We start from the raw sequence: 57,671 nt of genomic DNA on the forward strand, positions 1-57,671 counted from the left end.
CATTTCCTCAGTGGCTGACAAACGGAATAACATCCCACGGAAGTCGCTGGATTATCGCACACCCTTGGAGGCATTTTTGAGTCACCTGAATGGAATGGGTCTGTCTAGCTTAAATTGACAAACGGAATATTATTAAAGGGGGATATAAAAATGGCGATGATTGGAACGGTAATAGTTTATATTATTATGATTTGTGCAGTATTAGGAGCTTTTGCAGCAATTAAAAACCCGGACGAAGGTATTGGAAGAGAGTTTATGTCAGGTTTACAAACAATCGGTCACATTTTTGTGCCGGCAGCAGGTATTATGGCCTCTATACCTTATTTAACTTGGTTTATTAACAAGTTCATTAGTCCAGCATTTCAAGCAATTGGTGCAGATCCCGCCATTGCAGCGACGTCTATCCTTGCGACAGATATGGGTGGGTATCAGTTAGCCGAAGCATTAAAAGTAACTAACGAAGGCTGGATCATGGCAATGATTGTTGGGTATATGGCGGGAGCGACAATCGTCTTCTCTATTCCAATGGGATTAGCTATGCTTGATAAACGAGACCATAAGTATATGGCACTGGGTATTATGTCTGGCGTATTAACGATTCCAATCGGAGCATTCCTTGCTTCGGTAATGGTCGTTCTATTCAATACAGAAATCCGTGATGTCATTAGTACAACAGCAGCATCGCCATATGAATTTGCTATAAGTTATGCACAAATTTTTGTCAATCTAACGCCACTTTTATTGTTTGTTATCTTAATCGCAGCAGGCTTGAAGTTCTTCCCACGAGCAATGGTCAGCGGATTTATGATTTTTGGGCGCGTGATGGATGCAGCAATCAAAATTGTTTTGGTCTTTTCTATTGTTGAAATTTTCACGGGCTTCTTTTCGATGGTATTTGGAGCTTGGGGATTTCATCCAATCATGGCAGACAAAGAAGATCAGTTCCGAGCACTTGAAACAGCTGGTTATATTGGAATTATGTTGGCCGGAGCATTTCCGATGGTTTACTTGTTGCGAAAATATGCATCTAAGCCACTTGAAGCCGCAGGACAAAAAATTGGGTTATCGTCTATTGGGAGTGCAGGCATCTTAGCAACAATGGCAAATATTTTAGCGATGTTTGCATTGGTAAGAGAAATGCCACCAAAAGACAAAGTAATTAATATCTCGTTCGCAGTTTGTGCTGCTTTTATGTTAGGTGATCATTTGTCTTTTACAGCGAATTTCCAACCCAACATTATTTTGCCGGTCATCATCGGTAAACTTGCAGCAGGCGTCATCGCTATCGGGTTTGCCTATTGGCTGTCTGTTCCTACTGCGCTTAAACTTGAAGCAAAAGATCGAGCTGATGGCGTCATTAGACCAGGAGAGTATTTAACAGTCGAAGAGAAAAAGAATGATAAACATGCTAAAAAAGTAGTGGAGAAGGAAGCTCCTGCTGAAATTTAATCATATATGTGTTAAGTAGGGAGGAGAATTTAAATGACAGAAGAAAAGAAAAGGTTCATCCAAGAGTTTGTACCAGGTAAACAATTAACGTTGAGTCACTTAATAGCTAATCCTGATCCGGATATGTTTGTGAAGCTCGGTATTCCCATTTCAGGTGCTTTGGGAATTATGACGTGCACGCCAAGTGAAACAGTTATTATTGCAGGAGACTTAGCAACAAAAGCGGCAAATGTCTCAATTGGTTTTTTAGATCGATTTACAGGAAGTCTTGTAATAGTAGGAAGTGTCTCTGAGGTCGATATGGCTATGCATGAAATCAATCGATTTTTGTCAGAAAGACTAGGCTATACTCCAGCGGCTATTACTAAATCGTAAGGACGTGTTAACCATTATGAAAAATAGAGCAATGCTTATTGGTTCAATCGGAGCAGGTAAATCTACTTTGACAAACGCGTTACTAGGGCGAGAAGTTGAAGCTTATAAGACTCAAACCTTAACTTATTACGATTGGATTGTAGATACTCCTGGAGAGTATACGGAAAATCCGCTCTTTTATAAGAGCATAATGGCTACAGCTCTAGAAGTTACACATGTCTTTTATCTGCAGGACGCGACGAATGGGAAGATGATTTTTCCACACGGTTTCAGTTCTGGAATTTCAAAACTGCCAGTAGGTGTTATTACGAAAAGTGATCATGTGGATGCCAATCTTCCTCGTTCTTTAGAGATGTTGCGTCAAGTGGTCACACATGGCCCTATTGTTATTTCTTCAGCGATTCAAAAAAAAGGTGTAAACCATTTGCAGAAAATTGTACAAATCAATAGCATGGAATTGATTGAGGAATATGTTGAAAACCATGTGGGAGATGACCTGCTGTTCAATAAAGTCCTTTACAAGTAACAAACAATTTGTTATATTCAAATTATTAAAATAATAGAAACGGCAAAGGCGCCTATACGACCCGAAGAATCTTAATCGGGTCTGTATGGGCGCCTTTATTTGTTTTCAAGCGAGGTGTGAGTGTGGCAGGTTTTTCTCCTAAAACGGAAAAAATCATTAGTGCAGGAATTGATATTGGCACGAGCACAACGAAACTAGTTATTAGTGAATTCTCATTAACAAACGTCGCAGGGAGCATGCATGTTCCAAGAATTGAAATAGTAGATAAGCAAGTTTTGTATAAAAGCCCGATTTTCAGTACGCCGTTAAAAGATCACGTTACGATCGACGTCGCAAAAGTAGTCGGTATCGTAAAGAGTGAGTATGAGCAGGCAGGAATTGTTCCTTCTCAAATTGAAACAGGCGCCGTCATCATCACAGGAGAAACGGCAACGAAAGACAACGCACGTGAAATGATCGATTATTTATCCAACGAAGCTGGAGAATTTTTAGTAGCAACAGCAGGTCCGGACCTAGAAGGAATTATCGCAGCTAAAGGTTCGGGAGCTTATGAATTTTCAGGAACTAACGACAAAGTAACCGCTAACATCGATATCGGTGGAGGAACCGCCAATATTGCCGTTTACAAATCCCAAGAACTTTTAGGAACCTGTACCTTACATATAGGAGGCAGACTTTTAGAGTTTCAGAATGGTCAGGTTAGTTCGATTTCGCCACCCATTCAAAAGCTCTTAACTGCCCATAACCAGCAATTGAGCATCGGGGATGATTGGCAGTCTCCGGCTGTCGATTTTGTTCTTACATTTATGGCCCAATACTTGAGTTCAATTCTTACTAGAGAAGCGACAGATGAAGAGGCATCCTTACTATTAGGGCATTTGCCAAACTGGCAAGAAGAAGTGGAAGTCATTTCATTTTCGGGTGGTATTTCGGAATGCATGTACCAGCATGAGTCGGTTCATAATGCACAAACCGAATACAGTGACATGGGTATGCAGTTGGCTGAAGTGCTGCAGAACGATGAGAGATTACAAGGGTTTACTTGGCTAGAACCTATTGAAACGGTTAGAGCAACCGTTTTAGGGGCGGGGATGCAAACGACTGAAATCAGTGGCGCGACGATTCAGGTTTCGCCAACAGATCTCCCCATGAAAAACGTCCCTGTTTATCATTTTTCATTCGATCAAAGTTTCCAAATCGGGGCAGAGCGTTTGGAAAAAAAGATAACTGAAGCTATTAATATGTTTGATGCTTATCACGAAGGGCAAAATTTCGCATTATACATTTCACAACTGCCGCACATGAGTTTTCGAGCAATCCAACAATTAGCGGCCGACATTATTCAAATGATGGAACGTCGTCCAAATCCAGATCTCCCAATAGTGCTGATTTTGCAAACCGATCACGCCAGAGTGTTAGGTCAAACCTTGATGGCTCTGAACGTCAGGCAAAGTGTTATTTGCATAGATCAAATTGTTGTTGAACACGGGGATTATATAGACATTGGAAGAGTTCTTGAATCCGGTGTCGTTCCAGTAGTAGTGAAAACTTTAACATTTCATTCGTCGTAAAGGAGGTACTGAACTTTGAACTTACAAGCAACTTTAGGTGGCATCAATTACACATTCCAAAATTTAAAAGAAGTTATGGCAAAGGCAAATGAAGAAAAGTCTGGTGACCGTTTAGCTGGTATTGCGGCTGAGACGGTACAAGAAAGAATTGCGGCCAAAACAGTAATTAGCAATCTACTAGTCAGCGACATTCGAAACAATCCATTAATTCCGATAGAAGAAGATGAAGTTTCCCGAATTATCGAAGGTGATATCAACGAAAGAATATATGCCGAGATCAAAAATTGGAGTATTGCTGAACTTCGAGAATATATTTTAAGCAACAAAGTAGGAGATCGTGAATTAAAACGAGTCAGCAGAGGCATGAATTCCGAAACAATAGCGGCAGTAACAAAACTGATGTCTAACTTGGATTTGGTTCAAGCTGCTGGCAAAGTGGAAATTTTAACGACCTGCAATATCACTATCGGGCAAAAAGGAACACTTTCTTCTCGATTACAGCCCAACCACCCAACAGACAGCGTGGGTGGGATGCTTGCCTCTTTAAAAGACGGCTTGTCATACGGTATAGGAGACGCTGTAATTGGCATTAACCCAGTCGACGACTCAGTCGAAAGCGTCAAACGCCTCTTGCACGCAACAAGTGATTTTATTAACGACTGGGAAATACCGACTCAAAACTGTGTACTGGCACACGTCACGACTCAGATGAAAGCAATTGAACAAGGAGCTCCTGCCGATATGATTTTCCAAAGTATTGCAGGAACTGAACAAGCAAACCGTTCTTTTGGGATATCAGCCGACTTGATTGCAGAGGCCAAAGATTTAGCGTTAAAACAGGGAACAAGTAGAGGGCCACAAGTCATGTATTTTGAAACAGGACAAGGTTCAGAACTATCAGCAGAAGCCCATTACGGCATTGACCAAGTGACGTTAGAAGCTCGAAACTACGGTTTTGCAAAACATTTTGATCCGTTTATCGTAAACACGGTAGTTGGTTTTATCGGGCCGGAATATTTATACAACAACAAACAAGTTATACGTGCAGGCCTAGAAGATCACTTTATGGGGAAAATGCACGGCATTCCAATGGGTGTAGATATTTGTTACACCAATCATATTAAAGCAGACCAAAATGACATTGAAGATTTGGGTGTGTTGTTATCAGCAGCAGGAGTAAACTTCATCATTGCGGCGCCAATGGGCGATGATGTCATGTTAAATTACCAGTCCATGAGCTTTCATGACGTCGCAACTTTGTTGCAAACATTCCAGAAAACACCGGCAAAAGAATATTTGAAATGGCTTGAAAAAATGGGGATCTATGAAAACGGTCGCTTGAGCGAACGTGCTGGTGATCCTACTATATTCATGCGTTAGGAGGTTAAATCTGTGAATGAACAACTTGTAGAACAAATCACAAAGATGGTCATTGAAAAGCTACAAACTACTAAAACAACTGCAGCTAAACCCACAAATAACAACGAAGAGATGCCCGTTAAATTATTTCAAAATGCTCCAACAGGTAGTTTGGTGTCAGAAAAAGAACCTGCAACAACAACTGTAGATGTGAAATTTGTTCAAACAGTCACTGAAAGCAAACAGCCAGTAGTAGAAAACGCAAAAAAGAAAGCGACTACAAATGATGAGACTCCAAGTGACGCTAAAAAAGAGGGGATATTAGAAGGTCTTCGTAAACAAACACCTGCACGAATCGTTGTTGGCAGAGCAGGAACGAGAGCAAAAACAGACACATGGTTGAAGTTTCGATTCGATCACGCAGCAGCTGTTGACGCAGTTTACGGAGAAGTGCCAAGTGAACTATTGGAACGACTAGGTTTTCTTCAATTACATTCGAAAGTTTTAGATAAAGAAGAATACATCAGAAGACCGGATCTTGGCAGAAGGCTATCAGATGAATCGATCGCCACGATAAAAGAAAAATGTAAACCTTCCGCTACGGTTCAAATTGTAGCTTCTAACGGATTGAGTGCTAAAGCAATTGAAGAAAATATGGAAGATGTTTACTTGTCGTTTGACCAATCATTGAAAAACGCAGGGATTGAAACGGGAACAACTTTTTATGTGGAAAATGGACGAGTTGCTTTGATGGATGAAATAGGAGAAATTCTACAACCGGATGTCGTCGTGATTCTAATTGGAGAACGGCCAGGGCTTGTTTCTGCCGAATCATTAAGCGCCTACATTTGTTATAAGCCCCGTCTGGGAACGATTGAAGCAGAGCGTATGGTCGTGTCGAATATCCATAAAGGTGGGATTCCACCTGTTGAAGCAGGTGCCTATTTGGCTACGGTTATTCAAAAAATACTGAAATACGAAGCAAGCGGGGTTTCATTAGTTAAAAAAGAAGGATGAGAGGTGTATAGATTTAGTGAAAAAAATTCATGCGGAAATTTTATCTATGCAACTAATTTCAAATGTGGATCCAACGCTTGCTGAGAAATTCAACTTGCAACCGCATCATCGCAGTCTAGGTTTGTTTACAGCAACCATCGATGACATCGGCTATACAGCAGCTGACGAAGCGACAAAAGCATCGAACGTTGAAGTGGTCTACGCTAAAAGTTTTTATGCCGGAGCAGCTCATGCTTCAGGCCCCCTTTCTGGCGAGTTTATCGGAATTATTGCCGGTCCTTCTCCAGAAGAAGTGAAAAGTGGTCTCGATTCGATCAAGATAACGATTGAAACTAATGCTTATTTTGAAGCTGTACATGATAATCCTGACCATGCATTTTATGCACATACAATTTCCAGCTGTGGAAGTTACTTGGCTGAATTAGCAAAGGTATCACCAGGAACGTCATTGGCTTACTTGATCGCCTCACCTATAGAGGCAATCACTGGTTTGGATGCTGCTTTAAAAGCAGCCGATGTACAAATATGCGAGTTATTCAGCCCACCATCTGAAACGAATTTTGGAGGCGCATTGTTGAGTGGCAGTCATTCTTCTTGTCAGGCAGCAGCAGATGCCTTCAGAAGATCGGTGCAGAAAACAGCTGGAAAACCGATGGATTACTGAGAAAGGAGAAATTATAATGACTGTAACTTTAGATGCCGATTTACTGGCTCTTCAAGAAATGCGCACTGCTGTAACAAATGCAAAAGAAGCACAATTACGATTTATGGACTTTACGCAAGAACAAGTGGATCGCATTGTTAAAGCAGTAGCGGACGCCGCATACGAAAAATCTGGGGAGCTTGGCGAGTTAGCTGTAAAAGAAACCGGTATGGGCATCGCCGCTCATAAAAAGATAAAAAATGAAGTGGGATCAAAAGCCGTTTATGAAAGCATAAAAGACTTGAAAACAGTCGGAATTGTCGGCGAAGACAAGGTCAATAAAGTAGTTGAAATTGCTGCACCTTTTGGCGTTATTGCCGCAATCATTCCAACAACAAATCCAACATCTACAGCTTTTTTCAAAACATTAATTGCTTTGAAAACGCGTAACGCGATTGTGGTCAGTCCGCATCCTTATGCGATCCAATGCACAAATGAGGCATTAAAGGTATGTAACAAAGCTGCAGTAGCGGCGGGTGCTCCTGAAGGACTGATTCAATGTTTGACAATGTCTTCTATGGAAGCAACACAACAATTAATGAAACATCATGACATTGATTTGATTGTGGCAACTGGTGGTGGTGGGTTGGTCAAAGCTGCGTACAGCTCAGGAAAACCTGCTTACGGAGTAGGACCAGGAAATGTGCCTGTGTATATTGAACGAACTGCGAAAATTGAAAAGGCTGTTGAAAATATCATCAATAGCAAGTCCTTCGATTACGGAACCATTTGTGCAACTGAACAAGCTATGGTCGTAGATCGAAATGTACTCGAGCTAGTAAAAAGAGAACTCAAAAAAAATGATGCTTATATTTTAAACGATGAAGAAAAAGCATTGATGGAAAAAGTAATATCACCCATTCCTGGCAAGGTCAATCCTAAAATTGTTGGGAAAAGCCCTCAATTGATTGCGCAATTAGCGGGTATTCATTTACCCGAAGGAACACGGGTGATTATTGGTCTCGAAATCGAAGTCGGCAAAAATGTACCGTTCTCACTTGAAAAATTGTCACCAATCTTTGCTATGTATGTAGCTTCTGATGTAGCGCATGCAAAAGAGTTGTGTCTATCTTTACTAAATCTTGGAGGCAGAGGTCATTCGTTATCGATTCATACCGAAACCGATGCAATTGCCCGGGAGTTTGCACTTGAAATGCCTGTATCTCGTATTTTAGTCAATACGATGTCATCTATTGGAGCAGTTGGTGGAACGACTGGCTTAATGCCTTCGATGACGTTAGGCTGTGGAACGTTTGGAGGCAATATCACTTCAGATAACTTGACCGCTAAACATTTGCTGAATAGTAAACGAATGGCTTACGGGATTAAAGAAGTGCTGCTTCCAAAGCATACGGAAACACCAAAACAAACCGAAGAAGCTCAAGTTGTATCGAACGTTATTCAAAAAATGGGTTCAAATGATGAAGTCGATCCTGAAATGGTGAAAGACTTAGTCAGTGAAATAATAAAGCAATTATCTAAATAAATTTACTAGGAGGAATTGGATATGAATAGAGAAGGTACAGCATTAGGAATGGTAGAAACAAAAGGGTTAGTAGGAGCTATAGAAGCAGCAGATGCGATGGTTAAAGCAGCAAGTGTAAATCTTGTCGGCAAAGTTCACGTCGGTGGCGGAATCGTTACCGTGTTGGTACGCGGAGATGTAGGAGCAGTGAAAGCAGCAACAGATGCAGGAGCAGCAGCGGCACAGCGAGTAGGAGAACTATTGTCTGTACACGTAATCCCAAGACCACACAACGAATTAGAAATGATTTTACCTAAGTCAGAAAACTAAGAAGATGCTGGTTAAAGGAAAGGAGGTTTTACTGTGAATCAGCAATTGATTGAAAGAATTGTAGGGGAAATTCTAGCGAAATTAAATTTATCAGAAACGGAGTCAGCGACGACTCTTCCTACCAATGCGTTTCCAATAGATGTTTCGGCTCGCCATATCCATTTGTCTCAAGAACATCTGGAAGTATTGTTTGGCAAAGGATATGAATTAACAAAAAAAATCGACTTATCCCAGCCGAATCAATTCGCTGCTAATGAAACAGTAGTAATTGCTGGACCAAAAGGAAGTATTGAACGCGTACGCGTGTTAGGTCCTGCACGTGCATTAACTCAAGTAGAAGTTAGTTTCACAGACGCATTTAAATTAGGTGTTAAAGCGCCTATTCGAGAATCAGGTGATGTTGCAGGTTCCGCTGCATTTACAGTCATTGGACCAAAAGGCAGCCTCAATTTGGAAGAAGGTTTGATTGTTGCTCAAGCTCATATTCATATGGAACCCAAAGATGCTGCGCGTTTGAATGTTTCTAATAATGAGTTCGTCAATGTTGAAGTGGATGGTAACAGACCTATCACCTTTAGAAAAGTAAAAATCCGCGTGTCAGATCGTTATCGTTTAGAAATGCATATTGATACCGATGAAGCCAATGCAGGTTTTATTGGGAAAGGTGTAATCGGTCGAATTATCCGATCTGGAGAAGAGTCTTCACCGACAGATGCGAGAGAAGAAATTCGCGAAATACTGGTCAATAAACAGTATTTGTTTAAAAAAAAACTCCTCTCGAAGGATGACCTTAGAGAAATAGAGGAATCTGAGATATTAATTGAAAAAGGGACAATCGTAACGGCACTTGCGTATGATGTTGCGAGAGAACTTGGCAAATCTATTCTTGTTAGACAATAGAAAAAGGTGATTAGCTATGCGGATAGGAAAAGTGATTGGAAATGTTTGGGCCACCCGAAAAGAGGACGGACTACAAGGTCTTCGGTTGCTCGTCATTCAGCCAATAGATACAAAAGGCAACTCCATCAGAACAGAATTTGTAGCTGCTGACCGACTTGGCGCAGGCGTTGGAGATCACGTTTTAGTAACAAGTGGTGGATCATCTCGTTATATTGATAAAGATAACCCAATACCGATAGACGCAGTCATTATCGGTATTATCGATTCAACTGAGGTAAAGAGAGGTGAATATGATGAGTCAAGCAATAGGAATGATTGAAACAAAAGGTCTGATTGGTGCAATTGAAGCTGCAGACGCAATGATCAAAGCAGCAAATGTAAAATTGATTAAACAAGAGTTTATTGATGGTGGAATTGTAACCATTATTGTTCAAGGGGATGTAGGCGCAATTCAGGCTGCAGTAGATGCTGGACGAGAAGCTGCAAAACGAGTAGGCGAATTATTGGGAGCACATGTCATTCCAAGACCGGATGAATCAGTTTACACGATGATTGATCCCCTTGATTATGACGCATACCAAGAGCAACAGACACAACAAGCAAAGCCTGTCCCACCGCCCAAAATAGAAAGAGCAAAGAAAACCGATTCTTAATGGTTGTGAAAGGGTGATTAGACATGGCTTTTCGAAGAAATAAGATTGCGATTATTGGTGCTGGATTTACAGGTGCAACAGCAGCACTGATGATGGCTCAAAAATCTTTGGGAGATATCGTCTTGCTGGATATTCCGGAACAGGAAAATCCAGTTAAAGGAAAAGCACTTGATTTACTTCAAACAGGACCTGTACAAGGATTCAATTCGAAAATTTCAGGCACTGTCGATTATCAAGACATTAAAGATGCGGATTTGGTCATCATCACTGCCGGCATCGCTAGAAAACCTGGGATGAGTAGAGATGATTTGGTAAATACCAATGCGAAAATCATGAGAACGGTGTCGGAAAATGTGAAGCGATATGCTCCAGAAAGCACAATTTTAATTTTGAGTAATCCTGTTGATGCGATGACCTATGTCTGCTATAAAGCGACAGGATTCCCTAAAAATAGAATAATAGGACAATCAGGAGTACTCGATACAGCAAGATTCAATACCTTCGTAGCAGAGGAATTAAACATTTCTGTCGAGGATATCACAGGCTTTGTTTTAGGTGGGCATGGTGATGACATGGTTCCGCTTATTCGGTATTCATATGCCGGTGGTATTCCGTTAGAAAAAATTATTTCTGCTGAGCGTTTAGCTGCCATTGTAGAGAGAACGCGAAAAGGTGGCGGCGAAATTGTAGGGTTGCTTGGAACGGGTAGTGCTTATTACGCGCCTGCAGCGTCTTTAGTAGAGATGGCTGAGTCTATTATTCGCGATAAGAAAAGGATTTTGCCATCCATTGCTTATTTAGAAGGAGAGTATGGCTACCAGGAATTGTGCTTGGGCGTACCAACCATTATTGGAGGCAATGGGATAGAAAGTATTATAGAAATCCCATTAACAACTGAAGAAAAAGATGCACTGGAGAAGTCAGCAGCGTCTGTTCGTAAAGTTATAAAAAACCTATAATGCGCCTAATGGTCTTTTGTAAGAGTATGAAGTAGAATCCTATTCTCCGTACATAGAGATAGTTGTGAGAATAATTTTTCGAATAAAAACGACTCCTAGAATTTACTAGATTCTAGGAGTCGTTTTTTAATTTTCTTTTATCGCGAGTAGTGGTTTTGCTACAAGCTTATGATTTTAGCGGTACAGAAGAACTGGCATAGTTGGAGGGGAACCGAGTGTCTACTAACATTTTGGGTGATATTGTAATTGATGTTTTAAGTTTTTGCGGGTAATTATAGAAAGAAAATTACTGAAATCACAATGTGAGGAATTATTTATGTGTTGTGAGGACTTATGTAAAGGTTTTGGAATTCCAGTGAGATAACAATTCAAAAAATTTAACAACAGAAAAAAGCTGAACTTGTCTCATAGATGAATGACCGCCCAAGTAGGAGTTCAGCTTTTTAGAGAAATCGCTTATGCCGTTTTCTTCTGATTTCTACCGAAGAGCACCAGTCCGCCCATCAACGCCATCAGTACTCCAATCATCGTGTAAAGCGGTCCGTTTGTAGCGGTTGTCGGCATTTCGTCTCCAGCCATTTCAACTTGACCGCGAATTTCGCCATCCGGATATTCTTCTGTATGAAGATTGACATAAATGTCACCCGCGACCATCGCTTTCGTAAAGTCTTCCCAACTCATATCTCCGGCAAGATCAGCTTCGGTCAACGTACCCGTCGCGACTTCTCCGTTATAATCCATAGGCGCGTCATTTTGAAACAGCATGATTTCTACAGGTCCGTCTTCTCCCGTAGCGCCACTGTGGAAATGCCCTGCCATCGCGTCGTCCAACTCATTGGCATTGACCGTGAAATCCAAGGACATGCCATCTTCGCTAAACACGATGCTCGCGTCTCCCGTAGCATCGCTTTCGACTTCCATGGTTTCTTGCTCAGGCGTCAATTCCGCCATGAATTCCTGCCCTTCATGAGCCGCAAAAACCGATCCCGCAAATCCTCCGACGGCCAATACTGAAACTAACGGTAAAGCTATGCGTTTTTTCATACATCAGTCTCCTTCTTGCAAATTTCGCCAGTAGGCGATAACATATTATACAATAAAAAAATCTTAATTGATTGAATTTTCTGAACAAAAGATTACGAGCTACTGGAATAAAACCTTAATTTACCAATTGGGAAGCAATTAAACAAGCCAGAAGTGCAAGAAGCTTTTCTGCGTTTATCATTTCTTTTATTGATAAAAGACTTTGGATCTTGTTAATCAACACAAATGAATAGTGTTCGAGTAAGTGAATAGGAGTGAAAAAATGAGAAGGAGAATAGGCGTCATACTCATAGTGATGGGCTTGCTGTTCGCTGTTTGGAATGGCTATAAGTGGCTTTTTGACACGTCTTCTGGCCAGCGAGTAATCGGTGACAACGATATCGCACAAGCTGATAAATTCGATAGCGTCGATGTTCCGGCAAAAGTTCTTGTTGAAAAAGAAGCTTCGGAACAGCTTAAAAAATCGGTAGAGCCCAAACAACGAACGTATGAAGAATACGATCGCGGTGATGACATCGGTTGGTTGCTGATTCCTTCTCTTGGTAAAAAGTACCCGGTCTATTGGGGAACAGATGACGACACCCTAACGCAAGGAGTCGGATACCATGTGGGCAACTTTACTGTGCCGCCGGATGGTCAGCGCCACACCGTTTTATCCGGTCACAGAGACACGGTTTTTCGCGAACTTGGTGATTTAAAAGAGGGCGACAGCCTGTTTGTGCAATTTGAAGGCATGCAATACGAATACAAAATAACGCAGAGTTGGATCACGGCTGCAGAAGACCGCACAGTGATTGTGACAAAAGATGAACCGGTACTAACACTGACCACTTGTTATCCGTTTAATTTCCTAGGGGCGGCTCCTGATCGTTATATTATCGAAGCACCACTTGTGAATATAACGGAGATGGATTGATAGAGAAATACTCTTTAGAAAAGGGAAGTTGTTTTATTCCTTTTTTTTGTTTTGAAGAAGTATTAAGCGCATATTTGGGTTAAAAAGGTGAACACCCGGATTAACAATACAAGCTCTTTAACCAACAAGCCAATCGACTGTCGATAGCGTTTACACGGAAAGTTCAACCCAAAAAGCGTCTCGGGAGATCAACTAAATCTCCCGAGACGCTTTTTGATTATTTTTTCTCGATTCCAAGTGCAAAGCCGAGATACATCAATGCATTGCGCGCTTTAAACGCCGTCGTCATCGACAGGCGTTCGAGTTCAGCTTGCGTCATTTGATGTTTACGCAATTCACCCGTTTGTGCGACTTCTTCTTTTTTAGTAATAACGTCAACAAAGCTACGTTCCATTTGGTCGCGTAACAACAGGGCACGAACGGTCGCAATGTTTTGAACCTTGGATTGCTCGTAGCCAAATAGTTCCTTGCTGTGCCAGAATAACGCTTTTAGTGCACCGTTTTTAGTGTCGCGAATAAACGGCTTGAGCGGATTTTTTGGGTCTTCATCTTCAAACCATATGCGTTGCATACCCGCACGCGAATTTTTCATGTCGAGCTCGTAGTACGAACTGATAAACTGCGCCATTTTTGAAAACAGTGAAAAAGCCTGACGGTAGACGGTTTTTAATTGTTCGTTGCGTTCTGAACTTGGCTCTTGCTCGAGTGCTTCGAATAGATTCCAGCGCAGCACGGTAAATTCCGAAACCATGGAGTCCATAAATGTTTCAAGGAACAGTCCACGTTCTTTGTCATCGGCTTTTTTATGACGGTAGTTTAAGGTATCGACTTTCATGGTGCCTTTCGGATCGATTTCATTGTTATCATTCAGCAGCAACCGGTGTTCTGCACACCAATCACGGTACTCCCGCTCACGGCCGTCAAAAAAGTTCGGCTTGTAATTGCCGGTTAAGTCGATCGGTCCGATGTCCTCTAGCATTTTGACAGCCAGTTTCAATCGGTCTGCGTATAACGCACGGCCGTTAACATTGGTGATTTTCTCCAGGCCGTCACGCAGCAAGTCGCGCGACAGGTGAAGCGCCTCGGCTTTTTGTTCTTTGCCCCGTAGAAAAGTGGAATAAAACAATAACCCCCAGCCGCGCTCCGCATCTTGACGTTCGTAAGACGCATCATTCTCTGCCTCAGTCATTTGTTCGAGTACATGGAGCCCGTCAAGTGAGCGGCCGATGTAAATCAAGGCTTCTGCGTAATTCAAGCAGATTTGATTCCATATGGTGGGGGGGACTTTGCCACGGAACTGGGCATAGACACTTTCAAATAAAAACAACTGACGCTGTTTCATCGGGCTGTTCCAGTCTTTTTGCAGCTGGTGTTGAACACCGAGCTGACTTGTTTCCAGTAAAATGGCAAGCGGATAAGCAGCTTGTCCATCTAAACGTTTTTTCAAATGATCGATGACGTTTTGCAGTTTTTCCGGTTCGTTACGTGATTTTTGAAATTCCTGCAGCAAGTGTTGAGCCGCTTGGTACACTTCTTTCAATTCAAACTGCCCGTAATCATCTGACTGGGCAATCTCATGTAATGTCGACATAGAAATTCCTCCTTGGATCGGTGCTTCTGTTCTTATTGTATCGAAGAGCGGGCGCCTGGTCACCCATTTGTCCGAATTTTTGGGGATTGCGTTTAACGAAGTCGCATTAGTGGAGATTCCGCACGGTCGTGGGAAATATGCGCGGTCGGATGGGGCTTATGCACGCTCACAGAGAAATACGCACGCTCATGGAAAAATATGCACGCTCACGGAAAAATACGCACGCTCAAGAAGAAGTACGTACACTCACAGAGAAATACGCACGCTCACGGAAAAATACGCACGCTCACAGAGAAATACGCACGCTCAAGAAGAAATATGCACGCTCACGGAAAAATACGCACGCTCAGGAAGAAATACGCACGCACAAGAAGAAATACGCACGCACAAGAAGAAGTACGCACGCTCAAGAAGAAATATGCACGCTCAAGAAGAAGTGCGTACGCTCAAAAAGAAATACGCACGCTCAAGAAGAAGTACGTATACTCACAGAGAAATACGCACGCTCACAGAGAAATACGCACGTTCACCAAAAAAAGCCTGCGTCAGAAAGAATCTGTCGCAGGCTTACTGTTTTCAAGCAAGAGCTGATAATGCATATAATCGAAAAAATGAGCTGTTATTGAAATTCCCATTTTAAGACCTTGTGGTGGCATAATTATAGCACCTTGTCTGTCTATTTTAAGGGACTGACTACTGGCACCCACACAATACCCAAACAACTCCCCAAAAAATACCCGCATCAAAGCCAGGCGGTTCAAAGTAGTTGCAAATCTCTTTTTTTCGTATTATATTAAATGAGGAGTCAAACGTTGAGGAGTCAATCATTGATGCATCATACAATAATACACACGAAAAAGGAGCACGTCTAACATGCAAACTACGCAAACGTATCAAAAAACAAATGATTTTAATGACATTTTATCGAATCGTCGTTCGATTAAACAATACGACCCATCGGTGAAAATCAGCCGTGAAGAAATGAGCCAAATCATTGAACAGGCATCAACAGCACCGTCATCTATTAATATGCAGCCTTGGCGTTTTGTGGTCATTGACAGCGAAGAAGGAAAAGCGAAAATCGCACCACTGGCTTCATTTAACTTGGATAAAGTAATGAGCTCATCTGCTGTAATCGCTGTTTTTGCAGACCGCAAAAATATTGAATACGCGGAAGACATTTATGGCAAAGCGGTTGAACTGGGCTATATGCCTGAAGAAGTTAAACAAGCACAACTGGATTATTTCAAACCGGCTTACGAAAACGCACCTGACGATCAAATGAAAGACATTATTATGCTTGATGCAGGTCTTGTGTCCATGCAATTGATGTTAGTGGCACGTGCTCACGGATATGGTACGAACCCAATTGGTGGCTATGACAAAGAAAACATCGCAGAAGCTTTGGATATGGATAAAGATCGCTATGTTCCGGTAATGTTGATAACAATCGGGAAAGCATTAAATGAAGGATTCCCATCGTACCGTTTGCCTGTTGACACGACTACGCAATGGAAATAAGTTGAAAACCGATTGATTTTAGCTTATGTTTGAGAATAGGTCAATGAATAGTGGACACTGCTATAAATTGATCTTGGAAATTACGTAGGAGGTCAATTTATGCCATGTTCGTTTTCAAAACAAGAGCAAGTTTTACAGTTAGTTAAAGGCCTCAACAATCAAATCAGTCCTAAATTTGAACGCTGTACAGGCATTAGTGCATCGCGCTATGAATTGCTTTATCAGCTTTATAAAACAGCAGAAATCAACCAGTCCACATTGCAAAAAGCCGTGAACATCGACGGTGCTGCCATTACGCGTCACTTAAAACAGCTTGAAGCAGACGGCATGGTAACAAGACGTAGAAATCCTGCGGACAATCGCGTGATTTTTGTCAGTTTGACTCAACAAGGACGCGAGCAAATTGTCGGCTACCGAAAAGAAAATGTCGGCTTTGTCACGCAAATGCTGAACGACTTCACAACGGAAGAAGTCGACACACTGTCAGACATGCTGACGCGCATGCAACACAACATTATCGACTACTGATTTTTTTCAGTAACTACACTTAAAAAGGATGGATCCCATTGATTATTATTCACGCGAACTTACAAGTAAGAGCAGACCAAGAACAAGCATTTCTAGAAGCCAGCAAAGCACTGGTTCAAGCTTCAAGAACAGAAGAAGGCAACATCAGCTACGAATTAAAAAAATCAACTGAACAAGACCAGCACTACACAATGGTTGAAGTTTGGAAAGATCTACAAGCAACTGAAGTTCATAACAAGAGTGAACATTTCACAGCCTTTACGCAACAAGCACCAGGCTTCATGGCTGCACCAATGGACCTACACGTATTCAGCGGCGAGGCTGTAAAAGCGTAAGAATTTTGAAAATGAATAAGCAATTTCAGAAAAAGAGCAGCCTCGGCTGCTCTTTTTTTTTTAAGAACACGATAGTGGCTCATATGAGCAAAAAGATTTATAATAGATTAAATGTTCAGTTTATTTCGGAGGGGAAATAGCATCAAGTAATAAAACTGACTAACAATCGTGTAGTCTTTAGTCGTTTGAATAGAAGGGAAAGCCTAGTGGCTGCTCAAAGACTTCAAGCTACTTGAAAAAAGTTAATGTTGCTTCAAAATAGAGTGAAAGGATGGATACTCATGATTATTAATTATGTCCATTTGCACCTACAGCCAGACCAAGAACACGTATTTCTAAAAGCGAGCAAGCTACTTATTCAAGCATCAAGAGCTGAAGCTGGCAACGTAAGCTACGATTTATTGAAATCTACTGAGCAAGATTTTCGCTACCACGTAGTCGAAATTTGGAGAGATGCACAAACTTTTGAAACGCATATTGCTACCGAGCATTTGGCGACTTTCCTTCAACAAGCACCCAGCTTTCTTGCTGCACCAATGGACATGCATGCTTTCGATGGACAACCTTTAAATCTACAATAAAACTTAGTTCTCGTTCTTTAAACGACTACACGCGATGGGTAGACATCTCAAAAAGTGGCTCTGGCCACTTTTTTACATATCCACAAACTTGCACTAGTTATTTAAAATCAACCGACATATAATAAGCTTAGAGAATCTGCAGGAATTTTTATGTCATATATAGTGAACCGCTAGTCTACACAAAAAAGGGGTTCGAAGGGAAGAATGTTTTGAAAACTAAGTACATACCGGTTGTCCTGTGGGGCTTTTGCATCCTGTTGGCTACCAATAACTACAACTTCCAAGCCTTGTTGTTCGCACAAGAAATAGACTTCCATATTCGTTTACTTCCCGATTTCTCGGATTTGTTCATCACGAGCGACATCCAGTTAGACAGTAAAACGTATGTGTTTCAAAAAATAGGCCATGCGTTGTCTTTCGGTATTCTTTTTCTTTTGCTAGCCAAAACAATTGGAAGCAATGCGAAAGCCATCGTGTTCTGTAGCTTGTTCGCTTATTTCACGGAATTCCTGCAGTTGTTTTTCCTGCGAAGTGGAAGAATCTCCGACGTTTTGATCGACATCGGCGGTATTTATTTGGCTTATCGTTTGACTGGTTATGTCGAATCACAAGGAGGGCTATCTGCTGTTTTCGGAAAAATAGCAGATAGTTTTATAGATGACAAGTCACGCTAAAACGAGATATCTCTTAAAAAAAGAGAATCATTGAAACCTATCCGCTGTGTCGCTTCTTAAAATCTTCCACATGTTAAGCCTGATTCAATAAATCGAAAAAAGCTCCTTCACAAGGGCTTTTTTTCTTTAGCTATGGAGAAACGAACAAACCCTCGTTACTCGAGTTTATTCAATTGCCAAACAATGGTTGAAAACTGTCGAACTGTGCTACATAATAAAAAATAGGAGTATAGTCACGACCGGAACAAATAAGGAATAGAGTAAGGAGTTGCAAAAAATGAAATTAATTTTGAAAACAATCGCAGTAAGCGTCGCGGTATTGGCATTAGTAGCAGCTGGAGGGTATTACTTTATCACGCAGCAGTCCTCTGGCGGCAAAGAAATTCAGCAAGTCGCTGAGAAAATCGAGAAGCGCCAAAGTCAATCGACTGAAAAAGCGGGCAGTAAAGACAGCCAAGCGGACATGGAAGAAAGAGAAGTGCAGATTCACCTCCATCAAATGACGCATCAAAAAGTCGTCGATAAGGAAAAAAACGGTGCTGTCGAAATGACACCTGAAAATATTGAAGGCCTACTAACAATCATAAACGCCAATAAACACTATTATGAGAATGGCGATTACTACGAACAAACCTTAATTTCTTGGCAGCAAGATGATTTTTCCACTATTGTGAGTGCTCATAATACGGTTTGGAGTTGGTACAGTGGCACCGCGGGTAGAGCAACAGGGCGACTGAGTGCAGAGGAAGAACAACAGTTTATTGAGAAGAATTTTAGGTAATCGGAATTTACAACCATACCTCTAAAAATAATCGCAATCAATTGGAGAGGAACTTACCTATACGAAGAAAATGCTGTTCCTTAATTATATTGGGGACAGCATTTTTTTCAACACGATGACGAATCAAGAGATAGCGATTATTTGACTTGAAATAGTTTTTGCTATTATGATTCAATATTCTTATAATATAGGTAGAAGTTGTAAAATCGAGGAGGTAGTGTTGTGAAGCTGAATATGGAACAACGTCGCATTGTTGAACTAGAACCATCAGGACCCATGCTCGTAAAAGGGGTAGCGGGATCAGGCAAGACGACCGTTGCGATTCGAAGAATCCATTTTTTGATGGATCATTATTGTCACGAAGAAAATGATAAAATTCTACTAGTTACTTACAACAAAACCTTACTTTATTATATTAAGCATCAGTATGAGCGTATGGCTGAAAAAGAACTGCAAGAAGCCGAACGTTTTTTCTCATCCGATGCAGAAGTAGAAATAACAACGATTGATCGCTTGATGTATAAAGAGTTTAGGAAATATCAAAAACGTATGGGCAAAAAGCTTGAAATCGCTCCTAATGATCAAATTCACAAACTAATGGTGCAAGCCATACATGAAGTGAAAAAAGCGTACCCTGAAGTTAAACTACTGTTGCCAAAAAACAGTAAATTCCTATTAGACGAAATAGAATGGATCCATTCTTGCTCAATGGTGAATCTTGAGACGTATCAATCGGTAGATCGAATTGGCCGTGCTTCAGGAAACAGTGGAACGCCGCAAAAATTATTGAAAAATTCGCAAACACGTGAAGCTATTTATGAGGTCATGACAGTGTTTGGTCAATTGCTTGAAAGAGCAGGACTGACAACATTCAAACAAATGAACCTCTATGCGTTAGCAGAATTACGCTTGGGTGCTGCTGGACGATACACGCATATTATTATTGACGAAAGTCAGGATTTAACGCGTGTTCAGCTGGAGTTTCTAAAAGAGTTATACAAAGAAAAGGAATATTCTTCGCTCATGTTTGTTGCAGATAACACGCAAAGCATTTATCCACAGTCTTGGCTCGGGAAAGGACGTCCGTTTACGACCATTGGCTTTGATATGAGCGGGAAATCACGTACATTGAGCAAGAATTACCGAACGACAACGGAAATTTCGACAGCGGCTTTCAATTTGATTGAAGCGGATGAAAGCATCCAGTCGAATGTCGATTTTGTGAAACCGGCATTGATTGATCGCCACGGGCATCCGCCGATTTATCGATTCTTTTTAACGCCTCAACAGCAGGTCCATTTTCTAGCAGAGGAAATCGCATTGCTAAAAAATGATTACGCCTTATCCGAGATATGCATTGTGGCGCGAGGAAAGCGAAATATTGAAAGTGCAGCTATCGATTTAGAGCAGGTTGGCATCCCATGTGAAATTTTGCAAAGTAACGATCCAGATTTTGAATCCGATAAAGTAAAACTCGTAACAATGCATTCGATTAAAGGGTTGGAATTCAAGGTGATTTTCCTAATCGATTTAAACAGTGGATTGATTCCACAGGATTTGTATGCAGATGCTGAAGATCAAAAAACAGTCGAATCAGATGAGCGAAAATTGCTGTATGTGGGCATGACACGAGCAAACGAGCTTCTGTATATGTCTTCAGTAAAAAAACCATCTAGCTTTGTTAAAGAAATTCAACGAAATCATTTACGAATGAAAAAAGATGCGTCTCTCCGGCCATTTGAATCAATCAGTATGACAGAATACCAGATGACGGATCGACTTGTTGATATCCATGCGAAAGAAGAAATTACTCGTCAATGGCTCATCCGAGAGTTGCACGAGACGTATGGCTATCCGTATGAACTGATGGAACTGGAATTTCCTGTTCAGCAGTTTTCCAGAAAAGGGTATTGTGACATTGCGGTACAGGTTTACACAGGAGAAGAAGCAAGGCCTTATATTCTTGCAGAAGTCAAACGTTTTGGCAGCGGAATCGAAGACGCCATCAAGCAGCTGACAAGTTATATGGAAGCCGATAGTCGCGCTTTTTACGGCATTGCGACCGATGGGCTCGAAGTCAAAATAATCGATCGAAAAGGTGAAGAAGTACAAGATTTGCCGAAATGCCGTGCCCAATTCTTACCAGATACGAAAAGTCGGCGTATCTATAAGAATCTTAAAAATGGCAGACAATACAATTATGCAGAAGATCATGATTCGCCAGGACAAATTGAAGTAAGTGAAGCTGGGCAAGAAGTGCTCACGCAAGTACATGAAACTGTGGCAGTCCCACTGATTGGGAACGTTGCGGCTGGCTTGCCAATTTTAGCGACTGAATCCTACGAAACATTTCATACGTTGCCACGTGAATGGCTAGTATCTCCAACTGAAACGTTTTCATTAACGGTGACAGGAGACAGCATGAACGGCGCTGGCATCGACAAAGGAGACGTCGTCTTTGTTCATCAGCAAAATAATGCTGCTAACGGCGACATCGTTATAGCCGTTATCGATGGCGAAGCGACCATGAAAAAATACATGCCAATGGGCAGTGAAATCATCCTGGTGTCCGAAAATCCAAGCTATGAACCAATTATTATGCGAAGTGAAGATGTCTTCATTAACGGCAGAGTGATCGGTGTACTAAAACAATAAGCAGCAAGCATAAAAAAAGCCGCCTCTTCAATCGCTGAAGAGGCGGCTTTCTAGTTAACGGCTATTCATTTCATTGGGATGCGGACCATTGCGACGTTCTTTGTTTAACGCGTCGATCGCCGCCATTTCGTCTTCTGTTAATTCGAAATCAAACACATCAAAGTTTTCTTCAATGCGCGATGGAGTAACAGATTTCGGAATGGCGATGGTGTTGTTCTGCAAATGCCAGCGCAACACAACTTGAGCGGGTGATTTGTCTTTTGACTCCGCAATGTTGACTACGGTAGGATCCTTCAGCACATCGCCCCCTTGTTCAAGCGGACTCCAAGCTTCTAAGAAAATATCATGCTTGGCACAAAATTCTTTTAAGTCCTTTTGCGCCAAGTAGGGATGACACTCCACTTGGTTCAACACGGGTGGAACGTCGCACTCGTCCAGCAGTCGCTGCAAATGCTCAATTTCAAAATTACAAACGCCAATTGCTTTTACACGGCCATCGTTATACAACTTTTCTAATGCTTTATACGTTTCAACATAATGATCAAACTCCGGAGTCGGCCAGTGAATCAAGTATAAATCCACATAATCAAGACCCAGACGCTCTAAACTTTCATCGAATGCACGCAAGGTATTGTCGTATCCTTGATCGCTGTTCCACACTTTGGTCGTGATAAACAAGTCTTCGCGCGGCACCTTGGTGTCTTTTAAGGCGTTCCCCACACCGATTTCATTTGTATAAATCATGGCAGTATCAATTGACGTATAACCCGTCTCTAATGCTTTCGCAACAACTTTTGTTGCCTCGTCATTTTCTACTTGCCAAACACCAAAGCCTAGCTGTGGCATTTTCAATCCATTATTCAATGTAATAAAATCCATTGTGCATAGCCCCTTTTTATGTAGATTCCGTTGCAGTAACTACATACCCGAAGCTTCGGAAAGCTAAGCATCCCAGTTAACAGAAAGCGCCCTGGCGCTTTCCTGAACTTGGGCATTCTAAAGGTTTTTATGGGAGGAATTGGTCATACTGTCGGATTGAGAGCAAATACTGTCCAAATTAGAAAAATACTGTCCAAAAAGCGCCCTATACTGTCCGTATCGCCAAAATACTGTCCGCTCAACGATACAAGCAATCCAGCAACAAGCAAGTCTAGCATCTCAGCTAGCGGAAAGCGCGAACGCGCGCTTTCCATGGGCTTGCATCGCTAATTCTTTCGTTTTTTTGGGGTAATCTGGGAATACTGTCCGGATCAGTTGAAATACTGTCGGATTTGACGCGAATACTGTCCGTTCAAGCCGGAATACTGTCCAAATCTAAAAATACTGTCCAACCCCAAATCTAACACCTCAATTCCACTTTCTCTAAAAAAGAGTATCTCTTTGCACACCGGGTAAAGTACAAGCAACTACACATTCAGGAGGAATGCACGATGACAAATAATTCACAACACAAGAAAGACGATCACGACTCCACGTTTGATAAAATCGTCGAGAAAACAAGCGAGATGCTGAGTGGTAGCGATGAAGGCTGGGAGTCTGACGGTCAGAACGGCAGCCGTGAAGTCGGCGAAGAACATCAACCGACGCCGGACGAAAGCACAGGAGATGTTCCGACAGAAGACAAAGTGGTTCGTGATTCGAAAACGGGTGAGAAGACTGTGATTAAGAATGACAATAAAAAATGGACACGTTAACTAGACTTGAAAACCCGCTCCATCCAATGGAACGGGTTTTCTCTATTCACATGTGATAAACTTTTTATAAAGTAAAATAATAGAATATTTAATTTTATTTAGAAAATAGAACTAGTAAGCACAAATCATAATTTCTTTAGGAATCGGAAGGAGCTGGAGGAAGATGACTGACAAAATGGAAAAAATTCAACAAGAAGCGTTGCAACGCTATTTGAAATTCGAAAAAGAGCGGGAAACAGCAAGCTTTGCTGCGGCGTCGACAGAGAAAATGATGACGCGGTCGAGTATTATCAATCATCACGACAATTTGGCGATTGAACGCATTATCAACAAAAGCGACTTGTTTCCGATTGCGCATTTACAGGCGGGACTCGACGTTAGTAAAGCAGTATGCCGCATCGCCATTCGTGGCAAAAACGGACAGCTTGAAGGCTACGGTACGGGATTTCTTGTGTCGCCGAATTTATTGCTGACAAACAATCATGTACTGGAAACGGCAGAATCAGCGATGTATGCAGTGGCTGAATTTAATTATCAAGACGATGTCCATTTTATGCCGCTTGAAATCATTAGTTTTAGACTGGATCCTCGCCTGTTTTTCATCACTAATGAAGCGCTTGATTTTACGCTGGTTGCAGTGGAACCGAATAATTCAAACGCGGTACCGTTGTCGAATTTCGGCTATTTGCCGCTGCTGCCAAAGCCAGGGAAAATTCTTGAAGGTGAGTACGTCACCATCATCCAACATCCAAACGGGGGGCCAAAAGCAATTACCATTCGTGAAAACGAAGTCAAGTTCATTTCTTCTGATTTTGTTCAGTATGTCAGCGACACAGAACCCGGTTCGTCTGGCTCACCTGTTTTTAATGATCAGTGGATGGTCGTCTCGCTGCACCACGCCGGAATTCCCGACCCGAACGACAACAACGTCTGGATTGCCAATGAAGGCATTCGCATCAGTTCGATTATTCAACATCTCAGTGACAAGCGGGGCGGAATAGAAAACGAGGAGTCGCGTAAACTACTAGATCAGTTGCTTTCAGTGGTTATGCCGGGATCAACGGCCACACCGATGGAAGTAGGGGTGTTGGACGCCGATTGGTACGCTGGTGCAACAGGTTATAACCCCGCATTTTTAGGCGAAAGATTCACTGTAGCGTTGCCTGGTCTAAGTGACGCCATGCTAGCAGACGTAGCAAAAACGACAGATGGTAAGCTCGAACTGGATTATACGCATTTCTCGATTGCGATGAGTCAGTCGCGGCGTCTTGCTTTTTTCACAGCCGTTAACATCGATGGCAATCAACTCGTAGACGTCAAACGAAGCAGCGACCGCTGGTATTTTGATCCACGTATTGATGAATCGTATCAACTCGGCAATAATTTTTACCAATCAAATGATATTGACCGTGGCCATTTGGTGCGTCGACGCGATCCAAACTGGGGCATTGATGCCGTAAAAGCCAATGAGCACACGTTCCATTTTACCAATAGCTCTCCGCAGCATAAAAATTTCAATCAAAAAGTATGGCTTGATTTAGAAGATTACCTGCTCGATAATGCGCGCGATCACGACATGAAAGTGTCGATTTTTACAGGACCGGTGTTCCGTGACAGCGACCGGATTTACCGCGGTGCAAAAATTCCAAGCCAGTTTTGGAAAGTGGCTGTAATAGTGAAAGACGATACAGAGCTATCAGCAACGGCTTATGTGCAAACACAAGAAGATTTGATTGGCGGTAATTTGGAATTTGTCTACGGAAAATTCGAAACGTATCAAGTGCCGATCGAACAAATTGAAAAGCTGACTGGACTGAATTTTGGTGAGCTGCAAAAAGCTGATCCACTAGCAGCGGGGCAAGTAGCTTTAGTCCAGAGCCGTGAGGACATTCGTTTATGAAAATGATGGTGGAACTCGAAGGCGTAACGCGTCGCAGAGATGACAAACTGCTGTTGGACGGAGTAGATTGGCAAGTCCAACAAGGCGAGCACTGGGTGTTATACGGCTTGAACGGTGCCGGTAAAACCTCGCTATTGGATTTAATCAATGCCTATTTTTTCCCGACACAAGGAAAAGTCACCGTGCTCGGCCTAGAGTTCGGTAAGACTTATCTGGCGGAAAAATTGCGCAGCCGAATTGGTTTTGTGTCAGCGTCTGTTCAGCAAAAGTTGCCGACTCATGATAATGCTTACGAAGTGGTGTTGAGCGGAGCGTTTGCTTCACTTGGTCTTTACCAGGAAACGACAGAAGCAATCGATCAACAAGGTGTCGATATTCTCCACGAACTCGGCTGCCTTGAGTATGCCAATCGACATTATCACTCGCTGTCGCAAGGTGAAAAGCAACGCGTGCTAATTGGTCGCGCGTTAATGGCGAATCCTGAGTTACTCATTCTCGATGAGCCAACTGCCGGACTCGGTTTTATCGCACGTGAAGAACTGCTTGAGTCGATCGCGGCCATCGCTAAAAAACCAAATGGCCCGACCATCATTTACGTTACGCATCATATAGAAGAAATTTTACCGGAATTTAATAAAATCCTGTTGCTTAAAGCGGGCCGCGTCTTCGCTTCTGGAGATACCCAAAAACTCGTCACCAGTGAACAACTTAGCGCATTTTTTGAACTGCCGGTAAACGTCATGTGGAATGATGGACGTCCTTTGCTATCAAAAGCCAGAAGTAACAACGACTGAATGGCTAAGGGCAGGGTTCCAAGCCAAACTGCTTGGAACCGACCAATACATGCGTTCGGCGTCAAGATTTTAGCGGAAAGCGCAGTGCGCTTTCCTTTTTTTAGGTAATATGGATGGGGTTTGAGGCTTTGGACAGTAATGCACTCGATCTGGACAGTATTTTCGTTTATTGGACAGTATTTGGAGCGAATCGGACAGTATTTTACTCGAATCGGACAGTATATCCATTTAACTGGGGAAAAACGATCAACATGAAAAAAATGTTCGAAATCATAACGTCTAACTAGGTAAATGGCAATTCCTTCTTGCCATGGTGAACATATCGAGTTTGCTAGACGCTACCCGTTATAAAGACCTTGTCGGCGAAAAGAACATTCTAGCTAGCAAGGTTTTCATTTTGCGAATCGCTCCAAAAAGACTGAACTATCTGTGAACTGTGTTAAACTTTCGGTAGGCAGCTAAGATTCTCAGACGTTTTAAAATCAGTCAAATGGGGGGACTTTCGATGGTAGAGGGCATTCACAAGATTTTAGAAGAGCGGGGAATTCGAGTACCGGAGGAACATCAGGAAATGCTGGTGCAGCAGATGCAAGCTGTACAAAAGTTACGGGAAACAGTAGACAGCTCGAAGTTAAAAGGTTTTGATATGGCACTGACACATGTACCAGGAGGTGAGCGTCCATGAATAACGAGTTAGCCGCACAATCGATTGGAGAACTGGCACCTAAATTGCGCGACAAGCAGCTATCACCTGTTGAATTAACGGAAGCAGTCTTAGCGAATGTGGATGCTCGTAACAAAGACATCAATGCTTTTATTGTTGTTCAAAAAGAGCAAGCACTGGAATCTGCGAGACAAGCAGAACAAGAAATCCAAAGCGGTAATTACCGCGGTTTTTTGCATGGCATTCCAATGGCATTGAAAGACATTCTGTATTTTAAAGATGAACCGGCGACGATGGGTTCAAAAATTCACGAAGGGTTTGTTGCTGATTTTGATGCGACCGTGGTTTCAAAACTCAAGATGTCCGGTGTAACGTTTCATGGCAAACTTAATATGCATGAGTATGCGTGGGGCGCAACGACGACCAATCCGCATTATGGTGCTTGTCGAAATCCTTGGGATCTCAACCAAATTCCAGGCGGCTCGAGTGGTGGCTCAGGTGCTGCGGTGGCTGCAGACATGGCCATTGCCTCACTCGGAACCGATACCGGTGGATCGATTCGGATTCCGGCGGCGAGTTGCGGCATCATTGGCTTAAAGCCGACCCATGGCCGCATTAGCAAGTATGGTTGTTTTCCACTAGCTTGGAGCCTTGATCACATTGGCCCCATGACAAAAACTGTTTTTGATGCGGCGCTGTTACTAGAAGTGCTCGGTGGTTACGACCCGAAAGATCCCACTTCGGTTGACCGACCAACGCAAAATTATTCTGGTTTATTGAATGAAGACGTCAACGGATTAGTCATCGGTATTGAAGAAGGTTATTTTTTCAAAAATGTCGATAGCCGTGTTGATGAAGCTGTCCGAAATGCGTTGCAACAGCTAGAAAAGCTAGGCGCACGGATCGAAATTGTTCAAATTCCGTCATTGGCACAAGCAGAATTCGCGGAACTGGTGACCATTACAACCGAAGCGAGCGCCGTCCATCATGACAATCTCGTCAAACAGCCGGAGAAATTCGGGGAGGATGTTCGCTTTTTGTTAGAAGTAGGCGAGCTCATGTCGGGTGTTGACTACGTACAGTCCCAGCAAATTCGCCGCAAGCTAAATCTCGACTTTGCCGCGGCATTTGAAAAAGTGGATGTGCTCATTTCACCGACTTTGCCTTTTTTGCCACCGTCGATTGGTGACAGCACGGTCAATATTAACGGTCAGTCATTGAGTTTCTTGGATGAAGTGATTCGTTTTACGGGACCAGGCAATTTGACAGGATTACCCGCACTCAGTATTCCTTGCGGTGTTCGTGACGGATTGCCAATTGGCCTGCAAATTATGGGTCCTGCCTTCCAAGAAGAAAAAGTTCTCAACGTCGCCTATGCCCTCGAGAAGCTGGAGCTGATGAAAGGCCAGAAGCCAAATTTAACGTAATTCAGTGAGTGCGAAACAAGGGGATCAACCAATTTCCTAGCTATGAAATAAAAGTCATTATACACAAAAGTAGTTTAGCCTCCAGCAAATTTGTGGGAAAGCGCAAACTTCTGCTTTCCATTTTATAGGTAATCAAACGGATTTTAGAGCGTTGGACAGTATTTCACTCGATTTGGACAGTATTTTCATTTATCGGACAGTATTTGGAGCGATTCGGACAGTATTTCACTCCTATCGGACAGTATATCCATTTAACTGGGAAATCTAGTAGAGAATACACGCGCTATAGCAGCTCCAAATACAACTTTGACCAAAGAAAGGATATCCTATATGACCACTACCCATCAATTTCCAGAAAACCGCGTTCATTATACATGGGACAAAGACCCGCAGCCCGTACTCACGATCAACAGCGGCGATCAAGTGGAATTTTCCACACGCGAAGTGGCTGATGATCAATTCAATAAAGACTCTGTGACAGAAGACATTGCTAGACTCGACTGGGCGAGAGTGTATCCACTCGCGGGACCCGTCGAAATTCGAGATGCCGAACCCGGAGATACGCTGGAAATTGAGATCGTCAAGTTGGTTCCCGGAAGCTGGGGCTGGATGTCGATTCTGCCGGGACTTGGTTTATTGCCTGAAGAGTTTCCGGAGGCCTACTTACGAACTTTTGATTTGAGTGACGGGCAATTCATCCATTTTAGCGACAACATTAAAGTACCCATTACACCATTTCTCGGCACGATGGGTGTTGGTCCCCAAAATGCGGAAGGGCAAGCCATTATGCCGCCTGGCACATTTGGTGGCAATATGGACACGCGGCATTTAACTGTGGGCACGAAATTGTATTTGCCTGTGCAAGTAGCGGGGGCGATGTTCAGCTGTGGGGACGCTCATGCGGCACAAGGAGACGGTGAAGTTTGCGTCAGTGCTGTGGAATGTCCGATGCAGGCATCGTTAAAATTCCGATTGATTAAAGGCAAGACAATTCCAGCACCGCAGTTTCAAACAGCTGGCGCATTAACGCCAAAAGTCGACCACAAAGGATTTTATGGCACAACAGGTGTGGGACCTGATTTGATGGAAGCTTCGCGCGACGCTATCCGTGCGATGGTGGAACACATTTCTGAAAATTACAAAATGGATCTCAAAGATGCCTACTTGCTGTCAAGCGCCTGTGTCGACCTCAAAATCTCCGAAATCGTCGATGCGGGGCAATACATCGTTAGTGCGCTATTGCCACTCGCTGTGTTTACAGAGGAATAGCCTAAAACGCTGCCAAATTCGGTGGCGTTTTTTAATGCACGAATTTAAAAAGATTTCTTAATTATCTGTATTGTTAGTTAACTAGGTGGTAAAATAGGAACAGCATCCTTAGTAACTGGGAAAATGAAATAAATTCCAGAAACAATTTTCAGTGAGAAAGAGGGCCTCTAAATGAACGATATTTATTTTAACAAAGAGTATGGCCGTTTATATGAAAAAATTGAAAAAGGTGAATGCCAAGAGTTTGTTTTTGAGCATACGTTAGGAAGGATACAGCATTTGTTTATCAAGTGTGAAATTCCACAAAAATTAACTGGTCAGGTGTTTTATGATTTGGTGACACCTTATGGCTATGGAGGTCCTCGAATTGTTAGCGGCGAAAATAGCAACAAGGTAGCATTGGTAAGTGCTTTTGAAGAAGAATTTGGAAAGTATTGCGCTAACCACCACATTGTTTCCGAATCGGTTCGTTTTCATCCGGTTATCAAGAATCATGTAGACTTTGAATCGTGCTACGAACTGAACTTCAGGCGTCAGACGATTCAAACGAGATTGGCAGGCATCGATGATCCGATTCTTACAGAATACTCGGCTTCTTGTAGAAGGGATATTCGTCACGGTTTAAAAGCTGGCGTCACGTATCGCATCATCGAACATCCGGAAAATTTAGAGGATTTCAAGAAACTTTATTATTCTACGATGCAGCGCAATGCTGCAAAGATGATCTATTATTTTAATGATGAGTACTTTCAGCAATGCCTCGATCGGTTGAGTGATTATTTGGTAGTTGTTGAGGTGACGTACGGAGAACAAATTATCGGCATGAGCTTAAATTTTGTCGGTGACGCGTTTATTCACGTTCATCTCACAGGCACATGTCAGAAATTTCACCAGCTGGCACCGGCTTATATTCTCCAATATGCTCTTGCGTTGTGGGGAAAAGAGCAAGGCAAGGAATTAATCCATCACGGCGGTGGTCGGACGAAAGAAGTGGATGACAAGTTATATCTTTTTAAAAAGAAATTTGGACGGCGCTCAGAATTGACGTATTTTATAGGTCGCAAAATCTGGAATAGAGCGGTTTATGAACAACTGTGCTACATGAATAATGCATCAACGGGCAGCGACCAGTTTCCTGCATACCGTAGCTCGGGATCACCAGTACCTGTCTATTAGTTCAAAAAAAACGCAAGTCGATTTAGGAGGAGAGCATATGGCCACTGTCATGCCAGATATTTATTTTTTGCCTGAATGGGGCAAATTTTTCGAAACAAAAGAACAAGATGGCAAAGTCCATTTTTTTGAAATAAACAATGAATTAGGCCATATTTTTTATCAATTTATCGTTCGTCCAACACCGGTACAAATAGAAGAAGAGACGTATTACGATATCATTACGCCGTATGGTTTTAGCGGACCCATCATTCTATCAGGTGACCTAGAAAATAAACCCCAGCTTATAAATCTTTTTGAGAAAGAATTTGGCGACTATTGTGACGAACACCGAATCGTTACGGAATATGTTCGCTTTAGTCCATGGTTAAAAAACCGATTGGATTTCGAATCGCTTTACGAATTTCGAGACAATGGACATGTGTTGTATATCGATTTAAGGGAAGAAGATTTTTTTATGCAACAATTTGCTTCTGTTACAAGAGGACAAGTCAGAAAAGCTTTAAAAAATGATGTAGAAATTGAATTCGATTTTACTGGTGAACATGTTGAAGAATTTCACCGTTTGTACATGCTGACAGTTAAAAAAAATCAAATCGAACCGTATTATTTATTTTCAATAGAATCTCTTCGCAGCTCTTTTGAAAAATTTGGAGGGAGCCAATTCCTGTTGTTTGCGAAGCACCAAGGACAGTATATTTCGGCTACATTTGTACTTCACCACGGAGATTACGCACATTATCATTTAACAGCGAATGACCCGGAATATTCATCGCTGTCCGGCAATAGTCTCATCGTATATGAACTTTGCCGCTGGGCAGTCGAGCATGACAAGAAGGAAGTTCATCTTGGAGGGGCGCCTAACGAAAATCTCTACCGTTTTAAGCGGAATTTCACCAAAGCAGAGCCACTCGAATTATTGATGGGAAAGAAAATCCATAACCAGCAAGCTTATGATCAATTGGTCGAAGCCAAGCGTCAAAATGGCGGCATCGAACTTCCCGGTTATTTTCCGTTATACCGAGGATGATATGCGAGGTGCGGTTTAGTGGCTGAGGTGCGGAAAATACGCTGCGAGGTGCGGAAATGAATGATTGAGGTGCGGTGTTGACCATTTGAGGTGCGGAAACTAGCATAAAAGGTGCGGTCAGACATAAATGCAGAAGATGAAAGGGCGATCTAATATGAGAGAACTAGGCGGATACTTTGGCATGGAGAAGTTAATCCATGATGAATTTTATAGCGAATTGTTGGCGTTAAATAGCGGCAGTAACGCATTGTTGTATTTATTGAAAGCACGTGACATGAAAAAACTCTACATCCCCTATTATTTATGCGACTCGGTTAGTAATCTGTTGACTAAATACGGCTATGAATATGAGTATTATTCTGTTGACGCGCAGTTTCAACCGATTTTTGACAAGCCGTTGCTGCAAGGGGAGTATTTGTATGTCGTTAATTTGTATGGCCAAGTCACACAAGAAAAAACGCGTGCGCTAAAAACACGCTATGACCAACTCATTTTAGATCATAGTCAGGCTTTTTTTCAGAAGCCCCTAAAAGGCGTCGACACCATTTACTCTTGCCGCAAATACTTTGGCGTGCCGGACGGTGCTTATTTAGCGACGGACGTCGTACTAGCAGAAACACTCCAGCAGGACGTTTCAAAAGACCGCATGACACACGTACTTGGTCGCCTTGAGGGAACAGCTAGCGACTATTACGCAGATTTTCGCAGCAGTAACGACGAACTTTCTGAAGCACCGCTTCGGACGATGTCAAAACTCACAGGCAACATTATGGGCGCTGTCGATTATGAACAGGCCAATCGACTACGAAATGAAAACTATGCCTACCTAGACAAACAATTGGGACAAGAAAATTTGCTGAAACTAACAATGCCAGAAGGTGCTTTTGCGTATCCACTCTTAGTAGAAGATGGTGTCGCCAGTAGAAGTAGACTTGCCAAGCAGAAAATTTACATTCCGTTGCTGTGGCCAAATGTTCTCGATGACTGTCCAGAAGGGAGTACCGAATACCAATACGCTGCCAACATCCTGCCACTGCCTTGTGATCAGCGCTATACTGTAGAGGATATGGCGTATTTGGTGGACATGATGAAAAAACAATTGGTTTAACTAATCGAAAGAACATGCAAATAGTTTAAAGATAATTAGTTTAGTGTTAAACTAGTTGCGATAAACTAATTAAGGAGCTGTTCAGATTGAATAAATTACAAGATAAAGTAGTCATTATCACCGGTGGAGCTGGAGGAATTGGTGGAGGAATGGCAAAAGCGATGGTTAAAGAAGGCGCAATTGTCGTTGTTGTCGATTTAAACGAAGAAACAGGTAAAGCGATGGAGCAAGAGTTGCAGGCAATTTCTCCAAAATCCATGTTCTTAAAAGCCAACTTGATGGAACGTGACAAACTAAGTGGCATTATTGATACTGTAATTGAGAAATACGGTCAGCTAAATGTCTTAGTGAACAATGCGCATGCCTCTAAACAAAAGTTAATTGAAGACACCACGCAAGAAGATATTGATTTGTCATTTGGTACTGGCTTTTACCCGACATTTTATTTGATGCAAGCAGCACTTCCTTACTTAAAAGAAACGAAAGGAAGTATTATTAACTTCGCCTCAGGAGCTGGGTTAGAAGGTCATGCAACACAAGTGGCTTATGTAGCTGCGAAAGAAGCCATACGGGGTATTTCGCGCGTCGCTGCAAACGAGTGGGGTCAGTTTGGCATTAACGTCAATGTGATTAGCCCAGTAGCTGACTCACCGGGTGTACGTGAATGGGCCAAAGCGCAACCTGAATACTATGAAAGAGTGAAAAACAACATTCCACTCGGCCGTTTTGGCGATTTGGAACATGACATTGGACCGATCGCTGTATTCTTAGCTTCGGAAGATTCGAAATACATGACGGGACAAACATTGATGGCTGATGGTGGTTCCATTATGTTACATTAATCAAGCATACTAGAGCGTTGAAACCTTGTTGGTTTTCAACGCTTTTTATATGAAATCGAATAAAAAAGAACAACCAAGGGCTAGAAAATAACGGTCTTTACGGTAGTTACTTTGCGTCGCGGATCAACTGTGAACACGTTTGATCTTTATTTTTAATTCGTGTTACACAATACTTATAATGTTCCCGAAATATGGTATGATGCTGAGTAGGTCAGCTTTACGGAAATGATACAAGTATACAAAGTTGCTCGGCAATTTTTGACTATTGTCCGGGCACTTCTATATGAACTGTCGATTATTTGCAGATCAGTATTTACTTTATTTCATCAATTGGAGGTTTTCTTATTACTACTATAGGATTTGTTATTAGTCATAAAAACAACGAAAAACGAAGAGCGCTTTTACCGAAGGACATGCCGAACATCAAAAATATCGAGCAATTGTTTTTTGAAGTGGGCTACGGTGACGCACTTGGTTATGCAGATGCGGAATATGCGGTTTCTGGTGCACAATTTGTATCGCGTGAAGAAGTACTAAAATGTGACGCCATTGTCGACGTAAAATTAGGCAACGCAGATTATTTTGATCAATTATCACCTGGGAAATTATTGATTGGCTGGGCTCATGCAGTTCAAGATATCGCTTTTACAGATTCTGTACTTGCGGGAGACCACACCGTCATTGCTTGGGAAGAAATGTTCGAAGACGGACGTTATATTTTCTACCGCAACCGTGAAGTGGCAGGAGAAGCGGCTATTTTACAAGCGTACCAATATTGCGGCAAAATGCCGTACGAAACGAAAGTAGCGGTTCTTGGTAACGGTCACACGACCAAAGGCGTACTGCGCATTCTTCATGGTTTAGGTGCCGATGTCGATGTATATGGCCGTAAGCTTGAATCGTTGTTCATGAAAAATATGGGCAATTACGACGTTCTTGTTAACTGCGTGATGTGGGATACCAATCGTACCGATCGCATTATTTACAAAGAAGATTTAGTGCGTCTTAAAAAAGGCGCAATGATCGTGGACGTTAGCTGTGATCCAAATATGGAGATCGAGACATCGCGTCCATCGACGATTGATGATCCCGTTTATACAGTGGATGGCATCATCCATTACACAGTAGACAACACACCAGCGATGTTCCCACACACCGTTACTAAAGTATTGAGCGAAGGATTTTCGCCGATGGTGGACAACTTTATCGAAGGCAACTGGACAGAAATGATTCAAAAATCGATGGTGATTGAAAAAGGTCATATTCTTGATCGCCACATTCGAGAGTTTAGAGAAGCCAGAAATCTATTAGTGAAGTAAACAAAAAAGAGTCTCAACCGACAATTGTCGATTGAGACTCTTTTTTAGATGAATAATTTACTGGTTAATGAACGCTGTCGTCAAATAGTTTTTGAATTCACCAAACAAATAAGCTTGTCCTTTTGTGTTTGGGTACAACTTATTTTGTATCAAATCGGTTTGTGCGATTTTCTTCGTATGAACGTCATTTGACATCACTTGATAAAAATCAAATAAATAAACTTGGTCTTGTGAAGCGAGTTTGCTGCTTGCTCGCATATAAGGCAGCATTTTTAAGTTGTCTTTAAAGGAAGTTGTTGGATTAGGTGTTCGAATTAGCACTTCCGTTTCACCATTCGCGATAATTTCTTCCACAATCAGTCGGTAATTTTTGGCGTATTCCTCAACAGGAATTTTCCAATCACCCAGTGCATCGTTTAGTCCAGCGGAAATAATGACCAAATCAGGAGCATGAGTTAAAACGTCACTAGCGATTCGCTCTTTCATATGAGAAACGGTATTGGCGTTCATGCCTGCGTTGATGACGGTTATTTGCTCCGGGTATTTTTCATCCAACCATTTAGTCAACAGAGATACGTGATTGGGGTGGCCATCCGGCAATGAGTCAGCAGACGTCACGTAGTCACCTAAAAAGACAATCGTCACAGGATTCCCCGCAGCCAACTTTTCCGAAAAGCCAATAGGCTCTGCTTGTACTTTTTCTATTGTAGGAAGGAATGCCACTTCTTCTGATAGCTTGACGCTATATAAATTTTTTTCTCCAGCTACAACAATAAAAATAAGAGCAATAATTAACAAATAGATTAATTTTTTTAGCATCTTAATGCCTACCTTTCTTTTTTGAAATTAACTCTATTTTACCACAATTGTGCATTAAATTAGTTGAAATTTCAGAATATTTATGAGTAATTTGTAGTTAAAACCGTGATAAAGCTGTTTTAGCAGTTTTAATGCAAGTAGAAAGGGGATAATAGACCGACAATATAACTCTTATCGCAACAATAGGGGGTATTTTAAATGAAGCAAATTGGCGGTAAATTAAAGCAAATGAGAGAACAAAATCAATTGAGCGTGGAAGACTTGGCGAATGCGGTAGGATTTGCCAAAACCGTCATCTGGGGATATGAAAGTGGTAAAAAGCAAGTAAGCGTTGCTCATTTAGAAATACTAGCTGATTACTATAAAGTATCAGTAGATTTTTTACTAGAACGCAACCAAGCAGTTACTGAGCTCGACTTTCTAAAAGTGTTGGATTTAGAATCCATCAAGTTAGTAGTAGATGACCGACCGGTAAACGATGAAGAACTGACAGAAGTTGCTTCTTACTTGCAGATTAAACGCCGCTTGCAACAAGAAGACTCGTAGACCGAAAAAACAGTCTGCAACATAAACGTTAATGGATTGTTCACTCAAAAGAAGCTATCTGTGAAAACACAGATAGCCTCTTTTGAGTGAACAAATACTGTATAGTTCCTGTGCTTAGCTAGTTTAAAAAGCTATGTTTCAGGGAAATCTTTGACTTATGGATGCTTTAAATTTTGGAGGAGATGGCAATGTCAGCTGCACTCGTAACCCTACTGTTAGGTATCGGTTATTTGGTATTTACAATTGATAAAAAACAAGAAAACTTTCCTGTACCGGTAGTGCTCGTATTAATTGGGATCGGCTTGTCATTTGTTCCTTATTTTAATCAAGTAGAAGTAACAGAAAATTTAATTTACGATGTCTTTTTACCCGGCTTATTGTTTGTATCGGCTTATCAATTTTCAACAAAAGCGCTACGAGAAAATGCTGGGATGATCGGTTTGTTGAGTACAGTTGGCCTTGGGCTGACAATTATACTTGTGGGACTGGCGATCTTTTGGATTGGCGGCTGGTTTTTCTCGATTTCACTGGCTGGTGCATTCGTAGTTGCAGCGATTTTAGCACCTACTGACCCCGCGTCGGTCGTTTCCATTTTGAAAAAATCAGCGCCTGATAAAAGTATTGCGGATATTGTCGACGGTGAGTCTATGATTAACGATGGCACCAGTATTGTCTTATTCACTGTTTTGTCGAGTATGTATCTGCAATCACAATCGCTCGATATAATCACTGTTTTTGGTGATTTTCTTTACGTTTCACTGGGAGGAATCCTACTGGGAGTTGCTGTAGGCTGGGTGATGAGTAAAGCGGTTCACATTACGCATCACCGTGATTATCAAGTCATGCTTAGTATCGTGCTCGCTTATGGTGTGTTTCAATTGGCTGAGAGCTTTGGATTTTCAGGCGTATTAGCAACCGTTTTTGCCGGCATTATGTTATCTTGGGAATTTTCACATACGAATAAAGAAGATCATTACCGAGAAGCGCTTTCAGGCTTTTGGGAAGTCGTTGAACCATCGCTGTTGTCGCTGTTATTTTTACTAATTGGCATCGAAGCAACCAAATATTTATCATGGGATAATTGGCTACTGGCAATCCTCATCTTGTTTGTGAGCATTGCGATTCGATTTCTTGTTGTCGGTAGTACATTTAAGGTAGTAGCTGGCAAAAAACACAAATCCATTTGGAAAAAGTCTCTCGTCATTTCGTGGTCTGGCATCCGTGGTTCGATGTCTGTATTCTTACTCCTACAGCTGGAAACGCTAGCGACTGGGGAAGCGGCAGCAGAATTGATTTCGTTAGGTTTTTCAGTGGTCATCTTGTCCTTGATTATTCAGAGTCTTGGCATACATCCGTTATCAAAGCTGCTCGCTAGCAAATAAAATAGCGCATGCCAAGAAACTGAACTTCTGGCAGACGCTATTTTTAACGATTTATCTAGTTTTTACTTTCAAATACAATTCCTCTATTTTTTCAGGCAATAAAGGCTTTTGAAAATAATAGCCTTGAGCTTGATTGCATCGTCGAGCTTTTAAAAATGTTAGCTGTTCCAAAGTTTCCACGCCTTCAGCGATTACATTCAATCCTAGATTACGAGCCATTTGGATGATTGTGTCGACCAAAGCTGCATCTTTTGAATCAATGAGAATATTGCGTGTGAAATGTTGGTCAATTTTTAATGTATCAATCGGGAACAATTTTAAATAGCTTAAAGAAGAGTAGCCAGTACCAAAATCATCAATTGATAAATGAATGCCCATCGCTTTGAGTTGTTGCATTTTTGAAATGGCGGATGTAGCGCCTTGAATGATGCTTTCAGTTAATTCGAGTTCAAGAAATTCAGGTGCGAGTCCCGCATCGTCTAAAGCTAACGTGATGACTTCGGCAATATTCCCTTGTGAAAACTGCCTCGCTGAAATATTGACAGCTACGCGAAACGGCTCTACTCCTGCATCTTGCCAATCTTTTGTTTGTTGACAAGCAGTTCGAAGAACAAATTCACCGATACGCAGAATCATGCCACTTTCTTCTGCAATTGGAATAAATTCAGCAGGAGAAATGGTTCCAAGCTTCGCATGATGCCAGCGAACCAACGCTTCAACACCAATGATTTTTTCGGTTTCAAGATCAAATTGTGGCTGATAATGAACCGAAAATTCGTTCAGCTCTAAGCCTTTTCGGATACTCATAGCAATTTTTGATTTCCGAGCAATCAGTTCACTCATCTCAGAAGTAAAAAATTGAAAGTTGTTTTTGCCTTCTTCTTTCACGCGGTACATCGCAAGATCGGCATTTTTCACTAAAGTTTCAGCATCTGTGCTATCCGCTGGAAATAAACTAGCACCGATAGAAGGCGTAATAAAAACAGCTTCATTGTTTAATTGGAAGGGGTTACTTAACATCTCTAAAATTTTCTGTGCGGTAGTTTGAGTTTTTTCATCGTCCGTGTTGGGCAGCAGTAAAACAAATTCATCACTGCCAATTCTCGCTAACGTATCATTTTTGTGGATACAGGATTTAATGCGATCGGCCACTTTCACTAACAGTTGATCCCCTAGTTGATGACCATACGTGTCGTTGACCATCTTGAAATGGTCTAAGTCAAGGTAAAGTACAGATAAAACCATCTTACTTTCTAGTGCTTGATTGATTGTCGAACGAAGGCGATCATTGAACAATCGGCGATTTGGCAAGCTCGTTAACGAATCCAGGTAGACCAGGTTGCTGATTTTCTCCTCGTTCGTTCTCCGGTCAGTGATGTCTCGAATAATCAGGCTGTAGTAGTTGCCCTTGACTGTTTCCCAAGATCCTATGGATAATTCAACTGGAAACTGGCTGCCATCTTTTTTTGAGCCAATTAACTCAAGCGTTTTTTGAGTGATTGATGCTTCGACGTATTGACTCGGATCCGGGCGTGCTTCAGGAAAAATTAAACGAACATCTTCGTAAACAATTTCCTTTTTGTTGTAGCCAAAAAGAGACTGTGCGCCTCCATTCCACTGGATGATTGTGCCTTTCGCATCTGTTACGACAATCCCATCTGTTGCGGATTCGATAATCGATTGAAATTGACGATTGTATTCATCAAGTAATGATTTTACTTTGTTGTCGCTGCGAATGCTCAGTACAGCAATCAGCAAAATTAATGCCATGCCAATCCCAACAGTATAAGCAAGATAACTACTGTTCATTGAAGGAGCTGTTGTTACGTGATGAGTAGACGCTTCAAATCGTGCAGCTAACATGCCGATGTAATGCATGCCTGAAACACCGATCGTGATCAGCGCAGCGCTGGCTATTTTTGACCAAGAAAATCCGTGCCGGTCTCTCGAATAATGCAGTAAAAACATGGCTAATAGAGCAGCGACTAACGCGACCACTACTGACAATATCCACAGTACGGCATCATAGTAGACAATCGCCTGCGTTTGCATCGCGGCCATCCCAGTGTAATGCATGGCAACAATGCCGGTTGCAATTAAAACAGCACCAGCGATTACCTCGAATTTTTGGACGACGGGTTTACTGATAATGCTGAAAGCAAGTCCGCTTGCGAAAAGAGCCGGTAAGATTGAAATAACAACCAACGCTGTATTATAGGTTACTTCCATCGAGAGATGAAAAGCCAGCATACCGATAAAATGCATAGACCAAATGCCAAGTCCCATGACGAGAGCTCCGAACAAGATCCATTTTATTCGTGCTTTTCCAACGGTCTCGTGCAACATTCCGCTGATGTTCAAGGCGATAAAAGAAGAAACGAAAACGACAGCGACCGAAAGAAAGATTAATCGTGGATCGTAAGACAATGGTAAAACGTTCAAGTAATTTACACTTCCTTTATTTAGTAGAGAGTAAAAAGATAGAGTTATTTATAAAAAAATAGAAATTATTGAATGTAATTAAGGACGTATGACTTATTTATCTTAGCACAGCTATCAATAAAATTGATTTATTTTCAAAATTTATTAATAAAATATTTTCATGTTAAAAGGGATTCGTCGTGCTAAGGCTGAAACGGTTTTATAACAATAGCTTTATAATAGAGAACTGTTATTATTAAACAATAAAGGCTTAGAAAATAAGAATGAGAAGGTGAAAAGATGCAAGTTAAAAAAGCAATAATTCCAGCTGCTGGTCTTGGAACACGATTTCTTCCGGCAACTAAAGCAATGCCAAAAGAAATGCTACCTATCGTCGATAAGCCAACAATTCAGTACATAGTGGAGGAAGCAATTGCTTCTGGAATTGAAGACATTATCATTGTTACTGGTAAAGGAAAGCGTGCCATTGAAGATCATTTCGACCACGCCTTTGAATTGGAAGACACCTTATTAAAAAAAGGCAAGATTGACATGCTTGATTCGGTTCTAGAAACTTCCAATGTGGAAATCCATTACATTCGTCAAAAAGAACCACTTGGACTTGGTCATGCCATTTGGTCCGCGCGCCGCTTTATTGGCAATGAACCATTTGCCGTATTGCTAGGCGATGATATTGTAGAAAACGACGAGCCTTGTCTTGCTCAGTTGATGAAGCAAAACGAGTTGACTGGTAAAAGTGTCATCGGCGTTCAGCAAGTTCCAGAAGACGAAACGCATCGTTATGGCATTATTAATCCCGTTTCAATTGACGGAAAGCTAATCAAAGTTGATAACTTTGTGGAGAAGCCAGAAGCGGGAACTGCTCCATCCAATTATGCCATTATGGGCCGTTACATTTTGACACCTGAAATTTTCGATTTTTTAGGACAGCATCAGCTTGGTGCAGGCGGCGAAATTCAATTAACCGATGCTATCCAACAGCTCAACGAAGTACAGTCTGTCTATGCTTATGAATTTGAAGGACAGCGCTTTGATGTCGGTGAAAAATTTGGCTTTATTGAAACGACTATTGAATTTGCTTTAAAACGCCCTGAACTTAAAGATCGATTGTTAAAGCTTTTTGAGGAAAAGTTAAAACAGTCATACATTAGCGAGAAATAAGCAGAAGGCCATAAAAATCGTTTTATCCAATCGGGTGAAACGATTTTTATTTGTGTCTACTGATCAACGGTATCTTTGTATGAATAGCTTAAAAGGTGAATAATCTCAAAAATCTGATTTCTTTAGTGAATAAACAAAAAAACTGTGGTAGACTATTTGATGAAGAGTGGAAAATCTTAACAGCTAGCTTTTATGATCAATCTGTCAGTGTTTTTTAAATCCAGGTGAAGGAGGCATCTTTGAGGTGAATGATATTTACTTTGAACCAAATTATGGTCGACTCTATGAAAAAATTGAACAAGGAACGTGCGAGGTTTTTGAATTTCATCATGATTTAGGAACAGTCAATCATATGTTCATTAAAAGAGCTGTTCCCATAAGCATCAATGAAGAACCCTATTTTGATATTACGACACCTTATGGCTATGGCGGTCCTCGTATTACGAAATGTGAAGAAGTCCATAAGCGTGAGCTAGTTCAAGCTTTTCAGCTTGCTTTTAAAGCGTATTGTCAAAAAGAAAATATTGTTTGTGAGTTTGTACGTTTTCATCCTTTGTTTACGAATGCGCAAGATTTTGAAAGTTGCTATGACTTAACATTTCGCAGGTATACGACAGGAACCAATTTGAAAGATTATGATGACCCCATCAAATCAGAATTTTCCAAGTCAAAGCAAAAAAGTATTCAAAAAGCTTTACAAGCAGGTGTGGAATACCGAGTAACAGTCAATCCTCCAGATTTAGAGGAATTTAAACGTCTTTACTATTCAACGATGAAAAGAAAAGACGCGGATGCTGTCTACTATTTCGATGATGCCTATTTCAGTAAACTGCTGGATACTTTAGGAGAACACATCGTTCTTGTAGAAGTATTGTACGAAGAAAAGGTCATTGCAGTTGGCTTAAACTTGATTCACGAAAAATTTATTCACATTCACTTATCTGGAACACTCAAAGAATACCAACACCTGTCTTCTGCTTTTATTATGCGATATGCACTCGTTAAGTGGGGGAAAGAGAATGGCATGGAGCTGACTCACGAAGGTGGCGGTGTAACAGGAAGCGCGGACGATCCTTTGTATCTATTCAAAAAGCAATTCGGTAAAAACACAGAATTCAAGTACTACATTAGCAATAAAATCTGGAATCAAAAAATTTACGATTTACTGTGCACAACAGCATGGGTGGACAAAAAAACAACATCCTTCCCAGCTTATCGCTCAAAAGTAACACAAGCAGTACATAAATAAACTGCTTCTACTAATTATTTACGCATAAAAACGAGAGGTCTGCTTTGGAGCAGACCTCTTTTTGGGTTGTCTAAAAGCTTCAGGGATTCAGAAACGACTCTTCCTATCGATAGGGCTGGTTTTCGCTTTTTAAACTACCTGTTATAATAGACTTTATTGAATATGAACTAATTTCAACAGAAAAGGACTTATCATATGACTACTTATAAATTTTTTTCATGGATAGCAGCGTTGTTCTGGATGGCGGTTATTTTTTATCTGTCTCATCAACCAGGTTCTGCATCGAGTAATTTAAGTTCGGGCGTTGTAACGGCATTGTTAGACCTCATTAATCTAATAGCACCGCAAGTAGAATTAAATGTGGAAACATTTCATACCTTTATTCGAAAAAACGCTCACTTTTTCGCTTATTTTCTGTTGGGTCTGTTAAGTTTGAATGCCTGGAGAAGCAGTGGAATTACTGGACTCAAACAACTAATTCTTGGATTTGGCATGTGTATATTGTTCGCAACAACTGATGAGATCCATCAATTGTTTATTGAAGGACGAAGCGGAGAAGTTAGAGATGTCATGATTGATAGTGCTGGGGCAGTTTTAGGCGTTTTAATCTACGGCTTGTTTGGTTATTTATGGGGTTCGATGAAAGAAAAGACGTTAAAAAGAAAGTAAAGATGTAAAAATGACAACTTTATGACTGGATTAGGTTCAAAAGTCATAGATAATTCCGATGCGCTAATAGATATGAGACTAGTAAATGTTGAAAATTTAGCGTAAGATAGTATCAATTAGCAATAATAATGGAAATTATAAGGAGTAATGCAATCATGTCAGCAATTAGTTTGCCAAAAGAGAGGTGGAGTCCATGTGGGCTTTACTAACAGGTGGTTTTGTATTCGTTACGGCCATCATTTTTTCGTTGGGAAAAGCAAGCTCAAAACGAGAAGATGCTAGCCATCGCCATCGCGAAGAACTATTGGCACGTAACAAAGACACTGTCGCAAAAGAAACGGTTGTCACTATTTTAGAACCACAACCAGCAGAACAACAAAAATCACATAGAGAAAACAAGACACGGCATCCTTCAGAGCAACTATGAGGCTGTCGTGTTTTTTAGTTCTTAATGACTAATTCTTATTTTTATTTGAATTTTCAGTTTTTTAATTGTTATTTCCAGTCAACTATCTGTATGATAAGAAGTGAAGACATTTTATGCTGTGAGAGGTGATTGGGTTGAACATAAGGAAAATTGGTTTTGTGCTGCTATTGCTTCTAGGCATCGCGGGGGTTAGTTATTTCTTTTTAATAATGGAAAAGCTGCCGCAAGAAGTTGAAGTTGAAAACGGAAGTGAAGGCAATCGTACAGCTTTAGACGAAGCAGTCGATAAAACAACAGAAATTCAAAAATCCATCGATGAAACACCAGCTGGAGGAACGTTGGAAATTCCACCGGGCGTTTACAAGCTTAGCAAAAACCCAGATCTGAAAGCGGTCACTGGATATGGTGACAGTTATTTTGCATTAAAAATTTCAAAGCCAATCACTATTGTAATGGAAGAAGTTATCTTCCAAACAGATACAGATGACGAATACGGTGTGTTTTGGGTGAATGAAACAGAAGATGTTCATTTAAAAGGTGGTTTTCTTATGGGAGAACGTTTACCAGAAGAAGGCTCTTTAACCTCTCATATCGCAATTTTGTTTTTGTATACGAACAATAGTTCAATTGAAGACACTTACATGAAAAATTATTCTCAAGGCGTGCATCTCAACCATTCAGATCATAATGTTGTTCGAAAAGTAACCTCCGAATTCAATTATGGATCAGGAATTATCAACTTTGACTCTGATCAAAATGTCATTGATTCATGCGTCGTGCGAAATTCGGGTGATGGCCACATCTCTCTTTATGGAGGTGGCAGTGACAACCGTGTAATTAACTGCATGGTTACTGAAGATCGGCCAGGTTATGAGGATCAACAAGGAATTACTGTGGAAAGTGAAAAGGCTAGCACGATTGAAAACAATACAGTAAGCGGATTTTACTATGGCATTGATGTTAAAAATGCTTCAGAGTCAAACATCATTGAATCGAACATCGCCTTTAACAACGAATACAATATCGCTGTAAGAGGTGGAGATGGTGGTGAAAACTTAGAGTTGCCAAGCTACAATACACAGATTCTTAACAATATGGTTGTGGACCCGCGAGGTAAATCCTCCTATGGAATTTATGTTGGTGCAGGTGACGGCCATGTCGTGATTGGAAATACGTTAAATGTCGACAATCTCATCATTCCAGAAAAAGATTTAGAAGTTTATGAAAGCCAAAACTTTTTTGTAGAAGAATAAAATCAAACACGTTTCCCTTTAGAGCGGATAAAGGCTCTGGGAAACGTGTTTTTTACTGCCTGCTGTAAAGTGAGGTGCGGTTATAGACGTTTGGGGTGCGCTTCTAGCCATTTGAGGTGCGGTTTAGTCGAATGGAGGTGCGGCTTTACTCGTTTCAAGTGCGGTCAGTTCTCATCAATAAAATAAACGCTCTTACAAATTTTCTACAAATGATATAATTGGCAATAAGACAATGTTAAACAGCTAAAGGAGGAAAATAATCTATGGTAATTTTAGTTTGTGGGGGCGCAGGATATATTGGCAGTCACACTGTTAAAGAGTTGGTAACTACATACGAGGTAGTCGTGCTCGATAATTTGACGACTGGCTTTGAAAGCTTAGTCGATGAGCGAGCAACTTTCGTCAAAGGTGATTTGGGCGATCCGGAAGTAGTAGACACAATCTTCAAAACGTATAGCATTGACGCAGTCTTTCATTTTGCGGCGAACAGCTTAGTGGGGGAATCAGTGGAAAATCCGCTAAAATACTACCGCAATAATGTCGGTGCCACTTTGGTGCTTTTGGAGAAAATGATTGAGTATAACGTCAACCGCTTTATCTTTTCATCAACAGCGGCGACTTATGGCATACCTAATTCAGAACTGATTACCGAAGAAACCGCCACCAATCCGATCAATCCCTATGGACGCTCAAAACTGATGATTGAGCAAATTTTGGCTGATATGGCTCGCGTTCACGATTTTCAATATGTCGTGCTGCGTTATTTTAATGCTGCAGGTGCGCATCATTCGGGAGAAATCGGTGAGAGCCATGATCCGGAATCGCATTTGATTCCAATTGTGCTTCAGCATCTTCTTGGAGAGCGTGAGCAAATTTCAGTGTTTGGTACGGATTATGAAACAAGTGATGGTACATGTGTCCGTGACTATATTCATGTAACTGATTTAGCGCGTGCGCATATTCTTTCTTACGAAGGAATGACCGGTGGGAAAATCGCGAATCAAACCTATAATCTTGGTAACGGTGCAGGTTACTCGGTCAATGAAATTATCGAAACGTGTCAACAAATTTCAGGCAAGCAAGCAACGATTAACTATGCGCCGAGACGTGCAGGAGATCCAGCAGCTTTAGTTGCCTCATCCGATAAAATTAGCAAAGAATTAGGATGGCAACCAACATTCGATTTGACTGCTATTATATCGAGCGCGTGGGCATGGCATTCGAAATGAAAAAATCCTTTGAGCCTATAGATGGCTCAAAGGATTTTTTTGAATTCTGCGTGAATGGTTTAGGTCGAGATTTTAAAAGCATTATGAGGTAATTGTGTTTCTGAAAAATTAGAATGTTTTGTCTTTATTTTTTATTGTGTGCTAAAATAAAAAAGGTACTAGCTATAAGTATAAAATGTTGGTTCGAGCTGTTACCTGCACACTCCATTCTTCTAGGTATTTTTATAAAATTTTTTAATTTCGTAATCTGTCTTACTCAAACTTGAAGGAGTGGAGCTTATGACAACTAACCCAGTGGTCAGCATTGTCTGCACGAGCTACAATCACGGAGATTATCTAGCTGACGCGATTGATAGCTTTCTTATGCAAGAAACAACATTTGATGTGGAAATCTTGATTTATGACGATGCTTCAACTGATCATAGTCCTCACGTAATCAAACAATACGAAAATAAGTATCCCTCTTTAATTAACCCAATCTACCAAACCCACAATCAATATTCAAAAGGAGTCCGAGTTGAACTTTTCAATCACAACCGGGCTCAAGGAAAATACATCGCTGTTTGTGAAGGTGACGATTATTGGACAGATCCCTACAAATTGCAAAAACAAGTTGACTATATGGAGGCTCATCCTTCTTGTAGTATGACGGTGCATGCGGCAGACCGTGTTCTTTCAGACAAGAAGAAAGTTCTATCTACGGTAAGACCGGCGCATGGAAATGCCGTTTTTTCCATGGAACGCGTGATAGAGGGAGACGGCGACTTGATTGCGACAAACTCCATGGTCTATTCCAAAGAAAAAATAGCTGTACTTGCCCCGTTTTACTTGAATGCAGTGGTAGGAGATTACCCGTTGGTTATTTTAGCCGCGCTTCATGGAACGGTAGATTATTTGGATGACAATATGTCGGCTTATCGAGTAGGAGTAAAGGGCTCATGGACAGAACGGGAGTTAGCGACCAGTACAAAGCGGATCAACCATTATCATCATATGGAAGAAATGTTCGACGAGATTAACGAATACACCCATTTTATGTATAACGATGCATTGACTAAGGCGAAAAATCGCTATCAGTTTTTACGTTTACTGGATCAGGGGAAATTTAAAGAAATAAAGCAGGGGGACCACCGAAAAATTTACTTAGAGCTCAGTATGAAAAAACGAATAGTTTTGGAGATGAAACGGTATTTTCCAACCATCACAAATACGCTTCGAAAAGTAAAGTGGAAAATGATTCGATAAGGATAAGGCGAACAGGAGAATAGGAGACCGGTAAATGGAACCACAATCGTCAATGAAAAAAAAGACAATCGGCGGTCTGCTGTGGAGTTTCGGGGATTTAGTCGGCAATCAAGGCATTCAGTTTCTTATTCAAATCATTTTGGCACGCATGCTGTTGCCTGAACATTTTGGGTTAATAGGCATGATACTGGTGTTTATTGCATTGTCGAATTCCTTAGTCGACAGTGGATTTACGCAAGCCTTAATACGAGAACGAAACGCGAGTCAAACGGATTATTCAACGGTTTTTTACTTTAACTTTTTGATTGCTGTCCTGATTTACTGGATTCTCTACGCGGCAGCACCAAGTATTGGTCGCTTTTTTGATGAGCCACAACTCGTACAGCTTGTTCGCGTATTGTCTATCGGTATTATGATCAACTCATTTGCCGTTATACCCAAAGCGATATTCGCTAAAGAAGTGAATTTCAAGGTCCAAGCAAAAATTAATTTGAGTTCCAGTATTCTATCGGGACTTATCGCGGTTGGATTAGCGATGGCAGGATATGGTGTTTGGAGTTTGGTGCTACGGCAATTGTCGATGAACACCATTCAATCTCTGTTGTTTACGCTATCGAAAAAGTGGATGCCATCATTCGTGTTTAGCGTCACCTCGTTCAAACGATTATTCGGTTTTGGCTGGAAGCTTCTCGTCTCAGGTTTGATCGATACTTTCTATACCAATGTTTATTTCTTGATTATCGGCAAGCAATATTCCACTGCACAATTAGGGTACTATACAAATGCATCTCGTTTTAGTGAAATTGTTTCACAAAATCTAGCTGCTACTATTCTACGAGTGACTTATCCAGTGCTTAGTCGCATTCAAGATGATAATGAACGCTTAAAACAGTCTTATAAAAACATCACAAAGCTCGCAGCTTTTCTGATCTTTCCGATAATGGTAGGTATGGCAGCTGTGGGTGAGCCGCTAGTACTTCTCGTGTTTGGTGAAAAATGGCTTCCGATGGTCACTTACTTCCAATTGTTATCCATCGCGGGAATGCTCTACCCAATTTTAGCTCTCGATCTGAGCATTTTTCAAGTAAAAGGCCGATCTGATTTGTATCTTCTTTTGGAAATAATCAATAAAACGTCGTTGACCGTGCTACTGGCAGTTGCTATTGTCCTGGACTTAGGAGTTATTGGGTTGATCGTAGCGGCAATTTTGAATACGTACCTTGAATTTTTCGTTAACTGTCAGTTCTCTAAAAAAGAAGTGGCCTATCCAGCGAAAGAAAAAGTGCGTGACTTACTTCCAACGTACTTGCTGTCTCTAGGAATGGGCGGTGTCGTATGGACACTTGGCGAAATGTTGAAAATTCCAGTTTTTTTCCAACTGACAATCCAGGTTACGGCTGGAATAGTCGTTTACGTGACGGCCTGTTGGATTGCAAACGTCGGGGAACTGAAGACGGTCTATAAACTAATCATGTCTATTCCTTCATTAAAAAACCGGTAAGCAGGATTAGCTGCTTACCGGTTTTCGGGACTTCTTCATTTGGGTTTATGGCCATCGATAGGCTGGGAAAAGTTCGCTTTCAATATTGGCATCTGTTTCTTTTAGTAATTGCTGGTAAACTTGTTGGTCCCATATTTTATTGCCAACATAGTAGTCGAATTCCGTATTCTTCCCAAATTTCTTTTTGAATAAATACAGCGTGTCATCGGGACCAGGATTAACACCGCCACCTGAATGAATATATTCCACGCCTTGTTCTTTAGCCCATAACACAATGGCGTAGGTCATGACGTAAACAGGTGACAGGTGATTAAAGTCGCCGTCAACGGTGCCAGAAAGATGAGTATGGATGACATTGCCAGAATGGAAATGGAGCTCTGCACCAATCACTTGAGAATCGAAAATGGCCTCAACTAATAGTAGCTGATCACCAAAATTATCAAGAATTTTTGAAAAGTATTCACGATCAAACAAGTAGAAATCGGCGGCACCAACGCGTTTCATTGTGGCGAGATAAATATCTTGAAATTGATCTAAGTTAGATGGATTCAATGTAATTCGATAAGTCACACCGTCTCTTAATGCTTTTCGAATTCTCTTGCGTGTTGAGCCTGAAAATTCTTCCTGTACAGGATCTTCAAACCCTTTTAACGTGACGCCTGTAGTATGGCGCCTGAAAAGAACCGTATAACAGGACTTGAAATCTTCAGCATTGCCGGCAATTGGATGAAAGCGAACAAACTCACTGACGATATTGTGTCTTTGACAATAATCTTGAAAAGCTTGAGAAAATTGCGTAATCAGTTCATCCTTACGAGTTTTGTCCGCTAATTCGGTAATGATAGGACCTCCGTAGCCATAAGGCGTCAGTAGGTCAAAATAAGGACCACCTTCTAGTGAGACTGGAATTTCTCTTTTGATAAATTGGTGATAGACCGATCCTAGAGGATGTTCGAATTCGAAAACTTCGCAAATTCCTCCTTCCATCTTTTCATAAAGTTCAATATAATCTTTTGTCAAAAATAAATCCCTCAAAATAAAACCTCATTTCTTCAAATTGGTAGGATACATTTTAAACTTCATCTTCTCTATTCTAAGTTCAGTCATGTAGAATCCATTTTCTTGCTAGATATAACTAAATTTTCAATTAAATTAAACTCTCTATTGATTGTAGCTGATATTATAGGTAAATGCGAGGGGGTAAATCATTCGTTTATCCATCAAACTACATAAAAATTTTAAATACAGTACAAAATGAAGGAGTAAATGGTTATTTTTAAAAGAAAATAGTATTCAGAAAAATGTGCATTTAAAGAAAGGTTAGCTTATACTAGCATTAAACGGTGTGTAGCAATGCTATACCCTTTCGATGTAGTGTTGAGGTGGAAGGAGAAATGTTGATGACCTACAAGAAGATTTTTCGTAGGCTTCTTTGTGTACTAGGAATTTGTGGAATGGTTGCTGTATTTATTATGGGACAAAGCTCTTTCTTACCTGAAGAAAAAATTGATGCAAAAATACAGTTTGGAGCAGAAGGTGATGGTCTGACGGATGACACGAAAGCAATACAGCGAGCTATTGATGAAACGCCAATAGGTGGGACAATGCACATTCCACCGGGTATTTATAAATTGACCAAAAATCCTGATTTAAAAGCGAGTACAGGATACGGAGATAGTTTTTTTGCCTTGAAAATTTCCAAGCCGATTACCATTATGATGGATCAAGCGATTTTCAAGACGGAATCAGCAGGGAAATATGGTGTTTTTTGGATTATGGCTACTGCGGATGTTCATTTAAAGGGTGGTTTTTTGATGGGGGATCAACTACCGGATGGATCATTAACTTCCAATATTGCCATCCTGCTTCAAGATAGCCAAGAAAGTTCGATTGAAAACGTCTATACCAAAAATTACTCTCAAGGCATTCACTTGCACCACGCCAATAACAATATTGTTCGAAATGTGACGAGTGAATCCAATTATGGTTCCGGTATTATTAATTTTGCATCAGATTACAACACAATCGAGTCCTGTGTCGTTAGAAACTCTGGAGATGGCCACCTTTCGTTATTTGGGGGAGGTAAGAAAAACCTGGTGACAGGCTGCGTAGTGACAGAAAATCGCCCAGGCTATACCGATCAACAAGGCATTACGGTAGAAAGTGAAAAAGACAGTAAAGTTGAAAAAAATATGGTTAGCGGTTTTTATTACGGTATTGATGTCAAAAATGGAGCAGAGTCGAATGTCATTAAAGGAAATTTGGTTTACAACAATGAATACAATATCGCCGTCAGGCCAGGTGACGGAGGTGCTAATTTGATGACGCCGAGTCATCATATTAGCATTCTTCATAATCTGGCGATCAATCCGAGAAAAAGCTCAGAGCGTGGAATTTATATCAATGTTGGAAACGGACATATCGTGCAAGGCAATACGGTTGAAAAAAACAATCTGATTCTGCGCGATGAGAGTTTAAGGGTAAAATACCAGCAAGAGAATTTCATTGTCATTGACAAACAATAGTTGAAAACTTGCATAATTGTAAATTTTTTGTTTATTTTTCAGAATAATCAATTTACAATAAGTTTCTATGATAAGATAGAAACTGTGTAAATGAATTAGCGGAATTTTGTTCAGTTGAATCTGACAGTGGAAAGTTGGACGAATTCGTTATAGCTGCTGACAAAATATGCTTAACTGGGAGGGGGCTGTAATTTATGACAAGTGAGATAATGGTGAGTATCGAATGCAACAGTTATAATCATGAAGCTTTTATAGCGGAGGCATTAGATAGTATGTTAATGCAGAAAACAAATTTTGCTTTTGAAATTTTAGTTCATGATGATGCATCTACTGACCGAACAGCTGCTATCATCAGGCAATATGAACGGCAGTATCCAGATATTATTAAACCGATCTATCAGACCGAAAATCAATATTCCCAAAATATCCCTTTCGAGTTACTTGCTAACGAACGTGCATTAGGGAAGTATATGGCGGTTTGTGAAGGAGATGACTACTGGACCGATCCAGAGAAACTGCAAATACAAGTGGATTATATGGAAATGCACCCTGAGTGCAGCATGTGCGTACATGCTGCAGAAAAGGTCTCTGCCATAACTAAAAAAACCGTTGCTACGGTTCGACCAAGTCATAAGGACAAAATCTATTCGGTAGAAGAAGTGATTGAAGGAGGAGGCGAACTATTCGCTACCAATTCAATTTTGTATTCTCGTAACAGAATTTCTGAGATGCCTGAGTATTACCTAAATGCTACTATTGGCGATTATCCACTGGTCATCTGTGGCGCATTAAACGGGACGGTTTATTACATGGACCGGAATATGGCTGCATACCGAGTAGAAGTTAAAGGCTCTTGGACAGATACACAACTGTGTGGCATCTCTGCAAAGAAAAAACATCTTCAAGATGTTGAAAACCTACTCGATGAAGTTAATAGCTATACTCATTTTAAATACGACAAAGTCATCAATCGAACAAAACGTCGGGATCGTTTTTATGTGCTGCTAAAACAGCTGAAAATAAAGGAAACCATGAAAACAGGTTATAGACAGTTTTACGTAAAACCTGAATTTTTCAGAAGAATCTTTAAAAAAATCACAATTTGAAGTACCTGTTAGCTAAAAAAGCTTGCTTACTAACGAAAAACAAAAAGGAATTGGTTGTTTTATAACCAATTCCTTTTTGTTTTGATTTTTAATTAGCAAAATAGACCTATAACGAGTCTGGAAAAATAAATTCGATGAAAATAACAAGAAACAGGAAGGATATACCAGAAAAAACCTGAATTTTACGCGTGAAATTCATCAAAAAAAGAATGTATTTTCATTTTGTCAAAATAAAGTGGAATAATTTGCTTAATTAAAATAAAAAATAATCTAAATTATCTGTTATTTATGACATGTAGTGTGATAGAATGAAAATTAAGAATTAGAATTAAGCACAAAGTAGTGTATCTGAAATGGAGGATTAATAATTTAGAGGTTAACTAGATTTCATTTACCTATAATTAATTGAAAAATAAAATCCGGACTCAAAAATCTGAGTATTAAGTTTTCTGGTCAAAGCGTTTTAAGTAAAGTTGTTTTTCTTAATGTCTCGAACATCAATAACAATAGATGAGTACTATTAATTCGACCAAGTTACCAATAGGTTTGAGTAAATAGTTTTTCAGATAGGAGCCAGCAGATGAAACAGGAAAATTCATTGAAAAAAAAGACAATCAGTGGACTGCTGTGGAGCTTCGGAGACTTGATGGGAAATCAGGGCATTCAGTTTATCATTCAAATTATCTTGGCACGTATACTCATGCCGGAGGATTTTGGGATTATTGGAATGATTTTAGTCTTTGTTGCGTTATCAAATTCACTTGTAGACAGCGGATTTACACAAGCGTTAATCCGTGATCAAAAAGCCAATCAAACCGATTATTCGACGGTATTCTATTTTAATCTAGGTGTATCCATCGTCATTTATGCTGCATTATTCTTTTCTGCTCCATTAATTAGCGGTTTTTTTGAAGTCTCACAACTAACATCCATTATTAAAGTATTGGCGCTAGGTGTCATCATTAATGCATTTTCAATTATTCCCCGGGCAATGTTTACAAAAGAAGTGAACTTCAAAGTACAGGCAAAAGTCAATATGGCTGCCAGTATTCTATCAGGTGTAGTTGCAGTTGCAATGGCAATGACAGGCTATGGTGTCTGGAGTTTAGTTATCCGCATGCTCTTGATGAATTTAATTCAAGCGCTACTTCTCGTTTTTTCTAGAAAGTGGCTGCCTTCGTTAACGTTTAGCATGACATCATTCCGAAGGTTATTCGGATTTGGTTGGAAACTTCTTGTTTCTGGATTAATCGACACGGCTTATAACAATGTGTACTACATGATTATTGGTAAACAATATTCAGCCGGTGCTCTCGGGTATTACACCAATGCTGCAAAATTTAGCGATGTCGCGACGCAGTCTTTAACGGCGACAATTCAACGTGTGACATACCCGGTGTTAAGTGGTATTCAAGATCAAGAAGAGCGATTAAAACAAAGTTTTAAGAAGGTCATTAAGCTTTCAGGATTTTTAATCTTTCCACTCATGGTAGGTGTTGCAGCTGTTGCAGAGCCACTCATTCTTTTAATATTCGGTGCCAAATGGATAGATATGGTTCCTTATTTTCAGCTTCTAGCCATTGCCGGTATGCTTTATCCGATTCATGCCTTAAATTTAAATATTTTACAAGTAAAAGGACGCTCGGATTTGTTCTTATATTTAGAAATTATTAAAACGATTGTTCCAACACTGTTGATTATTACCGTTATTTGGATGGACTTAGGTCTCACGGCATTAGTAGCAACGGTTGTATTAGATTCGTTTATATCACTATTTATTAATGTTTATTTTTCGGGACGTGAAATCTCTTACAGTACGAAAGAACAATTCCTGGATTTGTTACCGATTTTTACGATTTCAGTTGTTATGGGATCTGTTGTATATGGGATTGGCAATCTCTTGCCGTTTACAGAACTTTTAACGCTCACCATACAAATTGGAATGGGAGTGGTTCTGTACATTACGATGTGCAAATTGTTTGACATCAAAGAATTCGATACGGTCTACAAGTTACTGGTACCGGTCATAAAAAAGATAAAACCCGCTAAGACGGGATGATTTAGAAAAAAGTAGGTTGACATTGAGGGAGGGAATGGAATGGCAAAAGTTTTTGAACATCCGATTTATGTGACTAGACCGTTACTGCCAGACATCACAGACGTTACAGCACGGATAAAGACCGTATGGGACAGTAAGCAATTAACGAATTTTGGTGCACAACACAATGAGTTGAGCGACAAGCTGAAAGTTTACTTAGAAGTGGATCACTTGTCTATGTTCAATAACGGTACGTTAGCGTTATTGCTCGGATTGAAAGCTTTAGCGTTAACAGGTGAAGTCATTACAACGCCATTTACATTTCCAGCAACTGTACAAGCACTAGATTGGAACAACTTGACGCCGGTATTTTGCGATATTGACCCTGTTACTTTTAATATTGATGCCGATAAAATCGAAGCCTTAATTACTGAAAAAACAAGTGCCATTTTGGGTGTTCACGTATTTGGTAATCCGTGCGATGTGGAAAAAATTCAAGCAATTGCGGATAAGCATGGGTTAAAAGTAATTTACGACGGCGCTCATGCTTTTGGATCGAAAATAAACGGGATACCGATTAGCAGTTTTGGAGATATGACCATGTTCAGTTTTCACGCGACAAAGCTATTCAACACAATTGAAGGTGGTGCACTAGTTTATCAGGATCCAGCGCTCGTCAAAAAACTGGATTTACTGAGAAACTTTGGAATTGCTAATTCTGAAGAAGTAGTGCTGTCAGGGTTAAATGCTAAGTTGAACGAAGTCCAGGCAGGCGTTGGGCTAGAAGTTCTAAAAGTAATGGACGAAGAAAGAACCAAGCGCCATGCCGTTAAAAAAGTGTATGAACAGCATTTAGCAGCTATTGAAGGCATTAGAGTCTTGACGACTCTTGAGGATAGAGCGAGCAGCTATCAGTATTTTGTTATTGAAATTGATGAGGCTAAATTTGGGAAGTCGAGAGACGATGTTCATCGCGAACTTCAAAAACACAATGTATTTGCCAGAAAGTACTTTTATCCTTTATGTAGTGATTTTGACTGGTACAGCGATTTACCGTCAGCACGACCGGAAAATTTGCCGAATGGTCAGAAGGCTGTTCAGCAAGTGTTGGCCATGCCTTATTACGGGGCATTATCAACCGATTCGGTCGCAGCGATCTGCGGCATCATCCAAGAACTTCATGTGACGCAAAAAAGTCTATCTCAACTATAAGAAATGAGGGAGTTATGATGAAAGGAATAATTTTAGCTGGTGGAACGGGTACGCGTCTTTACCCGCTAACAAAATCGATTTCCAAACAAATGCTGCCTGTCTACGACAAGCCCATGATTTATTATCCACTATCTGTTTTAATGCTTGCGGGAATTAAAGAAATTTTAATTATTTCAACACCACGAGATATTTCTGGATTTTTAAGCTTGCTCGGTAATGGACAAAAATTAGGAATTAAACTGGAATATGCAATCCAAGAAGAACCGAACGGATTGGCTGAAGCATTTACAATTGGTGAGAGTTTTATTGGGGATTCAACGGTTGCGCTCGTATTGGGCGATAACGTTTTTTATGGCTCGGATTTTGGTAGCAGGTTACAAGAGTCTGCAGAATTAACGAAAGGTAGCATTATTTTCGGCTGTCACGTAGCGGACCCGAGAGCGTATGGGGTAGTTGAAATAGATGATGAATTAAATATCGTTTCTATAGAAGAAAAACCAGAACAGCCAAAATCTTCCTATGCTATTCCAGGTCTTTATTTCTTTGACAATCAAGTTGTTGAAATCGCTAAAAGCATAACGCCTTCAGCGCGCGGAGAAAAAGAAATTACTTCTGTTGTCGATGAATACTTAAAGCGCGGGGAATTGAATGTCAATATTATGGGGCGTGGACTAGCATGGTTAGACACTGGGACGCACGAAGCTTTGCTGGAAGCTTCAAACTTTGTCGAAGCTATTCAAAAAAGACAGGGGTTATATGTCGCTTGTTTAGAAGAAATTGCATATAGGAGAGGGTATATTAGCCAAGCGCAATTGATAGAGTTAGCGCAGCCTTTGAAAAAAACGGATTACGGGCAGTATTTATTAGATATTGCTTCTGAAAAATCGTTGTTGCCGAGAAATACATTGTTGCCCAATAACTCATAGAAGGAGCACACCTATGGAAAACCTATTAGTAACCGGTGGGGCAGGTTTTATTGGGGGGAACTTTGTCCAATATATGGCCGACAAATATCCGAATTATCATATTTACAATTTAGATGTACTAACATATGCAGGGGATTTAACAAAACATCAGAAAATCGAAAATGGAAAAAATTATAGCTTTGTTCGTCTTGATATCGCAGATCGGCAGGCAATTAATGAACTATTTGAGCAAATAGATTTTACTTATATTGTTCATTTTGCAGCAGAAAGCCACGTAGATCGTTCGATTACAGAGCCAGAAATTTTTATCCGGACAAATGTGTTAGGCACACAAGTGTTGCTGGATGCCGCAAAACGATCAACGATCAAAAAGTTTGTCCACGTTTCGACGGATGAGGTATACGGAGAGTTAGATTTCGATCCGACAACTTTTTTTACCGAAACAACACCGTTGCAGCCAAGTAGTCCTTACAGTGCCAGTAAAGCGTCATCGGATTTATTGGTCAGAGCTTATTACGAGACTTACGGTTTGCCAGTTAACATTACGCGTTGCTCTAATAATTATGGTCCTTATCATTTTCCAGAAAAGCTAATTCCGTTAACAATTTCACGCGTATTAAATGACCAGAAAGTGCCTGTTTATGGCGATGGCAAAAATGTTCGTGACTGGTTGCACGTTCTGGATCATTGTTCAGCGATTGATTTAGTGTTGCATAGCGGGGAAATTGGCGAAGTTTACAACATCGGCGGTCACAACGAACAAACGAATTTGGAAGTGGTGCGGACGA

Annotated in this window: 54 protein-coding genes and 1 pseudogene (1 of these 55 running past the window's edge); 49 read left to right on the forward strand and 6 right to left on the reverse strand. The window is 40.9% G+C overall.

Annotated elements, in window-relative coordinates; all coding sequences use genetic code 11:
- The 14 genes and pseudogenes from QMF37_RS12785 to mdh all read left to right on the forward strand — a co-directional run.
- Positions 1-118 (forward strand): annotated as a pseudogene (locus tag QMF37_RS12785) (IS30 family transposase); the annotation flags it as partial.
- 32 nt (positions 119-150) lie between these two features.
- Entirely contained in the window at positions 151-1,449 is a 1,299-nt protein-coding gene (gene eutH / locus QMF37_RS12790; protein ID WP_283478440.1) for an ethanolamine utilization protein EutH, read from the forward strand.
- Positions 1,450-1,482: 33 nt separating this feature from the next.
- A complete protein-coding gene (gene eutS, locus QMF37_RS12795) occupies positions 1,483-1,824 on the forward strand; it encodes an ethanolamine utilization microcompartment protein EutS (RefSeq protein ID WP_283478441.1) in 342 nt (113 codons plus the stop codon).
- Between the two features lie 16 nt (positions 1,825-1,840).
- Complete coding sequence (locus QMF37_RS12800) at positions 1,841-2,350, forward strand: EutP/PduV family microcompartment system protein (RefSeq protein WP_283478442.1); 510 nt, start codon at positions 1,841-1,843, stop codon at positions 2,348-2,350.
- A 122-nt stretch (positions 2,351-2,472) separates the two neighbouring features.
- Positions 2,473-3,921: an ethanolamine ammonia-lyase reactivating factor EutA gene (locus QMF37_RS12805; RefSeq protein ID WP_283478443.1), complete on the forward strand. Its 1,449-nt coding sequence runs from the start codon at positions 2,473-2,475 to the stop codon at positions 3,919-3,921.
- A 15-nt stretch (positions 3,922-3,936) separates the two neighbouring features.
- Positions 3,937-5,301: an ethanolamine ammonia-lyase subunit EutB gene (locus QMF37_RS12810; protein ID WP_283478444.1), complete on the forward strand. Its 1,365-nt coding sequence runs from the start codon at positions 3,937-3,939 to the stop codon at positions 5,299-5,301.
- Positions 5,302-5,313: 12 nt separating this feature from the next.
- The gene (gene eutC, locus QMF37_RS12815) at positions 5,314-6,297 is read left to right on the forward strand and encodes an ethanolamine ammonia-lyase subunit EutC (protein WP_283478445.1); all 984 of its coding nucleotides are present in this window, start codon (positions 5,314-5,316) and stop codon (positions 6,295-6,297) included.
- Between the two features lie 16 nt (positions 6,298-6,313).
- Positions 6,314-6,961 carry an ethanolamine utilization microcompartment protein EutL gene (gene eutL, locus QMF37_RS12820; protein WP_283478446.1) on the forward strand — a complete coding sequence of 216 codons (648 nt, stop codon included), beginning with the start codon at positions 6,314-6,316 and terminating at the stop codon, positions 6,959-6,961.
- Positions 6,962-6,977: 16 nt separating this feature from the next.
- Positions 6,978-8,486, forward strand: a complete 1,509-nt coding sequence (locus tag QMF37_RS12825; protein WP_283478447.1) for an aldehyde dehydrogenase family protein — start codon at positions 6,978-6,980, stop codon at positions 8,484-8,486.
- Positions 8,487-8,507: 21 nt separating this feature from the next.
- The gene (locus QMF37_RS12830) at positions 8,508-8,795 is read left to right on the forward strand and encodes a BMC domain-containing protein (protein WP_283478448.1); all 288 of its coding nucleotides are present in this window, start codon (positions 8,508-8,510) and stop codon (positions 8,793-8,795) included.
- A gap of 33 nt (positions 8,796-8,828) precedes the next feature.
- Positions 8,829-9,695 (forward strand): phosphate propanoyltransferase, encoded by an 867-nt coding sequence (gene pduL, locus QMF37_RS12835; RefSeq protein ID WP_283478449.1) that lies wholly within the window; start codon positions 8,829-8,831, stop codon positions 9,693-9,695.
- A gap of 16 nt (positions 9,696-9,711) precedes the next feature.
- On the forward strand, positions 9,712-10,014 hold the full coding sequence (locus tag QMF37_RS12840) for a EutN/CcmL family microcompartment protein (protein WP_283478450.1): 303 nt from the start codon (positions 9,712-9,714) through the stop codon (positions 10,012-10,014).
- Complete coding sequence (locus QMF37_RS12845; protein WP_283478451.1) at positions 9,989-10,348, forward strand: BMC domain-containing protein; 360 nt, start codon at positions 9,989-9,991, stop codon at positions 10,346-10,348. The genes QMF37_RS12840 and QMF37_RS12845 overlap by 26 nt, the downstream gene beginning before the upstream one ends.
- Before the next feature lie 23 nt (positions 10,349-10,371).
- On the forward strand, positions 10,372-11,307 hold the full coding sequence (gene mdh, locus QMF37_RS12850) for a malate dehydrogenase (protein WP_283478452.1): 936 nt from the start codon (positions 10,372-10,374) through the stop codon (positions 11,305-11,307).
- Positions 11,308-11,763: 456 nt separating this feature from the next.
- Here the strand turns inward: mdh and QMF37_RS12855 are convergent, their stop codons facing one another.
- Complete coding sequence (locus tag QMF37_RS12855) at positions 11,764-12,351, reverse strand: CHRD domain-containing protein (protein ID WP_283478453.1); 588 nt, start codon at positions 12,349-12,351, stop codon at positions 11,764-11,766.
- A 262-nt stretch (positions 12,352-12,613) separates the two neighbouring features.
- On the opposite strand from QMF37_RS12855, the gene QMF37_RS12860 reads away from it, so the two are divergent.
- The gene (locus tag QMF37_RS12860; protein ID WP_283478454.1) at positions 12,614-13,267 is read left to right on the forward strand and encodes a class D sortase; all 654 of its coding nucleotides are present in this window, start codon (positions 12,614-12,616) and stop codon (positions 13,265-13,267) included.
- Between the two features lie 217 nt (positions 13,268-13,484).
- On the opposite strand, the gene QMF37_RS12865 is transcribed toward QMF37_RS12860, so the two are convergent.
- The gene (locus QMF37_RS12865; RefSeq protein WP_283478455.1) at positions 13,485-14,858 is read right to left on the reverse strand and encodes an LA2681 family HEPN domain-containing protein; all 1,374 of its coding nucleotides are present in this window, start codon (positions 14,856-14,858) and stop codon (positions 13,485-13,487) included.
- Between the two features lie 873 nt (positions 14,859-15,731).
- On the opposite strand from QMF37_RS12865, the gene QMF37_RS12870 reads away from it, so the two are divergent.
- The 7 genes from QMF37_RS12870 to lexA all read left to right on the forward strand — a co-directional run bounded on the left by QMF37_RS12870 (position 15,732) and on the right by lexA (position 21,933).
- Positions 15,732-16,379, forward strand: a complete 648-nt coding sequence (locus QMF37_RS12870; RefSeq protein WP_283478456.1) for a nitroreductase family protein — start codon at positions 15,732-15,734, stop codon at positions 16,377-16,379.
- A gap of 99 nt (positions 16,380-16,478) precedes the next feature.
- Positions 16,479-16,907, forward strand: coding sequence for a MarR family winged helix-turn-helix transcriptional regulator (locus QMF37_RS12875; protein WP_058384570.1), 429 nt, complete (start codon positions 16,479-16,481; stop codon positions 16,905-16,907).
- 38 nt (positions 16,908-16,945) lie between these two features.
- A complete protein-coding gene (locus QMF37_RS12880) occupies positions 16,946-17,242 on the forward strand; it encodes a putative quinol monooxygenase (protein WP_283478457.1) in 297 nt (98 codons plus the stop codon).
- Between the two features lie 281 nt (positions 17,243-17,523).
- The gene (locus tag QMF37_RS12885; protein WP_071154259.1) at positions 17,524-17,823 is read left to right on the forward strand and encodes a putative quinol monooxygenase; all 300 of its coding nucleotides are present in this window, start codon (positions 17,524-17,526) and stop codon (positions 17,821-17,823) included.
- A gap of 209 nt (positions 17,824-18,032) precedes the next feature.
- Positions 18,033-18,497, forward strand: a complete 465-nt coding sequence (locus QMF37_RS12890) for a VanZ family protein (protein WP_078080640.1) — start codon at positions 18,033-18,035, stop codon at positions 18,495-18,497.
- Between the two features lie 277 nt (positions 18,498-18,774).
- A complete protein-coding gene (locus tag QMF37_RS12895) occupies positions 18,775-19,278 on the forward strand; it encodes a DUF6241 domain-containing protein (RefSeq protein WP_071154260.1) in 504 nt (167 codons plus the stop codon).
- Between the two features lie 222 nt (positions 19,279-19,500).
- Positions 19,501-21,933 (forward strand): transcriptional repressor LexA, encoded by a 2,433-nt coding sequence (gene lexA, locus QMF37_RS12900; protein WP_283478458.1) that lies wholly within the window; start codon positions 19,501-19,503, stop codon positions 21,931-21,933.
- Between the two features lie 54 nt (positions 21,934-21,987).
- On the opposite strand, the gene QMF37_RS12905 is transcribed toward lexA, so the two are convergent.
- Positions 21,988-22,812, reverse strand: coding sequence for an aldo/keto reductase (locus QMF37_RS12905; protein ID WP_058384575.1), 825 nt, complete (start codon positions 22,810-22,812; stop codon positions 21,988-21,990).
- 551 nt (positions 22,813-23,363) lie between these two features.
- Between QMF37_RS12905 and QMF37_RS12910 the strand changes: the two genes are divergently transcribed.
- The 11 genes from QMF37_RS12910 to QMF37_RS12960 all read left to right on the forward strand — a co-directional run bounded on the left by QMF37_RS12910 (position 23,364) and on the right by QMF37_RS12960 (position 35,153).
- Positions 23,364-23,627 (forward strand): hypothetical protein, encoded by a 264-nt coding sequence (locus QMF37_RS12910; protein WP_071153330.1) that lies wholly within the window; start codon positions 23,364-23,366, stop codon positions 23,625-23,627.
- 163 nt (positions 23,628-23,790) lie between these two features.
- Entirely contained in the window at positions 23,791-25,527 is a 1,737-nt protein-coding gene (locus QMF37_RS12915; protein ID WP_283478459.1) for a DNA/RNA non-specific endonuclease, read from the forward strand.
- 2 nt (positions 25,528-25,529) lie between these two features.
- A complete protein-coding gene (locus tag QMF37_RS12920; protein WP_283478484.1) occupies positions 25,530-26,321 on the forward strand; it encodes an ABC transporter ATP-binding protein in 792 nt (263 codons plus the stop codon).
- Between the two features lie 505 nt (positions 26,322-26,826).
- Entirely contained in the window at positions 26,827-27,006 is a 180-nt protein-coding gene (locus QMF37_RS12925) for a hypothetical protein (RefSeq protein ID WP_283478460.1), read from the forward strand.
- Positions 27,003-28,412, forward strand: coding sequence for an amidase (locus tag QMF37_RS12930; protein ID WP_283478461.1), 1,410 nt, complete (start codon positions 27,003-27,005; stop codon positions 28,410-28,412). Before QMF37_RS12925 ends, QMF37_RS12930 begins: the two co-directional genes overlap by 4 nt.
- 330 nt (positions 28,413-28,742) lie before the next feature.
- Positions 28,743-29,681, forward strand: coding sequence for an acetamidase/formamidase family protein (locus tag QMF37_RS12935; protein WP_283478462.1), 939 nt, complete (start codon positions 28,743-28,745; stop codon positions 29,679-29,681).
- Positions 29,682-29,852: 171 nt separating this feature from the next.
- The gene (locus QMF37_RS12940) at positions 29,853-30,857 is read left to right on the forward strand and encodes a GNAT family N-acetyltransferase (RefSeq protein WP_283478463.1); all 1,005 of its coding nucleotides are present in this window, start codon (positions 29,853-29,855) and stop codon (positions 30,855-30,857) included.
- Positions 30,858-30,894: 37 nt separating this feature from the next.
- Positions 30,895-31,884, forward strand: coding sequence for a GNAT family N-acetyltransferase (locus tag QMF37_RS12945; RefSeq protein WP_283478464.1), 990 nt, complete (start codon positions 30,895-30,897; stop codon positions 31,882-31,884).
- 154 nt (positions 31,885-32,038) lie between these two features.
- Entirely contained in the window at positions 32,039-32,992 is a 954-nt protein-coding gene (locus tag QMF37_RS12950; RefSeq protein ID WP_283478465.1) for a hypothetical protein, read from the forward strand.
- A gap of 86 nt (positions 32,993-33,078) precedes the next feature.
- Positions 33,079-33,834, forward strand: coding sequence for an SDR family NAD(P)-dependent oxidoreductase (locus tag QMF37_RS12955; RefSeq protein WP_078080636.1), 756 nt, complete (start codon positions 33,079-33,081; stop codon positions 33,832-33,834).
- A 344-nt stretch (positions 33,835-34,178) separates the two neighbouring features.
- Positions 34,179-35,153 carry a N(5)-(carboxyethyl)ornithine synthase gene (locus tag QMF37_RS12960; RefSeq protein WP_177167569.1) on the forward strand — a complete coding sequence of 325 codons (975 nt, stop codon included), beginning with the start codon at positions 34,179-34,181 and terminating at the stop codon, positions 35,151-35,153.
- Between the two features lie 57 nt (positions 35,154-35,210).
- Here QMF37_RS12960 and QMF37_RS12965 read toward each other — a convergent pair whose 3' ends face one another.
- Entirely contained in the window at positions 35,211-35,972 is a 762-nt protein-coding gene (locus QMF37_RS12965) for an SGNH/GDSL hydrolase family protein (RefSeq protein WP_283478466.1), read from the reverse strand.
- Between the two features lie 198 nt (positions 35,973-36,170).
- Between QMF37_RS12965 and QMF37_RS12970 the strand changes: the two genes are divergently transcribed.
- Both QMF37_RS12970 and QMF37_RS12975 read left to right on the forward strand, forming a co-directional pair.
- Complete coding sequence (locus tag QMF37_RS12970) at positions 36,171-36,518, forward strand: helix-turn-helix domain-containing protein (RefSeq protein WP_283478467.1); 348 nt, start codon at positions 36,171-36,173, stop codon at positions 36,516-36,518.
- A 188-nt stretch (positions 36,519-36,706) separates the two neighbouring features.
- Entirely contained in the window at positions 36,707-37,900 is a 1,194-nt protein-coding gene (locus QMF37_RS12975; protein WP_283478468.1) for a cation:proton antiporter, read from the forward strand.
- 51 nt (positions 37,901-37,951) lie between these two features.
- Here QMF37_RS12975 and QMF37_RS12980 read toward each other — a convergent pair whose 3' ends face one another.
- Positions 37,952-40,186 carry an EAL domain-containing protein gene (locus QMF37_RS12980; RefSeq protein ID WP_283478485.1) on the reverse strand — a complete coding sequence of 745 codons (2,235 nt, stop codon included), beginning with the start codon at positions 40,184-40,186 and terminating at the stop codon, positions 37,952-37,954.
- Between the two features lie 435 nt (positions 40,187-40,621).
- Between QMF37_RS12980 and galU the strand changes: the two genes are divergently transcribed.
- The 8 genes from galU to QMF37_RS13020 all read left to right on the forward strand — a co-directional run bounded on the left by galU (position 40,622) and on the right by QMF37_RS13020 (position 49,076).
- Complete coding sequence (gene galU, locus QMF37_RS12985) at positions 40,622-41,503, forward strand: UTP--glucose-1-phosphate uridylyltransferase GalU (protein WP_058384589.1); 882 nt, start codon at positions 40,622-40,624, stop codon at positions 41,501-41,503.
- A gap of 244 nt (positions 41,504-41,747) precedes the next feature.
- Positions 41,748-42,752: a peptidoglycan bridge formation glycyltransferase FemA/FemB family protein gene (locus QMF37_RS12990; RefSeq protein WP_283478469.1), complete on the forward strand. Its 1,005-nt coding sequence runs from the start codon at positions 41,748-41,750 to the stop codon at positions 42,750-42,752.
- Positions 42,753-42,947: 195 nt separating this feature from the next.
- Positions 42,948-43,421: a VanZ family protein gene (locus QMF37_RS12995; RefSeq protein WP_071153323.1), complete on the forward strand. Its 474-nt coding sequence runs from the start codon at positions 42,948-42,950 to the stop codon at positions 43,419-43,421.
- A 193-nt stretch (positions 43,422-43,614) separates the two neighbouring features.
- A complete protein-coding gene (locus tag QMF37_RS13000; RefSeq protein ID WP_058384592.1) occupies positions 43,615-43,848 on the forward strand; it encodes a hypothetical protein in 234 nt (77 codons plus the stop codon).
- A gap of 134 nt (positions 43,849-43,982) precedes the next feature.
- Positions 43,983-45,101 carry a right-handed parallel beta-helix repeat-containing protein gene (locus QMF37_RS13005; RefSeq protein ID WP_078080633.1) on the forward strand — a complete coding sequence of 373 codons (1,119 nt, stop codon included), beginning with the start codon at positions 43,983-43,985 and terminating at the stop codon, positions 45,099-45,101.
- A gap of 263 nt (positions 45,102-45,364) precedes the next feature.
- Positions 45,365-46,330, forward strand: coding sequence for a UDP-glucose 4-epimerase GalE (galE, locus tag QMF37_RS13010; protein WP_283478470.1), 966 nt, complete (start codon positions 45,365-45,367; stop codon positions 46,328-46,330).
- A gap of 279 nt (positions 46,331-46,609) precedes the next feature.
- Positions 46,610-47,575: a glycosyltransferase family 2 protein gene (locus QMF37_RS13015; protein WP_078080632.1), complete on the forward strand. Its 966-nt coding sequence runs from the start codon at positions 46,610-46,612 to the stop codon at positions 47,573-47,575.
- Positions 47,576-47,609: 34 nt separating this feature from the next.
- Positions 47,610-49,076, forward strand: coding sequence for a lipopolysaccharide biosynthesis protein (locus QMF37_RS13020; RefSeq protein ID WP_283478471.1), 1,467 nt, complete (start codon positions 47,610-47,612; stop codon positions 49,074-49,076).
- A gap of 45 nt (positions 49,077-49,121) precedes the next feature.
- On the opposite strand, the gene QMF37_RS13025 is transcribed toward QMF37_RS13020, so the two are convergent.
- Positions 49,122-50,111 carry a GNAT family N-acetyltransferase gene (locus tag QMF37_RS13025; protein WP_058384597.1) on the reverse strand — a complete coding sequence of 330 codons (990 nt, stop codon included), beginning with the start codon at positions 50,109-50,111 and terminating at the stop codon, positions 49,122-49,124.
- Positions 50,112-50,476: 365 nt separating this feature from the next.
- On the opposite strand from QMF37_RS13025, the gene QMF37_RS13030 reads away from it, so the two are divergent.
- From QMF37_RS13030 to rfbB, 6 genes are all read left to right on the forward strand, one after another.
- On the forward strand, positions 50,477-51,601 hold the full coding sequence (locus QMF37_RS13030) for a right-handed parallel beta-helix repeat-containing protein (protein WP_078080845.1): 1,125 nt from the start codon (positions 50,477-50,479) through the stop codon (positions 51,599-51,601).
- Positions 51,602-51,795: 194 nt separating this feature from the next.
- Positions 51,796-52,707, forward strand: a complete 912-nt coding sequence (locus QMF37_RS13035; RefSeq protein WP_071153320.1) for a glycosyltransferase family 2 protein — start codon at positions 51,796-51,798, stop codon at positions 52,705-52,707.
- Positions 52,708-53,287: 580 nt separating this feature from the next.
- On the forward strand, positions 53,288-54,766 hold the full coding sequence (locus QMF37_RS13040) for a lipopolysaccharide biosynthesis protein (RefSeq protein ID WP_283478472.1): 1,479 nt from the start codon (positions 53,288-53,290) through the stop codon (positions 54,764-54,766).
- A 39-nt stretch (positions 54,767-54,805) separates the two neighbouring features.
- Complete coding sequence (locus QMF37_RS13045; RefSeq protein ID WP_058384601.1) at positions 54,806-55,957, forward strand: DegT/DnrJ/EryC1/StrS family aminotransferase; 1,152 nt, start codon at positions 54,806-54,808, stop codon at positions 55,955-55,957.
- A 17-nt stretch (positions 55,958-55,974) separates the two neighbouring features.
- Entirely contained in the window at positions 55,975-56,883 is a 909-nt protein-coding gene (gene rfbA / locus QMF37_RS13050; protein WP_078080630.1) for a glucose-1-phosphate thymidylyltransferase RfbA, read from the forward strand.
- 13 nt (positions 56,884-56,896) lie between these two features.
- Positions 56,897-57,671, forward strand: partial view of a dTDP-glucose 4,6-dehydratase gene (gene rfbB, locus QMF37_RS13055; protein WP_283478473.1) — the 5' portion only. It continues 242 nt past the right edge of the window; 775 of the gene's 1,017 nt are visible here — the first part of the coding sequence; it begins with the start codon at positions 56,897-56,899; the stop codon falls past the right edge of the window.

The organism is Planococcus sp. S3-L1 (genome assembly GCF_030063085.1).
Lineage (GTDB): Bacteria > Bacillota > Bacilli > Bacillales_A > Planococcaceae > Planococcus > Planococcus kocurii.

What these genes read in the sequence shown, in the direction of transcription:
- eutH (WP_283478440.1), top strand. Translation starts at nt 151, where the DNA reads ATGGCGATGATTGGAACGGTAATAGTTTATATTATTATGATTTGTGCA.
- eutS (WP_283478441.1), top strand. Translation starts at nt 1,483, where the DNA reads ATGACAGAAGAAAAGAAAAGGTTCATCCAAGAGTTTGTACCAGGTAAA.
- QMF37_RS12800 (WP_283478442.1), top strand. Translation starts at nt 1,841, where the DNA reads ATGAAAAATAGAGCAATGCTTATTGGTTCAATCGGAGCAGGTAAATCT.
- QMF37_RS12825 (WP_283478447.1), top strand. Translation starts at nt 6,978, where the DNA reads ATGACTGTAACTTTAGATGCCGATTTACTGGCTCTTCAAGAAATGCGC.
- QMF37_RS12830 (WP_283478448.1), top strand. Translation starts at nt 8,508, where the DNA reads ATGAATAGAGAAGGTACAGCATTAGGAATGGTAGAAACAAAAGGGTTA.
- QMF37_RS12840 (WP_283478450.1), top strand. Translation starts at nt 9,712, where the DNA reads ATGCGGATAGGAAAAGTGATTGGAAATGTTTGGGCCACCCGAAAAGAG.
- QMF37_RS12845 (WP_283478451.1), top strand. Translation starts at nt 9,989, where the DNA reads ATGAGTCAAGCAATAGGAATGATTGAAACAAAAGGTCTGATTGGTGCA.
- mdh (WP_283478452.1), top strand. Translation starts at nt 10,372, where the DNA reads ATGGCTTTTCGAAGAAATAAGATTGCGATTATTGGTGCTGGATTTACA.
- QMF37_RS12855 (WP_283478453.1), bottom strand. Translation starts at nt 12,351, where the DNA reads ATGAAAAAACGCATAGCTTTACCGTTAGTTTCAGTATTGGCCGTCGGA.
- QMF37_RS12860 (WP_283478454.1), top strand. Translation starts at nt 12,614, where the DNA reads ATGAGAAGGAGAATAGGCGTCATACTCATAGTGATGGGCTTGCTGTTC.
- QMF37_RS12865 (WP_283478455.1), bottom strand. Translation starts at nt 14,858, where the DNA reads ATGTCGACATTACATGAGATTGCCCAGTCAGATGATTACGGGCAGTTT.
- QMF37_RS12870 (WP_283478456.1), top strand. Translation starts at nt 15,732, where the DNA reads ATGCAAACTACGCAAACGTATCAAAAAACAAATGATTTTAATGACATT.
- QMF37_RS12875 (WP_058384570.1), top strand. Translation starts at nt 16,479, where the DNA reads ATGCCATGTTCGTTTTCAAAACAAGAGCAAGTTTTACAGTTAGTTAAA.
- QMF37_RS12885 (WP_071154259.1), top strand. Translation starts at nt 17,524, where the DNA reads ATGATTATTAATTATGTCCATTTGCACCTACAGCCAGACCAAGAACAC.
- QMF37_RS12895 (WP_071154260.1), top strand. Translation starts at nt 18,775, where the DNA reads ATGAAATTAATTTTGAAAACAATCGCAGTAAGCGTCGCGGTATTGGCA.
- QMF37_RS12905 (WP_058384575.1), bottom strand. Translation starts at nt 22,812, where the DNA reads ATGGATTTTATTACATTGAATAATGGATTGAAAATGCCACAGCTAGGC.
- QMF37_RS12910 (WP_071153330.1), top strand. Translation starts at nt 23,364, where the DNA reads ATGACAAATAATTCACAACACAAGAAAGACGATCACGACTCCACGTTT.
- QMF37_RS12915 (WP_283478459.1), top strand. Translation starts at nt 23,791, where the DNA reads ATGACTGACAAAATGGAAAAAATTCAACAAGAAGCGTTGCAACGCTAT.
- QMF37_RS12920 (WP_283478484.1), top strand. Translation starts at nt 25,530, where the DNA reads ATGATGGTGGAACTCGAAGGCGTAACGCGTCGCAGAGATGACAAACTG.
- QMF37_RS12925 (WP_283478460.1), top strand. Translation starts at nt 26,827, where the DNA reads ATGGTAGAGGGCATTCACAAGATTTTAGAAGAGCGGGGAATTCGAGTA.
- QMF37_RS12930 (WP_283478461.1), top strand. Translation starts at nt 27,003, where the DNA reads ATGAATAACGAGTTAGCCGCACAATCGATTGGAGAACTGGCACCTAAA.
- QMF37_RS12935 (WP_283478462.1), top strand. Translation starts at nt 28,743, where the DNA reads ATGACCACTACCCATCAATTTCCAGAAAACCGCGTTCATTATACATGG.
- QMF37_RS12940 (WP_283478463.1), top strand. Translation starts at nt 29,853, where the DNA reads ATGAACGATATTTATTTTAACAAAGAGTATGGCCGTTTATATGAAAAA.
- QMF37_RS12945 (WP_283478464.1), top strand. Translation starts at nt 30,895, where the DNA reads ATGGCCACTGTCATGCCAGATATTTATTTTTTGCCTGAATGGGGCAAA.
- QMF37_RS12950 (WP_283478465.1), top strand. Translation starts at nt 32,039, where the DNA reads ATGAGAGAACTAGGCGGATACTTTGGCATGGAGAAGTTAATCCATGAT.
- QMF37_RS12965 (WP_283478466.1), bottom strand. Translation starts at nt 35,972, where the DNA reads ATGCTAAAAAAATTAATCTATTTGTTAATTATTGCTCTTATTTTTATT.
- QMF37_RS12970 (WP_283478467.1), top strand. Translation starts at nt 36,171, where the DNA reads ATGAAGCAAATTGGCGGTAAATTAAAGCAAATGAGAGAACAAAATCAA.
- QMF37_RS12975 (WP_283478468.1), top strand. Translation starts at nt 36,707, where the DNA reads ATGTCAGCTGCACTCGTAACCCTACTGTTAGGTATCGGTTATTTGGTA.
- QMF37_RS12980 (WP_283478485.1), bottom strand. Translation starts at nt 40,186, where the DNA reads ATGGGACTTGGCATTTGGTCTATGCATTTTATCGGTATGCTGGCTTTT.
- galU (WP_058384589.1), top strand. Translation starts at nt 40,622, where the DNA reads ATGCAAGTTAAAAAAGCAATAATTCCAGCTGCTGGTCTTGGAACACGA.
- QMF37_RS12995 (WP_071153323.1), top strand. Translation starts at nt 42,948, where the DNA reads ATGACTACTTATAAATTTTTTTCATGGATAGCAGCGTTGTTCTGGATG.
- QMF37_RS13000 (WP_058384592.1), top strand. Translation starts at nt 43,615, where the DNA reads ATGTGGGCTTTACTAACAGGTGGTTTTGTATTCGTTACGGCCATCATT.
- galE (WP_283478470.1), top strand. Translation starts at nt 45,365, where the DNA reads ATGGTAATTTTAGTTTGTGGGGGCGCAGGATATATTGGCAGTCACACT.
- QMF37_RS13015 (WP_078080632.1), top strand. Translation starts at nt 46,610, where the DNA reads ATGACAACTAACCCAGTGGTCAGCATTGTCTGCACGAGCTACAATCAC.
- QMF37_RS13020 (WP_283478471.1), top strand. Translation starts at nt 47,610, where the DNA reads ATGGAACCACAATCGTCAATGAAAAAAAAGACAATCGGCGGTCTGCTG.
- QMF37_RS13030 (WP_078080845.1), top strand. Translation starts at nt 50,477, where the DNA reads ATGACCTACAAGAAGATTTTTCGTAGGCTTCTTTGTGTACTAGGAATT.
- QMF37_RS13035 (WP_071153320.1), top strand. Translation starts at nt 51,796, where the DNA reads ATGACAAGTGAGATAATGGTGAGTATCGAATGCAACAGTTATAATCAT.
- QMF37_RS13040 (WP_283478472.1), top strand. Translation starts at nt 53,288, where the DNA reads ATGAAACAGGAAAATTCATTGAAAAAAAAGACAATCAGTGGACTGCTG.
- QMF37_RS13045 (WP_058384601.1), top strand. Translation starts at nt 54,806, where the DNA reads ATGGCAAAAGTTTTTGAACATCCGATTTATGTGACTAGACCGTTACTG.
- rfbA (WP_078080630.1), top strand. Translation starts at nt 55,975, where the DNA reads ATGAAAGGAATAATTTTAGCTGGTGGAACGGGTACGCGTCTTTACCCG.